Here is a 55,676-nt window from a genome sequence, read left to right as displayed (position 1 = left end):
GAGGAACTGACGGACGCCTGCGGCGGCCACGTAGCGCACGGCGCGCTGGAGGAAGGCCCGGTTGGCGCGGGCCAGCGGGACCGCCTCCGGGATCAGCTCCGCGAGCTGCTCGATGGCCTGGCGGTCGACCGCGAAGTTGTCCGTCCCGCCGAGCATGTAGTCGTACATGCGTGCGAGATTGGGCCTCTGTTGGTCGAACTGCCGCACAGTATCGAATTTATGTCGTCTTCAGCCGGATAACGAGGTTTGAGGCTGAATTGACGCCAACTACTCGACCGTAACGCTCTTGGCGAGATTGCGCGGCTTGTCCACGTCACGGCCGAGCGCGACCGCGGCGTGGTAAGCGAGCAGCTGAAGGGGGATCGTGAGCAGGATCGGGTCGAGCTCGATCTCGTTCTTGGGGATCACGATGACGTCGTCGGCCAGCTTGCCCTCCGGCTCGCGGTGGCCGACCATGAGGACCTGGCCGCCGCGGGTGCGGATCTCGCCGAGCGTCGTGAGGTTCTTGTCGAGCAGCTCGTCGTCGGGGACGACCGCGACCGTCGGCATGTCGGGGCCGATCAGCGCGAGCGGCCCGTGCTTGAGCTCGCTGGCCGGATACGCCTCGGCGTGCACGTACGAGATCTCCTTGAGCTTCTGCGCGCCCTCCCTGGCCACCGGGTAGCCGCGCACGCGGCCGACGAACATCATGCTCGGGTGGTGGGCGTACTTCTGCGCCAGCTCGGCGATCTTGTCGCTCTGGGTGAGGATGTCCTCGATCTGGCCGGGCAGCCGGCGCAGGCCCTCCACGATGCGCCGCCCGTCGGCCGGCGACAGGTCGCGCACCCGGCCCAGGTGCAGCGCGAGCAGCGCGAACGCCACCGCGGTGGAGGTGAACGCCTTGGTCGAGGCCACCGAGACCTCGGGGCCCGCGTGCAGGTAGATGCCGCCGTCGACCTCGCGGGCGATGGCGCTGCCCACGGCGTTGACGATGCCGATGACCCGGCCGCCCTTGCGCTTGAGCTCCTGGACGGCGGCGAGCGTGTCGTACGTCTCGCCCGACTGGCTGATCGCGACGTAGAGCGTGTCGGGGTCGACGACCGGGTTGCGGTAGCGGAACTCGCTGGCCGGCTCGGCGTCGGACGGGATGCGCGCCAGCTCCTCGATGAGCTGCGCGCCGATCTGCCCCGAGTAGTACGCGGACCCACAACCGATGATCTTCACGCGGCGGAAGCCGCGCGTCTCGCGGGCGTCCATGTTGAGCCCGCCGAGGTGCGCGACGTGGAAACGCTCGTCGAGGCGGCCGCTCATGGTGCGGGTGACCGTCTCGGGCTGCTCGGAGATCTCCTTGAGCAGGTAGTGCTCGTAGCCGCCGGTGTCGTAGTGGCCGGCGTCCCAGTCGACGGTCAGCGGCTCCTTGGCGGTCTCGCGGGCGTCGCTGGCGAAGGTGTGGAAGCCGTCGGCCTTGAGCACGGCCAGCTCGCCGTCCTCCAGGTGCACGACCTGGCGGGTGTAGCGGACCAGCGCGGCCACGTCGGAGGCGGCGAACATCTCCTTCTCGCCGATGCCGAGCACGATCGGGCTGCCGTTGCGCGCCACGACCACCTCGCCGGGCCGCTCGGAGTCGATGACCGCGATGCCGTACGTGCCGACGATGCTCTTGAGCGTCTTCCTGACCGCCTCCTCCAGCGAGTCGTTCTCGTCGACCGCGTGGGCGATCATGTGGGCGAGCACCTCGGTGTCGGTCTCGGAGGCGAACTCGACGCCGTCGGCGATCAGCTTGGCGCGCAGCTCGCCGGCATTCTCGATGATGCCGTTGTGCACGACCGCGATGCGCTGGTCGGCCGACAGGTGGGGGTGGGCGTTCTCGTCGCTCGGCACGCCGTGCGTGGCCCACCGGGTGTGGCCGATGCCGAGGCCGCCCTTGAACCTGGCCGGCACGACCTTGGCCAGGTCGGCCACCCGGCCCTTGCACTTGCGGACCTTCAGCCCCTTGTTGGACACCACGATCCCGGCCGAGTCGTAGCCCCGGTATTCAAGCCGCTGCATGCCCTCCAGCAGGATGGGCGCCGCGTCCTTGGGGCCTACGTAGGCCACGATTCCGCACATCGAGGTCTCCTCCGTCATCCATAGACGATCCTGCGGAGCTGTCGGAGTGACAGCTCCGGTCCGGCCACCCGCCGTACGCGTAATTCGGCGCTGATCCTGGGGAAGATCTCGTCGTTCGTGTGGCCGCGCTTCTTCAGCTCGCCGTGACGGCGGCGGACGAACTCCTCGACGGTCTCGGAGAAGTACGCCAGCACGTCGGCGATCACGCGGGCCGCCTCGCCGGGACCGAGCGGGCTCGTCCTGGTGAGGTGCGTGATGAGATCTTCGTAGGGATGCCGGGCCGGGGACACAGAGGAGGACACTACGCATCTGGAACGAGACACGCCAACTTTCTGCCCGATATCGGGCAGAGTTTAACTCTAGAGGGCCCGTGATGCCGCCGATTGGGCCGACGCGGGGGCTCATCGGCGGCCGGCGGGCGTGTTGCACCCGATGACTGGGATGCCGAATTGGATGGCGATTTAGCGGATCCCATGCGTATCATCCGCCCCGTCTGACACATTCCTCTGCCGAGAATGGCTACGGTGAGTAGTCGTATCGTGACGTTCTACGGGGAGATGTCATGCGCCTCTGGCTCGCCGCCGTCCTCACCGCCAGTGTGCTCACCGCGCCTGGGAACGCCCTCGCCTCCTCCGGCCGGCAGGGCGACTTCGCCGCCGCCGCGCGGGAGTTCGGGGTGCCGGTGAGCGTGCTGCTCGGGGTCGCCTACCTCGGGTCCCGCTGGGACGCGCACGCGGGGCTGCCCAGCACGGCCGGTGGGTACGGGCCGATGCACCTGGTGGACGCGCTGCCGGTGTCCGCCTCCGCGATCGGCGACGCGCTGGGGGACGCCCGGGGGGACGACGCCCGCCCGATGCCGCGCCGGCCCGCCGTCCCTCCGGTCTCGGCGCTGCGCATGTCCCCGCCGCGGACGACGCTGCCCGAGGCCGGGCGGCTGGTCGGGGTCGAACCCGCCCGGCTGCGGGAGGACCCCGTCGCGAACATCCGCGCCGGTGCCGCCCTGCTCGCCTCCTTCCAGGAGCGGCCGAGCAGCGACCCCGCCGCCTGGCACGGGGCGATCGCCCGCTTCTCGGGGGCGGACGATCCGGTCGCGGCGCGGGAGTTCGCCGACGAGGTGTTCGCGGTGATCCGGGAGGGGATGGTGCGGCGCACCGACGACGGCCACCTGGTGCGGCTCGACCCCGTACCGGATCTGCGGCCGCCGCGGATGGTGGGCGAACAGGCGGGCGCAGGACCGGAGGCCAAGTCCTCCCTGGGCGCCGCCAGGGCCGTGGACGGCGGAGCGGACCCTGGTGCCGGGGCGTCGCCGGCGGTCGAGGCTACTTCCGGAGTCGCAGGCTCGCCCGAGGTCGTAGCATCACCCGGGGCAGTAGCATCCCCGGGAGCCGCGGCATCCCCCGCGACCGCAGCCTCCCTCGAGGTCGCAGCATCACCGGAGATCGCAGCGTCGCCCGGAGCCGAGGCAACGCCTGGGATAGGGACGGTGCCCGCGGTCGGTGCGAACTCCGCCATCGGGAAGGACTCTCCCGCCGGGACGGAAACCGGGGTCCGGACGGGCTCCCCCGCCGGGACGGAAACCGGGGCAGGGATCGATTCCGCCGCCGGAGGGCCGGTCGGTGCCCAGGAGGAGGAGCTCGACGTCGACGGGCAGCCCGGCACCGCAGACGGGGCGCAACCGGGCGCGGGCGAGAAGAGCCTGGGCGGAGAGAGCGCGGGTGAAGCGCTGCCACCGTCCATGAGCGGGCCGCTTTCCCAGAACGGGCTGGCGGAGCAGGCCGGCCCGCCGGTGCCGACGGCGACGCAGGCGGAGTGCCCCACCTCACTGGCCTGCGAATGGATGCCCGCCGCCTACCAGCAATTCGGCAAGAAGAAGAACAGGGACTACGGCAACCACGACCGCCTGTTCCGCTCACGGAACATCGACTACATCGTCATCCACGACACCGAGGGCACCTACCAGGGCATCCCCGCCCTGGTCCGCAACCCCAGGTACGTGAGCTGGCACTACACGATCCGCTCTCGCGACGGACATGTCGCCCAGCACGTGGCGACGAATGACATCGCCTGGCACGCGGGCAACTGGGACGTCAACACCCGTTCGATCGGCATCGAGCACGAGGGATACCTGGCCAAGGGCGGGGCCTGGTACACGGAGGCGATGTACCGGGCGTCGGCCAAGCTCGTCAGATACCTGGCCGACAAGCATCAGATCCCGCTCGACCGCGACCACATCCTCGGCCACGACAACGTGCCGGGCACCACCCCCAAGACCGTCGCCGGCATGCACGAGGACCCCGGGCCGTACTGGGACTGGGCCCACTACTTCGACCTGCTGAAGAAGCCGCTGAGGGGCGTGAAGGAGGGCGACTCCGTCATGATCCGCCCCTCGTACGACGCCAACCGGCCTCGCTTCACCGGCTGCGAGAGCACCAAATCCGGCAAGGAGTGCCCGCCGCACGGCGCCTCCACCGTGTGGCTGCACACGGAGCCGAGCGAGAGCGCCCCGCTGGTCACCGACGTGGGCAAGCACGGGGGCAAGCCGAGCTCGTACAGCGTGTACGACCACGCCGCACGCGCCTCGACGGGCCAGCGCTTCGCGGTCGCGGAGCGACGGGGCGACTGGACGGCCATCTGGTACCTGGGCCAGAAGGCGTGGTTCCACAATCCGGCCTCGAATCCCACCGCCGTCCCGGCCAAGGCCCCGCTGGTCACGCCGCTGAAGCCCGACACGAAGGTGTACGGCCGGGCTTATCCCGAAAAGTCCGCCTATACGCAGGCCTCGTACCAGCCGCTGACGCCACTCCAGTACACGATCGCCCCCGGGCAGACGTACACGGTGGGCGACACCATCACCGGCTCCTACTACGCCGCGGGCGCCTTCAGCCCGTCCAGGCACGTCACCACCACAGGCAAGACCCGCTACCACCAGATCCAGCTCGGCCACCGCGTGATGTTCGTCATGGCGAAGGACGTCCGCATGATCGGCTGAATTTCGGCCCGTGGACCGCCGAGTGCGCACGGGCACTCCGCGGAGACGATATGGTTTTCCCGTGGCCGGGCGCACGTCGCCCGGGGTTCACGCGGAAGTGGCTCAGTGGTAGAGCATCACCTTGCCAAGGTGAGGGTCGCGGGTTCGAATCCCGTCTTCCGCTCGGAGCGAGACTCCTGGTGGAGTGGCCGAGAGGCGAGGCAGCGGCCTGCAAAGCCGTCTACACGGGTTCAAATCCCGTCTCCACCTCGGCGACCGGCGGACCCTCCGGGATCCGCTAAAGTAAGGGCAGCGCCATGCGGAAGTGGCTCAGTGGTAGAGCATCACCTTGCCAAGGTGAGGGTCGCGGGTTCGAATCCCGTCTTCCGCTCTGAGTTCCAACTCAATACGGACGATTAGCTCAGCGGGAGAGCGCTTCCCTGACACGGAAGAGGTCACTGGTTCAATCCCAGTATCGTCCACCAGGCTCTCCAGCAGGCCAGGTCAAACAGCAAGCAAAGCCCCAGCCCATGGCGCATGCCAGGGAGCTGGGGCTTCTTGTTGCCCAGGGTCGATCACGATCGTCGTCGGCACCCGAGGCCCAGAAGGAACGCCGCCCAGCACGTCCCAGAATGCGAACTTCGCCCGTGTTCTGGCGAAGGTCATCTGTACGCTGTGCGCGTGACCACTGAACCCGCCGCACCTCGCCGACGCACCCCCGGCGTGGGCAGCCGATCTAGGAGGATCGCCTGGGGCGCTTTCGCGCTGTTCCTTGCCGCATTCGCCGTTTTCGAGAGCCAGAAGTACGGCCTGCCGACCACGGTCGCCGCGCTGGTGTTCTTCGTGTTGCCCGATCTGACACGGCTCGCCGGGGTTCGCCCGCCCGGCACGCTCCACCAGGCCGTGAACCGCGTGTGGATCCCGCTCGCGGTGCTGGTCGGCTACACCTTCGGGCCGATCGTGTGGCCCCCGCTCTTCACGGCCGGGCTGGCCTGGCTCACCCGCATCGCCCTCGATCGGACGCTCGGGCGCGGGCTCGCCTCCACCTGACCGGAAGGACGTGTCCGGTCACCACTCCTCCGAGAGCTCGTGCACCCCGAACATGGCCATGTCGTGCTTGAAGCGGACCTGTGACAGCGGAACGGCGAACCGCAGGCCGGGCAGCCGGCGAAGCAAGCCCGCACGTCCCCTACACCTACCACCGCAAAGTCATCAAGCACGTCCGCATCGCCGCAGAGGAGATCGATCCGCCATGACCGCAGCCGAGCTCGCCAGGAAGATCCGCAACCGGGAACAGGCCGTCGGCTACTGGGTGGTGCTCGACGCCCCCGTCGCCACCGAGCGCCTGGCCAGGCTCGGGTACGACTACATCGCCGTGGACGGCCAGCACGGGCTGATCGGCCACGCGGGCCTGCTGGCGAACCTCATGGCCGTCGACGCGGGCGGCCGATCGGTGGGCCTGGTGCGCGTCGAGTCCGGTGACCCGGCGGTGATCGGCCGGGCGCTGGACTACGGCGCGGGGGGCGTGATCGTGCCGCTCGTGGACACGGCCGAGGACGCGGCCCGCGCCGTGTCCGCCGCCCGCTACCCCGGCACGGGCCGCCGCTCCTACGGCCCCATGCGGTCCATGCTCAGGATCGGCCCCACCCCGGCGGAGGCGGACGAGAGCGTGCTGGTCCTGGCCATGATCGAGACCTCGGAGGGGCTGGCGAACCTCGAGGCCATCTGCGCCACGCCCGGCCTGGACGGCGTGTACGTCGGCCCGTCCGACCTGTGCCTGGCCGTGGGCGGCCGGTTCCCCAACGATCCCCAGGTCGCCGACGTGTTCGAGAAGGCGCTGGAACGCATCCGCACGACCGCCGAGCGGGCCGGGATCGCGGCCGGCATCCACAACCCGACCGGGGAGCAGGCCGCCCGCCGCCTCGCCGAGGGCTTCACCTTCGCCACGGTCGCCTCCGACCTCGTCCACCTGGAGCAGGCCGCGGCCGCCCACCTGAAGGCCGTGCGGGGCGGCGCATGAGGGTCCTCGTCACGACGCCCACCTTCGCCAGGCATTCCGGCGAGCCCGGCGCGTGCTCCACGAGGGCGGCTGCGCGGTCGAGACCGGCCGACTGGACGACATCGCCGAGGCCGACGCGGTGATCGTCGGGATGGACCCCGGTCACCCCGAGGAGGTCATCGCGGGCGGCAAGCGGCTACGGGTCATCGCCGAGCACGGAGCGGTATGGCGCCTGCGCCGCACCGGTGTGGACCCCTGCTGCCGCGGCAGTCCCCTGCTGACCGTCGCCCTGGTGCTGGGCCGCGCCGCCGTCACGTTCCTCGGCGGGTACGCGCTGCCGGACGTCCTCGACCCCAACCCGTTCTGACCCTCGGCCGGCCGTCGGCGGCGGTCACGGCCAGGTGTTGGCCTCGGCCTCGAACACCGCCCTGTCGCTCTCCACGGGCAGCACGCACAGCAGGTGCCCGCCGGGCGCGCGCAGGACGCGGCACTCCATCCACTGCGACACCTGGGTCGCTCCGAGCGCCACCAGGCGGGCGGTCTCGGCCTCGACGTCGTCGGTCTCGATGTCGAGATGGAAGCGGGGCGCGTCGTCGACCGCCTGGACGGCCGTGACCAGTCCGGAGATGGCCTGGTGGAGCGAGGTGAACTGCTCCTCGCCCGGGAGCGGGCGGGCGCTGGCGCCGAGCGCGGCCGCCCAGAAGGCCGCCGCGCGCTCGGCCTCGGGGGTGGGGGTGTCGATGAGGAGGGCGTAGACACGGCTGCGATGCACGGGATCACCCTAGCGGGGCGCACTGCGGACCTGCGTGCGAAATGTCGCCCAGCGCGAACTTTAGGTGTCGCTGCGTGCATACAACGTTGCAGTCCGGGTAGCGCCGTGGCATTGGCTCCTCGGAGGAGGAAACCGTGGATATCAACATAGGCCAAGGCCTTCAAGACGCCTGGCGGATGATCGCGACGTTCGTTCCGCGGCTGGCTGCCTTCCTGGTGATTCTCATCATCGGATGGATCGTGGCCAAGGTCCTGGAGAAGATCGTCGACAAGATCCTGGAACGGGTCGGGTTCGACCGGGCGGTGGAGCGCAGCGGCGTCCGCCGCTGGCTGGAGCGGAGCAAATACGACGCGAGCAGCCTGCTGGCGAGAATCGTCTTCTACGCCATCATCCTGATCACCCTGCAGATAGCCTTCAGCGTCTTCGGGCCGAACCCGATCTCGGCGCTGCTGAACGGCGTGGTGGCGTGGCTGCCCAGGGCCCTCGTCGCCATCGTGATCGTCGTGGTGGCCGGGGCCATCGCCAGGGCCGTCAGGGACGTCCTCGACGGCGCGCTCGGCGGGCTGTCCTACGGCCGCTGGCTGGCGCTCGCCGCATCCGTGTTCATCTGGGCGCTCGGCATCATCGCCGCGCTCAACCAGATCGGCGTGGCCACCACCGTCACGACCCCGGTCCTGATCACCGTCCTGGCCACCATCGGGGCGATCGTGGCCATCGGCGTCGGCGGCGGGATGGTCCGGCCGATGCAGCAGCGCTGGGAGCGCTGGCTGGGCCGGATCGAGGAGGAGGCCCCGCAGGCCAGGGCGCAGGCCGAGGCGTACCAGCGCGGGCGTCAGGACGCCGCGGCGATGAGCCAGCCGACGGAGCCCATCCGCACGACGCCGGGGGCTCCGCCGCCCTCGGAGGCACCGCCCCGCTCGGAGACGCCGCCGCGCCCGGACATGCCGCCGCGCTCCGACATGCCTCCCGGCTGAGCACCCGGAACGGCCCCGCCCAGCCCCGCCTCCGGGGCCAGCCATCCATGCCCCGCGGACGAGCCATCCTCGCCGCGGGGCATGCCCGCCGAACGCACATCGCGTGAGCGAACGCACGTCGCGTGAGAAGGGTCCACACGCCCGCCACAACGCGCCCGTTCCGCCGGCGGGCCCGCGCCCCGTCGAGCGGCGGACGCGGCGGGCAAGACAGCCGAGCGGCCGGTGGGAGGGGCTCGAGCGGACGTCGTCAGGCGCCGGGCGTCAGCCGTCAGGCGTCAGGCGGGGAGTTCGTCGCTCAGGAAGCCGCGTTCGCGGGCGAGCCAGCACACCGCCGTGAGCCGCAGCGCCGCGGCGTCGGGCTCGCCGGTGAAGGACCAGCCGCGGTGCCGGAGCTCGTCGAGGAAGCCGAGCAGGTAGTCGCCCAGGGTCTCGCGATCCAGCGGGATCGCGTCACGCAGCACCGCCGCGTGCTGATCCACCGCGGCGACCAGCCCCGGATCGCTGCCCATCCTGGCGAGCTGGGAGTGCCCGAGCACGTTCATCAACCACCGAAGGGGCGAAGCCGCCCATCCTTCCTCAAAGACCACCAAACAACCCTAAAGCATTTTCCAAGGTCAGGGGCCAAAAGGCAGCCCGACGTAGTTCTCGGCCAGCGTCGTGGCGGCCGCCTCCGACGAGGTGACGTAGTCCAGATAGGACAGCTGAAGCCGCCGCCCGTAGGCGTCGTCGTCCTCGAAGGTGTGCAGCAGCGTCGTCATCCACCACGAGAAGTGTTGCGCCCGCCACACCCGCTTCAGGCACGCCTCGGAGTACCCGTCGAGCAGCTCGGTGGAGCCGGTCGAGAAGTACGCGGCCAGCGCCTCGGTCAGCAGGCGGACGTCGGCCACGGCCAGGTTGAGCCCCTTGGCGCCGGTGGGAGGCACGATGTGGGCGGCGTCCCCGGCCAGGTAGAGCCGCCCGTACTGCATGGGCTCGACCACGAACGACCGCATCGGCGTGACGCCCTTCTCGGTGATCTCGCCGGTCGTCAGCGTGAAGCCGGGCACGCTCTCCAGCCGCGCCCGCAGCTCGTCCCAGATCCGCTCGTCGGGCCAGTCCTCGATCTTCGTGTCGGCCGGAACCTGCAGATAGAAGCGGCTGACGGTGGGCGAGCGCATGCTGTGCAGCGCGAAGCCGCGATCGGTCCTGGTGTAGATCAGCTCCTCGGACGACGGCGCGACGTCGGCCAGGATGCCGAGCCAGGCGAAGGGATACTCCCGCTCGAAGACGGTCAGAACGCCCTCCGGGATCGACGGCCTCGACACGCCGTGGAAGCCGTCGCACCCGGCGATGACGTCGCAGTCGAGCCGCTGTCCGCCGAACGTCACATAGGGCCCAGTGTCCGACCCTGGCTCCAGCGAGTGCACGGCCACGTCCTCGACCTCGAACCGCACGTCGCCGCCCGCCGCGAGCCGGGCCGCGATCAGGTCCTTGACCACCTCCTGCTGGCCGTACACGGTGATCGCCCTGCCCGGCACGAGCTTCTCGAACGGGATGCGGTGGCCCGCGCCGCCGTACCTGAGCTCGATGCCGTGGTGCGGCAGCCCCTCGCGCAGCATGCGCTCGCCGACGCCCGCCTCGACGAGCGTGTCGACCGTGCCCTGTTCCAGCACGCCGGCCCGCACGCGCCGCTCGACGTAGTCGCGGCTGCGCTTCTCCAGCACCACGGAGGAGATGCCGCGCAGGTGCAGCAAATGAGACAGCAGCAGGCCCGCGGGGCCCGCGCCGATGATCCCGACCTGAGTTCGCATGAGGGAAGCATGCTGCGTCGAGGCGACCCGCGCCGAGCGTGCACTTCCACTGAGTGGAAGAATTGCCGTCATGGCAGGAGGGTCCCGCGAGCCGGGCCGCACCGTGACGTCGAAGGTCCTGGCCATCCTCGGCGCGTTCGACGCCGCCCACCCCCAGCTCACGCTGACGGATGTGGCCAGGCGGAGCGGCGTGCCGCTGAGCACGGCGCACCGGCTGGTGGCCGAGCTGGAGGAGTGGCAGGCGCTCAGCCGCGACCCCGACGGGCGGCTGCGCGTGGGGCTGCGGCTGTGGGAGCTGGGCCAGCTCGCCCCCGGCAGGCTGATGAGCCAGGCCCATCCGTGGCTGCAGGAGCTGTTCGTCACCACGGGTGAGAACGTGCACCTGGCCGTCCGCGACGGGCTCGAGGTGCTGTACGTGGACAAGGTGTACGGCCGCCGCGCCGTCCCCATCGTCTCCAGGACCGGCGGCCGCCTGCCGATGCACCCGACGGGCGTGGGCAAGGCGCTGCTGGCGTACGAGCCGGACTGGTTCGTCAAGTCCTACCTGGCCCGCAAGCTCGAACGCCCCACCCCGCACACGATCATCGAGCCTGGCCGGCTGGCCAGGGAGCTGGCCACGGTCCGGGCCCAGGGCTACGCGTTCACGTACGAGGAGATGACCCTGGGCTCGTGCTCGGCGGCGGCGCCGATCCTGGTGGACGGGCGGGCCGTGGCGGCCGTGGGCATCGTGGTGTCCTCACGGCGCGCCCGCGAGCTGCCGCGTCTGGTCGACCCGCTGCTGAACACCGCGTCGGGGATCGCGAACGCTAGTCCCCCATCTTCTGGATCCGGTCCTTGAACAGCGTGGTCGCGATGGCCGCCCGGTGCGGCTGCCCCTTGAGGAACGCCTGGGCGAAGTTCTTGGCCTGCTCGTAGGAGACCTTGCCGGGCATGGGCGGCTCGTCCGGGTTGACGTCCACGTCCACCAGCGCCGGGCCGTCGTGCGCGAGGGCCTGCCCGATCGCCTGGGCCACGTCCTCGGATTTGCTGACCTTGGCCCCGAACCCGCCGCACGACCGTGCCCAGGCCGAGAAGTCGGCCTCCGGCTGGGCGTAGCGCACGCCGTGCTCGGGGTAGCCGAGCACCATCTGCTCCCACAGGATCTGGCCGAGCGAGTTGTTGTTGCTGATGATCACCTTGACCGGCAGCCGCTGCTGGACCGCCGTCAGGAACTCGGCCATGAGCATCGAGAAGCCGCCGTCGCCGACGTACGCGATGACCTGCCGGCCGGGGAACGCGTGCTGCATCGCGATCGCGTACGGCAGGCCGTTCGCCATCGTCGCGAGCGTCCCCGACAGGTAGAACTCGCGCCCGCCGCGGATCGTCCAGTGCCTGGCCGCCCACGTGGCGACGGTGCCGGTGTCGCAGGTCAGGATGGCGTCGTCGGCGGCGAGCTCGTCGAGGATGGAGACGGGATACTGCGGGGCGATCGGGTCGCGGTCGGGGTTCTCGAGCGCGTCCATGTCGGCCCGCCAGTCGGCCATCTTCCGCTGGTACTTCGCCAGGTGGGCGCTCCTGTCCCGGCCCCTGAGCAGCGGCAGCAGCGCCGCCAGCCCCTCCTTGGCGTCGCACACGACCGGGACGTCGGTCGGGATCCGCGCCCCCGCCCTGGTCGGGTCGGCCTCGAACTGCACCACCCGCGCCTTGCCCGGCTCGGGCAGGAACTTCGAGTACGGGAAGTTCGTGCCGACCATGAACAGCACGTCGGCGTCGTCCATGAGCTCCTCGCTCGGCCGGGTGCCGAGCAGCCCGATCCCTCCGGTCGTGTACGGCGAGTCGTCCGGGATGACCGCCTTGCCGGGCAGCGTCTTGACCACCGGCGCCCCGAGCGCCTCCGCCACGGCCAGGACCTCCTGGCGGGCGTGCAGGGCGCCGCGCCCGACCAGCATGGCGGGGCGTTCGGCGTTGTTGAGCACCTCGGCCGCCCACTCGAGGTCCTCCTGCCGCGGGATGCCGGACGGCTGCAGGTAGAGGGGCGTGGTCTGCGGCGTCCTGACCGGGGCCACGCTCTTGTACGGCTCCGCGCCGGCCTCGGCCACCTGGATGTCGTTGGGCAGGGTGAGATGGGCGACGCCGCGCCGCGCGTACGCCGTCCTGACCGCCAGGTCGACCAGCGACGGCAGCTGCACCGGGTTGGTGATCATCATGTTGTACTCGGCCACGTCGGCGTACAGCCGGTCCAGGTGGACCTCCTGCTGGTAGCCGGTGCCGAGCACGGACGTCTCCTGCATCCCCGTGATCGCTAGCACGGGGATGTGGTCGAGCTTGGCGTCGTAGAGCCCGTTGAGCAGGTGGACGCCGCCCGGCCCGGAGGTGGCCAGGCAGACGCCGAGGCGTCCGGTGGCCTTGGCGTAACCGGTGGCCATGAAGGCCGCGGCCTCCTCGTGGTGCACGAGGACGAAGCGCACCCGGTCGCGATGGCGCCGCAGCCCCTCCATGATGCCGTTGATGCCGTCGCCCGGCAGGCCGAAGACGGTGTCGACGCCCCACTCCGCGAGCCGTTCTATCAGCGATTCTGATGCGATTCGAGCCATGCCAGCGGCACTACCCCGCTCTGACTCGCCCATGTCAATGGTGCGGATTCGGGGGTAGTGGCCTGGCATGCGCATTCTGGTCACGGGAGCCACGGGCACGCTCGGCAGGGCATTGGTGCCCGCACTGGTCAAGGCGGGTCATCAGGTGCGGGCGTTGAGCCGTACCAAGAGGGAGAGCCGCGGGAACGTCGAATGGGCGTGGGGCGACCTGTTCTCCGGCAAGGGCGTCGACGAGGCCGTGCAGGGCGTGGACGCGGTCGCGCACCTGGCCACGAGCGGCCGCAAGGGGCGCGGCGCCGTGGACATCCCGGGCACCCGGCTGCTGATCGTCGCCGCCCGCGAGGCCGGGGTCGGGCACCTGCTGCTCACCTCGGTGGTCGGCGCGGACCGCGCGCCGGTCGGCTACCTCCGGTACAAGCTGGAGGCCGAGCGGCTGGTCGGCGAGAGCGGCCTGGGCTGGACGGTCCTCCGCGCCACCCCGTTCCACCAGTGGCTCAACCGGCGGCTGCGCGACTTCGCCGCGCTCCCCGTGCTGCCGGTGGACCCGACCGTGCTCTGGCAGCCCGTCCACGCGGGCGAGGTGGCCGCGCGAGCGGCCGAGCTGCTCAGGGCCGGGCCTCTGGGCGCGGAGGTCGAGTTCGGCGGCCCGCAGGTGCTGAACACCGCGGAGCTGGTACGGACGTGGTGCCACGCCCAGCACCTGCGCCGGGTGTGCCTCTCGGTGCACTACCCCGGCCGGTTGTACGCGGCCCAGCGCGCCGGCGACCTGACCACGGACGCGACGCCGAAGGGCGAGATCACCTGGCAGGACTACCTGGTGCCGCCCCCGCCGGTGCCGTCGGACGACTTCGCGTCCGAGCACACCGCCTCCCCCACCAGCCCCGCCACCCAGCCCGAGCAGGACCCTGACCTGCACGTCTACGGGGGCGACGAGGGCTACAACCGCCCGACCCGCGGCTGACCCGCCTGCGCGCCCGTCACGCCCGGACCGCGTGACCGACGCCGAGGGAGCGGCTGGACCGCCGGGACAGCGCCGCGGCGGATCGCCCTGGACCACGCGACGCCACCGCGGCAGATCACCCCGGACCGGCGCCGCGCCAGGGGTCGTAGTCCACCTCCAGCGGCTCCTGCGGCGGCCGCTCCCCCTCCGGAACGTGCTGCAGGTTGACCCTGATCCGATACCAGACGCTGCTGCGCCCGCGCATCCCGTCGACCAGCACGTCAGCGGGCTCCAGCTTGGCCGCCACCTCGGGATGCCGCGCCTTCCACCGCTCGAACCCGGCCATGGCCTCGTCCTTGTGCTCGGCCCTGGCGATCTCGATGACGGGCATCGTCTGCTGCCGGCGCCCCGTCCCCTTGGGCGGTTTGGGCGCGGGCCCGAGCTCCTCCGCCAGCTCCAGCAGCCCGTCCAGGGACCCGGCGTGCAGATCCATGTCCTCCCACGGATCGCCGATCTCGGCCAGCCGCCGCGGCACGGACTCGATCGTGAACAGCTCGGGCCTGCAGCCGGGCACCTCGTCCCAGGTCAGCGGCGTGGACACACGGGCGTCCTGCACGGCGCGCACCGAGTAGGCGGAGGCCACGGTGCGGTCATAGGCGTTCTGGTTGAAGTCGACGAACACCCCGTGCCGCTCCTCCTTCCACCACCGGCTGGTGGCCAGGTCGGGGGCGCGCCGCTCGACCTCGCGCGCCACGGTCTCGGCCGCCTTGCGCACTTTGGCGTACGGCCAGCGCCGCTCGATCCGCGCGTACACGTGGAACCCGCGCGACCCCGACGTCTTGGGCCAGGCCACCAGCCCGTAGTCGGCGAGCACCTCCCGCGCCACCAGCGCGGTCTTCAGCACGTCGCTCCACTCGACCCCCGGCACCGGATCGAGGTCGATGCGCAGCTCGTCGGGCCGGGAGAGGTCGTCGGAGCGCACCGGATGCGGGTTGAGATCGACGCACCCGAGATTGACCACCCACACCAACTGCGCCAGGTCGGTGCACACGACCTCCTCCGCGCTCAGCCCTGACCGGTATTTGAGCTCGGCCACCTCGATCCAGTCGGGCCGCTTGGCCGGGGCGCGCTTCTGGAAGAACGCCTCCTTCTCGATGCCGTGCACGAACCGCTTGAGCACCATCGGCCGCCCGTAGACGCCCCGCAGCGCGGCCTCGCCCACGGCCTGGTAGAACCGGATCAGGTCGAGCTTGGTGTGCCCGGCCTGGGGGAAGACCACCTTGTCGGGGCTGGTGACGCGGACCTCACGCCCGGCGACCTCGATGTCAGGCATAGGGTCACGATACGCGGGCGCCCCGACAATCAGCCGACACGACCGCTGGGCGGGCCTGGCTTGGAGGAAGCCCGAGGCGATCAGCCGCCGGTGTGGGAGAAATCGCCGTGACGGCCGGCGCCCGCCGCGAAGCGCGCCGCCCCTTCGATCGCGTCCGGCAGCGAGACCAGGCCGTGACGCAGCTCGTTCCGCATGGCCTCCGCCTCCCCCCGCCCGTCCTGCTCCAGAACGGACATCCGGTCGCCGCGCAGGCAAGTCTGCGGGAAGCGTGCGATCTCCCGCGCGAGGGCCTCGGCGTGCCGCCGCGCCGTGCCGGCGGGGACGAGCCGGTTGGCCAGCCCCATCTCGTACGCCTCCCGCCCGCCGACCGGCCGCCCGGTGAGGATCATGTCCATGGCCCTGGACGCCCCGATGAGCCTGGGCAGCCGCACGGTTCCGCCGTCGATCAGCGGCACGCCCCACCGGCGGCAGAACACCCCGAACACCGCGTCCTCCTCCGCCACCCGCAGGTCGCACCAGAGGGCGAGCTCCAGCCCGCCGGCGACGGCGTGTCCGGCGACGGCGGCGATCACGGGCTTGGACAGGCGCATCCTGGTCGGCCCCATGGGCCCGTCGCCCTCCTCGCCGACGTGGTTGTCGAGCGCCTTGAGATCGGCCCCGGCGCAGAACGTACCCCCCTCACCCCACAGCACCGCCACGTCGGCGTCGGAGTCCTCGAAGTCCCGGAACGCCTCGGCCAGCGCGTCGGCGGTCTTGCGATCGACGGCGTTGCGCGCCTCCGGCCGGCTGATCACCACGGTGGCGACCGGCCCCTGGCGCTCCACGCGTACGGCCATGCGACCCTCCTCGGGGGACGTGCGAATTCTCCAAGGGGAAACGTGCCGAGCGTACGTCTATGCCGATGCCCCGGCCAGCGACCGGCCCAAGGTCATGCGCATGCAAGATCGCTACGGGTGCGAGTGACGCCGCGCGACGGGACACGATCCGCGCCGGGTTGAGTAGGGGCTACTCATGCGCCCGGGAAGTCGCGCCTTCAAAGTCGTCGGGGAAGGCAGTTTCGACAGGGGGGAATCTCATGAAGGCTAGCAGGCTCGCCGTCGCCGTCATGGCGTCGACATTAATGGGCGCCGGACTGCTGTCGGCATCCGCGACATCGGCCGGGGCCGTCACGACGGCACAGGCCTCCACGGCAGACCCGTGCGTCATCCGGGACGGCACGTCAAGCAAGGGCTACCGGGTCGGCAGCAACCCCACGAGGTACACGTACGACGACACCCCGTACCTGGGTGCCCGGTACAACTCGTGCACGAACAAGGTCACGCTCTATTACGGCGGCTATTCTGCCGCCCCCGGCTACTACTACAACCTCCGCACCGGCGCCGGAGCGCAGTGGGAAGTGCAACCGGGCAGCGCCCGCAAGTACACGATGAGGGCTCCCGGGGGGACATATATGACCGCCATGGTCCAGCTCTGCAGGAGGGGAGAGCTCCTCCACCGGTCCACCTGCACCCGCTGGTCACCGCAGGTTCGCGTGGCACTCGACTAGCGACCATCGCAAGCGGCACCCGAGCCCCGGACGGATCTCCGTCAGGGGCTCCGCGGAACTGGACGGGCGGTCAATGACAGAGTTCCAGATCGTTATCCCAGCTAGCCGAGGCCGAAGACGACCTGGACCGGCTTCGTGTGGCCGAGCAGGTCGTCAAGGAAATCCTTGCCGAACAGCCCAGCCGGGTGCCTGCTGAGGAGTCGGCGCCGGTGTATTTCGCCGACGAGTCCGGACAGGCTTGGGACTGCCCAGAGGGCCGCACCTGGGCACTTGGAGATCAGATCCCGATCATGCAGTTGTTGGGCAAGGGCTCTCCGTAAGGGCGATCGGAAGACGGGCCCGAGTCTCACTCGAGGGGCAGGGGGCGGCGTGGCACGGGCGCGGTGTGGATGAGGGACGTGGTCGTGTGACCGTACGGGGTGAACAGGTCGAGGATCGGTTCGAGCTCGTCGACCGCCCGCAGGTGCATCGTGAAGTAGAAGCAGTCGTCGCCGGTCATTCTGTAGCACTCGACGATCTGGGGAACCTCCTGGGCGATCTTGGAGATGCGGTGCAGCTCCCGGATCGCCGGACGGATCCGCACCATCACGGTGACCGGAAAGCCCAGGGCCCGCGGGTCGACCTCGGCGCGATAGCCGATGATCACCCCCGCCTCCTCCAGCCGCTGCACCCGATCAGCCACCGCGGGAGCCGACAGACCGACCCGGCGGCCCAGCTCGGCGAAGCTCACTCTGGCGTCGACCTGCAGCTCGGCCAGAATACGAAGGTCGAGGGCGTCCATTTCCTTGGATTCGTATGCCCGCTCGGGTCTGATCCTTCGATTCGCCATTCTCCTAAATTACGCTTTGGCCAACGATGGGGGTCATGCCGCCCACCGGTCCTCGCGCCGTCCTGTCCGCGGCGCCTCCATGGACCTACTTCATCGGGAGCGCCGTTTTCCACTACCTCGGCCCGGCCTTCGCCGTACTCTTGTTCACCAGGCTCGCCCCGCTCGGGGTCGCGGCACTGAGGATCTGGAGCGCCGCACTCGTTTTCGCGCTCTGGCGTCGCCCCTGGCGGACGCTCACCCGGCTCGATGCCGAGGGTCGTCGTACGATCATCGCCTGGGGCGCGGTGCTCGCGGCCATGAACGTCTGTTTCTATCTGGCGATCGCCCGCGTGCCCCTGGGGACCGTCGCCGCGATCGAGTTTCTGCCGGTCATCGTGCTGGCCGCGCTCGGTGCCCGTACGGCGCGTAACCTCGCGGCACTCGTGGCGGCCGTCGGTGGTGTCTACGTGCTGACCGGCATCCGGCCGACGGGGGAGCCGCTGGGGTTGGTGTTCGCCTTCGCCAACGCGGTGCTGTTCGCCGCCTACATCGTGCTGGCCCACCGTACGGCTCGGCGTCTGCGCGGCGTTGGCGGCATCGACGGGCTCGCCGCCGCCATGCTCGTCGCCTGCGTGTGTGTCGCGCCGGTGGGTGTTTGGCAGGCCGCTCCCGCGATGATCGACCCGATCGCGCTCGCCGCGGGGATCGGGGTGGGGATCTGCTCGTCGATGATCCCGTACGTGTGCGATCAACTCGCCATGGCACGCATGGCTCGGTCTACGTACGCGTTGCTGGTGGCGCTGCTTCCGGCCGCGGCAACGGTGATCGGCATCGTGGTGCTCCGGCAACTCCCCTCACTCGCCGAGCTCGCCGGAGTCGGGCTCGTGGTGCTCTCGGTCGCGCTCCATCGGGAACTTCGGCCTCCTCTAGCCGCGGCGAAGACCACGCTCTCACAGGAAGGTACGACGAAATGCGATACATGAAGCTGGGCTCGTCGGGGCTGAAGGTCTCCCGGATCTGCCTGGGCATGATGACGTACGGCGATCCAGGTTCCTGGGAGTGGCTGCTGCGCGAGGACGCGGCCGAGCCGATCGTCCGGCGCGCGGTCGAGGCCGGTGTGACGTTCTTCGACACCGCCGACATGTACTCCGACGGCGCGAGCGAGGAGATCACCGGCCGGCTGCTCGCCAAGCTCTTCGCACGCCGCGACGACTACGTCCTCGCCACGAAGGTCTACTTCCCGACAGGGCCGGGCCCGAACGACCGAGGGCTGTCCCGCAAGCACGTGCTGACCGCCATCGACGCCTCGCTGACCAGGCTCGGAACCGACTACGTCGATCTGTACCAGATCCACCGCTGGGACCATGAGACGCCGATCGAGGAGACCATGGAGGCCCTGCACGACGTGGTGCGGGCCGGTAAGGCACGCTACATCGGGGCCTCCAGCATGTACGCCTGGCAGTTCGCCAAAGCCCAGCACACTGCTCAGACGGCCGGCTGGACCAGGTTCGTGTCGATGCAGAACCACTACAACCTCGTGTACCGGGAGGAGGAGCGAGAGATGATCCCGCTCTGCGTGGACCAGGGGGTGGGCGTCATCCCGTGGAGCCCACTGGCACGCGGACTGCTCACCGGGAGCCGCCACCGCGACAGCCGGCCGCGCACGGTTCGATCAGGCAGCGACCGGCTGGCCGACAGCATGTACGAGGACGCAGATTTCGACGTCGTCGACGTGGTGCGTGCGGTCGCCGGCGAACGAGGCCTGCCACCAGCGCAGCTCGCGCTCGCGTGGCTGCTCGGAAGGCCTGGCGTGAGCGCGCCGATCGTCGGGGCGAGCAAGGTGGATCATCTGAACGATGCGATCGCGGCGGTGGATGTGTCCCTGAGCGGAGAGGAGGCGGCCCGACTGGAGGCCCCATACCGGCCACACCAGATCATCGGGCACTCCTGAGGCATCTGCATTGAGGAGCCTATCGTCCGTGTCCAGACGTTTCACCAGGTAACCATCGCGTCGCCTGCCGGGAGACTCCTTGTCTTTGTCGTCTTCATCGCTGCTGGACCAGATCACCACCCGCCTGGTCGCACTGACCGGACACGCCGACCGGCCGTGCGCCTGAGGGCCGCGAGTTGGGCGGGGGTGAGGGAGTTGCCGGTCTTGAGCCAGCACTGCAGGATCCAGGAGAGACTCCCGTGGCAGTAGGTCTCGTGACGTGCCGCGCGGGTCAGGAACAGCCCGGCGGCCTCGGGAGTCCACGAGACGGAGATGCCGTCGGTGATGACCCTGGCCAGGCCCTCGACGGACGCGACTTCGTCGTCGGCGCGGGACAGCAGGCGGGTGACCAGCTCCACCCGGGACCCGGCCGGCATCTGCTTGAGGGTGTCGTAGAGGGACTCACCGGGGCCGTATCCCCAGAAGCTGAAGTCCAGGCTGACGTCCTGCTTGAGGCGGACCAGTTCCTCGGCCAGCTCGTCGATCCGGCCCGCCTCGATCAGCGGCGTCAGCGCCGCCACCCGCTCCTGCCCGGTCGCTTGGATCATGGCGGCACAGTCTAGTGATCTTTAGTGGAGGACGACGGCTCCCTCCAGGAGGTCGTCGAAGAGCTCCAGTTCCTCTCCCGCGCGGTCGATCCCGCGCAGCGGGCCGTGGTCGGCGAGGTGCGCCTCGGCGTACAGGCGGGCGACGACCGCCTTCCGTCCGTCGTCCAGCCCCCACGTGGCCTGCTCCTCCAGCAGCGCGGCGGCGTACACGTCGGCCATGAACTGCGCCAGCGGATACAGCCGCGCCTCGGCCACCGCGGGCTCCAGCGCGGCCCACGCGGCGATCGCCTTGGCCAGGTCGTCGACGCGGGCGTGCACGAGATCGGAGGTGGCCGCGGCGCGCAGCCGATCGAGGAACGGCTCGTGGGCCCGCTCGCGCGCCATGGCCCGGCGCACGTCGAGGCAGAGGATGTTGTCGCCGCCCTCCCAGATCGGGTTGACCTGGGCGTCGCGCAGGAGCCTGGCCACCGGCCACTGCTCGATGTAGCCGTTGCCGCCGTGCACCTCGATCGCGTCGCTGGCGGCCGTCACGCCGAGCCGGGCGGCGCGCAGCTTGACCAGGGCGGGCGCGAGGCGCAGCCGCGGGCCGACGAGCCCGTCGAAGACGAGCGCCTGTGCGGCCTCGACCTCGACGATCAGCTCGGCGAGCTTGCGGCGCATCAGCGGCTGGTCGATGAGCGGCCGGCCGAACGCCTCCCGGGCGCGGGCGTAGCAGACCGACTCGACCAGGGCGCGCCTGGCCACGCCGACGCCCATCATGCCCACGCTGAGCCTGGAGGCGTTGGTGAGCCTCATCATGACGCCGAGCCCGGACGACCGAGAGCCCGCGCCCTCCCCGGTGCCCTCGGACTGCCCGGACGGCAGGTCCATGAGCAGGAACGCCTCCGCCTCGGTGAACTCGACCTCCGCCGACGCGACCGACCTGGTGCCGAGCTTGTCCTTGAGCCTGCGGATCCGCACCCCGTTGCGGCTGCCGTCCCGCCGCTCCCACAGCACCAGGAACGGCGCCACCGCCCCGTCGGGAAGCCGCGCCAGCACCACGAACGCGGACCCGTTGGCGTTGGAGGCGAACCACTTGAACCCCGACAGCAGCCACGCGTCCCCTGCGGGCACGGCCGAGGCCTCCAACGCGGCCAGGTCCGAGCCGCCCGTCCGCTCGGTGAGCATCTGAGCGGCCTCGCCGGAGAAGTAGCCGTTGGCGAAGATATCCCGGACCCGTGCGCGCACGTCCTCGGGCGCGTGCTGCTCGGCGAGCTGCACCACCATGTCGCCGCCCGTGCCGAGCGCGCACCCCATCCCGATGTCGGCCTGGTCCAGCAGGTACGTCCACGCGGCGCCCAGCGCGGCCGGATCCGCTCCATGGGCGCGGGCCTGCTGGGCGAACGACGGCGAGGTGAAGTTGTCCTCCATGAGCGCCTGCCGGGCGGCCAGGAACGACGGCGGCATGACGACCTCGCTGACGTCCCTGCCCCATTTGTCGTACTTCTCCAGCCGCGGCGGGTTGCGGTCGGTCTCCTCGGCGCACTCGGCCACCAGCCCGCCCATGAGCGCGCCCAGCCGGTCGAGGTGTGGTTCGGCCCAGGCGTAGCCCTCGCCGAGATGGCGCCGCATGAGCAGGCGCAGCGTGGGATCGCAGGTCCACCAGTTGCGGCCGGTCGCGCCCTGGTAGCGCTCGGTGGCGTAGCGGTGGCTGCGGTCGAAGGGTTCGATGAGATAGCGCCCCATGTCTGCGAGTGTTACATATACTCGACACGCGATGGAAGAGCGTAATAATTCGTTGAGCGCGCGCTCGGCCGTGCTGAGCGCGCTGCTGGGCCACCATCCCCCGCGCCTGCCGGCCCGCCACCTGGTGCGCATCGGCGCGCTGTTCGGCATCGCCGAGGGCACGGTGCGGGTGGCGCTGTCGCGCATGGTGGCGGCCGGCGACCTGCTCCAGGAAGGCCGCTACTACACGCTGTCGGAGCGCCTGGTCGAGCGCCAGGCCAGGCAGGACGAGAGCCGCGACCCGCACACCAGGCCGTGGGACGGCACGTGGGAGGTGGCCGTGGTGACCGCCGAGCGGCGCGCGCCGGCCGACCGGGCCGCGTTCCGGCACACCATGACCGCGCTGCGCCTGGCCGAGCTCCGTGAGGGCACCTGGCTGCGGCCCGCCAACCTGGTGCGCGAGTGGCCGGAGATCGTCACCGCGCAGTGCACGCTGATCGACGGCCGCCCGCACCGCGACCCCACTCCGCTGCTGTGGGACCTCGACGGCTGGGCCGCCGAGGCACGCCGGCTGAAGCGGGCGCTGGAGCGCGCCGACGGGCTGGCCGAGGGCTTCCTGGTGTCGGCCGCGGTGCTGCGCCACCTGCTGGCCGACCCGCTGCTGCCGGAGGAGCTGCTGCCGGCCGACTGGCCCGGCGCGGAGCTGCGGGCCCGCTACGACGACTTCGACACCCGCTACCGCGAGGTGCTCCTGCGGCACCTCAAAGACTGACCACGGCTCTCAAAGACTGACCACGGCTCTCAAAGAGCCACACCGAAGATCACCCGCTTGTTCCTGAACTCGGTGACGCTCCACAGCTTGCCGCCCTGCACCGTCAGGTCCTCGGGGCCGATCGGGAACGGCCTGGTCTGCGGCTCGCCGTCGGCGTAGACGATCAGCTTGCCGTTGGTGGTGGCGTCGGCGGCCTGGCTCAGGTACCACTTCCCGCCGTGCGAGATGGCTCCCTGGATCTTGGGGTGCCCCATCACGAAGGCCTCGTCGGGCTCTCCGCCGGAGAAGGGGAGGCCCCAGTGCGCCACCCAGCCACCGGGGTCGTCCTTCATGTACTCGCCGGAGATCAGCCGGCCCGTGCCGCCGCTGCGGTCGATCGACACGAACGAGAAGTGCGGCCCCCGCTGCGCGAGCTGCCAGGAATCGGTCTGCGGGATGACGTACCGGTAGCCGAACGCGTGGAACTTGCCGCCGTGCCGGCCGATCCGCGTGGGGTCGCCGAGGTCGTTCTGCGCCGTGCGCAGGTCGAGCAGGTTGTTCAGGTCGAAGACGCGCAGTCCTCTGTACGTGTCGGCCACGTAGAGCAGGTCGCCGTCGATCGCGATGCCGCCCGCGTGGATGTCGATCGGCGCGTACGTGCCGTCCGGCTTGGCCGCCACCAGCAGCGCGTGCTGGTATTTCAGCGTCTGCGGGCTCAGGAACGACACCCTGATCCCGCGCTCGCCCGCCTCTGGCTTGAAATACCAGCTCGCCACGAACACCGGCACCCCGATGGAGCCGGACTCCTCGCCGCACGACAGGCCCTGGGGATACCAGTCGGCGGTGTCCTGGTCCTTGGCGTCGAACGCGTACCACTCGGCCGGCCTGGCCCGCATCGAGCCGAGCGCCGCCGCCGCGCCCCGGCGGACGGCGGTCCTGTTGGCCTGCGCCAGCAGCGCTTCGACGGCGGTGCCGCCGATCTCCCCCGCGAGCTTGGCCGCCCCGTCGGCGAGGTCGCCCGTCGCCCGGTTCAGGGCGTAGGGCGCTTTGTCCGTGGAAACCATCCCCGTTGCCGCCATATCTTCCTCTCTTTTCCCGTCGCTTTACCAAGTGTGACGGAACGGGAACGGCGACGGTTGGCGTCAGCGCCACAAATGCACCGGAAGTCCGGACAACGCCAGCTCGCGATACCGCTGTACGAGCCGCTCCCGGTCGCCGCCGAACCGCGCCAGCGCCTCCCGCTGCCACACCGCCCCCGTGCGGCGCAGCCGGGTCCGCTGCTCCATGACGCCCAGCGCGCGGTCGGCGTCGCTCGGCGTCACCCCGGCTCCGAGCAGCCCCTCCCGCGCCTCGGGCAGCAGGCGCAGCACCAGGTCGGCGGCCGCGAACTCGCCGTCCACTCCCGGCCAGGAGAGTTTGGCGTCCAGCCCGTCCATGGCGGCCCGGTAGAAGTTCTGGTACGCCTCCGCGAACCGGTAGCCGGTCAGATCCCGCTCGGCCTGCGACAACGTCAGCCCCAGCAGGAACGCCGTGTTGGCGGCCATGTCCGCGCACGTCGGCCCGGCCGGCAGCGCCCGCATCTCGATCCGCAGGTGCCCGCCGCCGGCCGGGTCGTAGACGGGCCGGTTCCACTGCCAGATCGTGCCCTGGTGCAGCCGCAGCTCGGGCACGTCGTGCGGCTCGGCGTCCTCGTGCAGGTCCGGCACGATGGGCTCGTAGTCGCGCACGTACCGCTCGAACAACTCGTGCGCCCCTTCGCGCACCCAGTCCGAGCCGAACGTCACCCGCCCGTCCCTGCGCCCGCGCCGCTCCACGTCGCGGTCGTCGGCGGCCTCCTCCATCAGCGCGATGCGCGTCTCCTCCCACAGCTGCCGGCCCAGGAAGAACGGCGAGTTGCCGCACGCGGCCAGCACCGGCCCGATGGCGAGCTGCGCGGCGTTGAACAGCCGGGCGAACCGCTCCGGCGGCGTGCGGATGTGCACCTGCCAGGAGGTGTTGGCGGCCTCGAGGATCACGTCCTCCACGGCCAGCTCCAGGTCGTCGATCTTGACCAGGAAGGGCTCCAGCCGCAGCCGCCTCATGCCCCTGCTCAGCGCCCGGTAGCGGTTCTGGTCGCTCATGGCGCCCACGGTGAAGTCCTCGGTCCCCAGAGTGGGCAGGATGCCGATGGGCACGGCGCCGCCGCCCTCGACCGCGCCGTCCACCTTCATGATCGCCTCCTGGACCTCGGCGCTGAGCAGCTCGAAGGGCCTGCCCTCCAGCGGCGTCGGGGTCAGGTTCACCTCGATGTTGTAGCGGCCCAGCTCCAGCACCACGCGGGAGTCCCCGAGGGCCTCCAGCACCTGGCTGTTGCGCGGGAGCGGCCGGCCCCGCCCGTCGATGAGGAACAGCTCCAGCTCGGCCCCGATCGTGGCCGGGCCCTGGCCGAAGCCGGGGGTGTCGAGCAGCTCGCGCAGCACGCCGAGCTGCTCCCGGAGGCGTTCCCCGAAGCGGACGTACTCCGCTTCGGTAAATCGCTCCTTATCCAGATCTCGTCCCATCACCCCCTTCTGTCCGCTTCGCCGGGATTGACACCTCACCAGGGCAGCACGCCGTCATCCTGCAGGTAAGCCCCGGTAGGACCGTCCTCGTCCAGCGTCGCCAGCTTCACCGCGATCGCCGCGCCCTGTTCGGCCGTACGGAAGCCGGTGTGACCGTTGAGGTCGGTGGCGCAGTAGCCGGGGTTGGCGGCGTTCACCTTGATCGGGGTGTCCTTGAGCTCCCTGGCGTACAGGACGGTGATCATGTTGAGCGCGGACTTGGAGGAGTTGTAGGCGAGGAAGGTGGCCTCCGCGAAGGGACTGTCCGCGCCCGCCGCCATGCTCAGCGAGCCGAGCTCGCTCGACATGTTCACGATCCGGCCGGCCGGCGAGGTGCGCAGCAGTGGCAGCATGGCGTTGGTCACGGTGACGACGCCGAACACGTTCGTCTCGTAGAGGTCCCTGAGCGCCCGCGCCGGGGTGGCGCTGGGCACGGCCTGGGCCGGGTCGCCGGCGATGGCGGCGTTGTTGACCAGGATGTCGAGCCTGCCGTACTCCTGCTCGATCCACTTGGCGGCGGCGGCCACGCCGTCCTCGTCGGTCACGTCGAGCCGCACGTACGGCTGCCCGAGCCGCTCGGCGGCGGCCCGCCCGCGCTGCTCGTCGCGCGCTCCCACGATCGCGGTGACGCCTTGCCCGGCGAGCAACCGCGCGATCTCGTAGCCGATTCCCTTGTTCGCACCGGTGATGAGGGCGATCTTCGTCATGCCTCCACGCTGGCGCAGGCCCGAGGGGGTGCGGGAGAGACCTGGAAAGGCTGGGATCGGCGGTACCACCCACGATCGGCCCGCCATGCCGCAGGATGAAGGCATGAACCGCGACCAACTGGCCGAATTCCTCCGCAGCCGGCGCGCCCGCGTCACCCCGGCCGAGGTGGGGCTGCCCGGTGGCGAGCGCCGCCGCACCCCGGGCCTGCGCAGGCAGGAGGTCGCTCAACTGGCGGGCATGTCGGTCGACTACTACATCCGGCTGGAGCAGGGCCGCGGCCCGCACCCGTCGCGGCAGGTGCTCAACGCGCTGTCCAGGGCCCTCATGCTCAGCCAGGACGAGCGCGGCTACCTGTTCCACCTGGCCGGGCAGACGCTGGAGGCGCCGGCGATCAGGGACGACGTGCCCGGCGGGATGCTGCACCTGCTGGCGTTCCTGGAGGAGGTCCCCGCCTACGTCCTCAACGCCCGCTACGACATCCTCGCCTGGAACCCCATGGCCGGTGCGATCATGGGCGGCCTGGACGACCAGCCGCCCGAGCGGCTGAACGTCATCCGCTGGGTCTTCATGTCCCCCGACATCGCCGAATACCTCGACGACGAGGAGAAGGGCCGCTTCGCCCGCGCCTCCGTCGCCGACCTGCGCGCCGCCGCCGGCCGCTACCCCGGCGACCGCAGGCTGCAGGCGCTGGTCGCCGAGATGCTGGCGCTCAGTCCCGAGTTCGCCGACCTGTGGGACCGGCACGAGGTCGAGGTCCGCAGGGAGCAGCGCAAGCGGATCGTCCACCCGCTCGTCGGCACGATCGACGCGATCTGCCAGGTCATGCCCGTGCCCGACCGCGACGACCTCCGTCTCGTGCTCTACACGACCGAACCCGGATCTCCCTCGCATCAGGCCCTGCGGGAGCTGCGGCACCTGACCCTGCGCTGATCAACGCCTTATCGGTCGACACGCCTGCTCGGCAGGAAGTGCGCGACCTGCGGCAACCGGCGCTGAAGCTACGCTTGTGAGATGCGAGCGGTTGCGTTTGAAAGCTTCGGGGGCGACCTCGACGTGCGGGAGCTGCCCGCCCCCGCCCCGGCCCCACACGGAGCGGTGATCAGGGTCGAGGCGACCGGTCTGTGCCGGTCCGACTGGCACGGCTGGCAGGGTCACGACCCCGACATCAAGGCCCTGCCCCACGTGCCGGGGCACGAGTTCGCGGGCGTGGTCGAGGCCGTCGGCTCCGACGTGCGCGGCTGGCGGCCCGGAGCGCGCGTGACCGTCCCGTTCGTCTGCGCCTGCGGCACGTGCCCGTCCTGCGCCACCGGAGACCAGCAGGTGTGCGAGCGGCAGACGCAGCCGGGCTTCACCCACTGGGGTTCCTTCGCCGAGTACGTCGCCGTCGACCACGCCGACGTGAACCTGATCGCGGTCCCCGAGGACATGGCGTACGCCACGGCGGCCGGGCTGGGCTGCCGCTTCGCCACCGCGTTCCGCGCCGTGGCCCAGGTGGGCCGCGTGCGGCCGGGCGAGTGGGTGGCCGTGCACGGCTGCGGCGGCGTGGGGCTGTCCGCCGTGATGATCGCGACCGCGGCCGGGGCCCGCGTGGTGGCCGTCGACATCAGCGGCGACGCGCTCCACATGGCCGAGCTGGCGGGCGCCACGCATTTCGTCAACGCCTCGGCCGGCGACGCCGCGGCCCAGGTCAGGGAGCTGACCAGGGGCGGCGCCCACGTGTCCGTCGACGCGCTCGGCAGCCCGCAGACCTGCGCCGCCTCCGTCGAGAGCCTGCGCCGCAGGGGCAGGCACGTCCAGGTGGGGCTGCTGCCCGGCGGGCCGACGCCGGTGCCGATGGACCGGGTGATCTCCTACGAGCTGCGCCTGCTGGGCAGCCACGGCATGGCCGCGCACGCCTACCCGCAGATGCTCGAGCTGATCAGGGCGGGGGTGCTGCATCCCGACCAGCTCGTCACCCGCACGATCGGGCTCGCCGACGCCGGCAAGGCGCTGGCCTCGATCGGCTCCGTGCCGGGCATCACGATGATCACTCCTCGGTCGCCGCTCTGAGCGGGCCGGAGAATCGGCCGCTCCCTTGGGAGTCCTATGGTGGGCCGTATGGATTACACGCGACTTGGTGACACGGGCTTGAAGGTCTCGCGGGTATGCCTGGGCATGATGAGCTACGGCGATCCCGCCAAGCAGGAGTGGGCGCTGCCGGAGGACCAGGCCGAGCCGATCATCCGGCGGGCGGCCGAGGCGGGTGTGACGTTCTTCGACACCGCCGACGTCTACAGCCAGGGCGAGAGCGAGGTCGTGACGGGCAAGGTGCTGCGGGGGATCTTCCCGCGGCGCGAGGACTACGTGCTGGCGACCAAGGTGTACTTCCCGATGGGCAAGGGGCCCAATGACCAGGGGCTGTCGCGCAAGCACATCCTGTCCTCGATCGACGCCTCGCTCGACCGGCTGGGCACCGATTACGTCGACCTCTACCAGATCCACCGGTGGGACGACGAGACGCCCGTCGAGGAGACCATGGAGGCGCTGCACGACGTGGTGAAGGCGGGCAAGGTCCGCTACATCGGCGCGTCGTCCATGTGGGCGTGGCAGTTCGCGAAGGCTCAGCAGGTGGCCGAGCGCAACGGCTGGACGCGATTCGTCTCGATGCAGAACCACTACAACCTCCTCTACCGGGAGGAAGAGCGCGAGATGCTGCCGCTCTGTCTCGACCAGGGTGTGGGCGTGATCCCGTGGAGCCCGCTGGCCCGCGGCGTGCTGGCCCGGGCGGGCGCGGCGGCCACGACCGCGAGGGCGGGCTCCGACCCGCGCATCGACGCCCTCTACGACCCGGAGAACGACAAGCTGATCCTCGACAGGGTGGCGCAGGTGGCGGCCGAGCGCGGGCGGCCCGCCGCTCAGGTCGCCCTGGCCTGGCTGCTGCACCAGCCGGCCGTCACCGCGCCGATCGTGGGGGCGACGAAGGACCGGCACGTCGACGACGCCGTGGCCGCCGTGGACGTGCCGCTGTCGGAGGAGGAGCTGGCGTTCCTGGCGGAGCCGTACCGGCCGCGCGAGGTGCAGTTCTGACCATCCCGGATTGTCGGCCCCAGCCCCTAAGGTAGGCGCATGCGGGCAAATGAGGAGGCGGCGTCGGCGCTGCAGGAATACGCGGAGTTGTTCGCGCTCTGCGGCGGCGACGCCTTCCGGGTGCGGAGCTACCAGAAGGCGGCCAAGGCCATCGCGGGCTTCCCCGAGGACATCTCGGTCGTCGACGTGCGCAGCGTCCCCGGCGTCGGCGAGGCGATCGCCAAGAAGATGGAGGAGTTCCTGCAGCGGGGGAGCTTCCGCCAGCTCGACGACCTGCGGGGGCGCGTCCCCGATGGCGTGCGCAGGCTGACGAAGGTGCCCACCCTGGGCCCGAAGACGGCGATCATGCTGTTCGAGGACTACGGCATCGACTCCACCGGCGCGCTGCGCGAGGCGATCACCTCCGGCCGCCTCGACGGCGTCAAGGGCCTCGGCGCGAAGACGCTGGCCAATCTGCTCAAGGGCATCGAGCAGCTGGAGCAGTCCGGCCGGCGGGTGCACATCGGCGTCGCCATGTCGCTGGCCGAGCAGGTGATGGCTTCGCTGGCGGCCGAGCGCATCGCGTACGCGGGGTCGCTGCGGCGGATGAAGGACACGATCGGCGACATCGACGTCCTCGCGGTCGCGCCCGAGTCGATCATGGAGGAGCTCCGCGCCCAGCCCTACGTCGCCGAGGTGATCGCGGCCGGCGACAAGAAGACCTCGATCCGCACCACCTCCGGCATCCAGGTGGACCTCCGCGTGGTCCCGGCCGGGTCGTGGGGCGCGGCCATGCAATATTTCACCGGCTCCAAGGAGCACAACGTCGCCATCAGGGAGATGGCGGTGAAGAAGGGCTGGAAGCTCTCCGAGTACGGGCTGTTCGAGGGCGAGCGGGTGATCGCCGCCGAGTCGGAGGAGGACATCTACGCGGCGCTGGGCATGCAGTACGTCCCGCCGCCGATGCGGGAGGACGGCGGCGAGGTGAAGGCGGCGCTCCGGGGTGAGCTACCCGAGCTCGTAGAGCTGTCCGACCTCAAGGGCGACCTCCACACGCACACCGACCTGACCGACGGCATCGCCTCGCTGGACGACATGGTGGCGGCCGGCCACGCCCGCGGCTACGCCTATTACGCCGTCACCGACCACGCGCCGGACCTGGTGATGCAGCGGATGACGCTGGAGAAGGCGCTGGAGCAGCGCGGGCAGCTGTCCCGGCTCCAAGAGAAATATCCCGACATGCGGCTCCTGCACGGCACCGAGCTCAACATCGCCCCCGACGGATCCGTCGACTGGCCCGGGGAGATCCTGCGGGAGTTCGACGTGTGCGTGGCGTCGGTGCACTCGCATTTCGGGATGTCACGGGACGAGATGACCCGGCGCTTCATCGCCGCCTGCGAAAATCCTTACGTCGACATCATCGGCCACCCGACGACCCGCAAGATCGGCAAGCGGGCGGCGGTGGACGCCGACTGGGAGGCCGTCTTCCGCGCGGCCGCCCGCACGGGCACCGCCATGGAGATCGACTCCTTTCCCGACCGGTCTGATCTTCCGTCAGACCTGGTGCGGCTGGCCAAGCACCACGGGGTGAAGTTCTCGATCGACAGCGACTCGCATGCGATCCCGCACCTGGCGCACCAGCGGTTCGGCATCGGGATCGCGCAGCGGGCGTGGCTGACCCCGGACGACGTGATCAACACCTGGCCCCTGGACCGCCTGCTGTCCTTCCTGGGCCGCTGACACCGCCTGGCCCGTCCGGCGTGCCGCCTGACCTGGGACCCGCAATGACGCCCTGGTGGGGGACGGCCTCCGGACGGTCACGGGACCACCCGCTCCACGGCTGTAGCCACTGCGGCGGGCTCGGCGGCATGGGCCGCTGATCACACCCAGGCTGCTGAGGCGGCCGCAGGCGGCGAGGCATCCCCTGACGGAAACGGCGACGAAACACCCGTGGGCCTAGAACGGACTCCGCACATGATCGTCGCCAGGGACCGTCCGCGGGCCGCCCCCGAACGGACGATCCCGCGTGTCCCCGCACGGAAGGGATCACTGTTGTGAAGCATTCGACGTCCGCACGCGCCGCCGCTCTGGCCTGCGCGGTGCTGATGACGACAACGGGCCTCACCGCCCCCGCCGCAGCCACACCCCGGCTGGGCGATGTTCAGGCGGCGTTGGAGGCCCTCGCCGCGAACGCCGGCGTGGTGGGGGCGATCGGGGAGGTGTACGTGGACGGGAAGCGGGCCGGCCAGGGCTCCGCCGGGTCGCGGCTGCTCGACGGCGAGGGCGGGCGGATCCCCGCAGACTCGCGGTTCCGGATCGGCTCCCAGACCAAGCGGATGACCGCCACGATCGTCCTGCAACTGGTCGAAGAGGGCAGGTTGGGCCTGGAGGACAAGCTCGCGGACGTCCTGCCGGAGGTGGTCGCGCAGGACGCCGTGGAGCGGGCCGGCGAGATCACGGTACGGCAGTTGATCCGGCACACGTCCGGCATCCCCAACTGGTTCGACCCAGCGCTGGTCGACATCTACGACACGACCACGTACATCCCGCCGATGGACCTGGTGAAGAAGTCACGCAGCCGGCCGCGTACCGGGGAGCCGGGCGAGAAGTTCACCTACTCCAACACCAACTACACGCTCCTCGGAATGATCATCGAGAGGGTGACCGGCCATGCACTGGCCGCCGAGTTCTCCCGGCGGCTCTTCGCTCCGCTGAAGATGAGCCGGACGTACCTGCCGGCCAGGCCGCCCCAGGGCATCAAGGGGCCGCACGGGCACGGCTACCACACCGACGCGCAGGGCGTGCGGCACGACATGCACCGGCTCAACGCCAGCTACGGGAACGGGGCCGGCGGAGTGGTCTCGACGGCGCGCGACGTCAGCGCGTTCTCCCGGGCGTTCCAGCAGGGCAGGCTGCTGCCCGCGGACCTGCAGCGGGTGATCACCGACCCGCCGGACAACGCTCCCGCCCCACCGCCTCCCTCCGAGCGCCTCTGCGGGGGTGAGCCCGCGCTGCAGGCGCAGGCGGGCGGCGCACCGGGGTTCAACGCGGTCACGTTCACCACCTCCGACGGCCGCCTGCAGTTCGCCCTGTCGGTCACGACCAGCACCGACTCCCCCCTTGCCATCAGTCGCGCGATCAACGGGGCGGCGGAGGCGGTGATCTGCCCCGGAAGATAGCTCCGCGATCATCGGGCGGTTGCGGAGGAGGAGAGGGCGGGTAGAGAGAACGTTCCCGAGCTCTCCCGGACGGAGAGACAACGGAGGAGATTAAATGGTTTACAGATAGGGAATGAGTGTTGTGGAGGTGAGTTCGGTGATGCAAGCCACGGCGACGATCGTGAAGCCGCTGCCCGGCCACCTGTTCAAGGTGCACGACGGGAGTGCCGAGATGCGATGGGAGGCCATGTCAGGGCAGGGCTACCACACCCCGGTCGACCGCTTCTTCGTGCGCAACCACACCTCCACACCTCTCATCGACGTCACCACCTGGCGCCTGCGCCTGCACGGCGCGGGGATCCGGCGCCCGCGCGAGCTCGGCTACGACGAGTTGCGCGCCATGCCGTCGCGCACGTACGACGTGGCGATCGAGTGCGCGGGGAACGGGCGGCGCTTCTACGGGACGCAGCAGCACGCCCCCGCCCCCGGCACGCAGTGGGGCCTGGGGGCGATCGGGGTGGCGCGGTGGCGAGGGGTGCCGCTGAAACACCTGCTCGAGGAGGCCGGAGTGCTGCCCGAGGCGGTGGACGTGCTGCCGTCCGGCCTCGACGCGCCCTTCGAGCACTACGGCCACGTACGCAGGCCGCTGCCGATCGGCAAGGCCATGGCCGACGTGCTCGTGGCCTACGAGATGAACGGCGAGCCGTTGCCGCCGGACCATGGATTTCCGGTGCGACTGGTGGTGCCGGGGTGGGTGGGAATAGCCTCCATCAAATGGCTCGGTGACATAGAAGTTTCAACCACGAAGCTCTTCACCCCGTGGAACACGGTCTTTTACGCGGACGTCACGACGAATCCGGTGAAGAGCGCTTTCGAGCTCGCCTGGAATGCCCGCCTGCCTCTCGACGGCCCGCTCGTCCTGCACGGCCGGTCCTGGTCGGGGCGGGGCAGGATCGTCAGGGTCGAGGTCAGCTTCGACGGCGGCCTCCACTGGCGGGAGGCAGCACATCACGGGCATCACCTGGTCGGCGCCTGGTTGCCGTGGCACGTCTCGTGGGCCCCGCGCCGCCCCGGAAAATACCTTCTCATGGCCAGGGCGACCGACGAGACCGGCGCCACACAGCCCCTGTTCACGCCCCGGCATCCTTCCGGCTATCACTTCGACGCGGTCGTGCAACACCCGATTCAGGTTGTCATCGGATAGGTAAATGTCACTTATCCCGGCTGAGCTGGAGATTCCCTTTACGCCTGTTCGGCGAAGCTGAATTCATCTGAAAGACTCTCGCGGAAACCTTCTCGAAATCCCCCCATGTGATGCTGCCTACACGCCGGGAAAAGGAGAGCAGATGCGCCAGCTGACCGCACTCGACGCCCAGTTCCTCAACGTCGAGACGGCGACCACCGCCGCGCACGTGGCCGGACTGGCGATCCTCGACTCGGCGGACGGGGCGGTCAACAGGGAGGCGCTCACGGAGCTGCTGCTCGACCGGCTGCACCTGTCCCCCGCGCTCAGCCTGCGACTGGCCGAGGTGCCCCTGGGGCTGGACCGTCCCTACTGGGTGCCGGACCCGGACTTCGACCTCGGCAATCATCTGTTCGAGCTGACGCTGCCCGCGCCGGGTCACGACTGGCAACTGGCGGAGGCGGTGGCGCGGCTCCACGCCCGCCGGCTCGACCGGGCGCACCCGCTGTGGGAGATGCACCTGATCAACGGGCTGCCGGGCGGGAGGGTCGCCATCTACACGAAGGTGCACCATGCCGCGATCGACGGCGTCTCCGGCGCGGAGACGCTGGCCGCCCTGCTCGACCTCACCCCGGACGGCCACCTCACTCGCCGCCGGCTCCGCACGACCGACCAGGCGGCCCGCGAGCAGCCTGCGCAGTCCTCGAACGGCGACCTCGCCGGCCGGGGCCGGCGGAGCGGATGCGTCCCCGGCGGAGGACCCGCCGATCGGAGCGAGGCGACGGGCCAGGACGCCGACGCGTCCGACGGTGAGCGGCTCACGCCCGGCGCAGACCACAAGACTCCCGGAGTGATCGGCATGCTGGCGGGAGCCGCCGTGCGGACGGCCACGCACCCGGTCCAGGCCGTCCAGTCGGTGGTCAGGGTGGCCGGGGACCTGGACGCCATTCCGCTGGCGGCGTCCCTGCCCGGCGCGAAACTCATCGCCAGGGCGGCGCGGATGGTGGCCCGCGACCGGCCCGACCGCCCCGAGCTGCCGAAACTGTCCGTCCCCCGTACCCCGTTCAACGGCCCCATCAGCGCCCGCCGCCACCTCTCCTTCGGCTCCGTCCCGCTCAAGGACGTCAAGAACGTCGCCAAGGCCAACGGCATGAGCGTCAACGACGTGGTCATGACCCTGTGCACGTCGGCCCTGCGCTCGTGGCTGAGCGAGCGCGACGCGCTGCCGGAGGAGCCGCTGATCGTCGCCGTCCCCGTGGCGGTCCGCACGGCGGGGGCGAAGGACGTGGTGGGCAACCAGATCTCCGCCATGGTCGCCCCCATGCCCACGAACGTCTCCGACCCCCGCGAGCGCCTGGAGGCGGTCGGCGCGACCATGGGCCGGGCCAAGCGGCGGTTCGCGCTGGCCCCGGCGACGTGGCTGAGCGAGCTGTGCTCCGTGCTGCCCGCCCCGGTGTCCGGCCTGGCCACGCCGGCGATCTTCCGGCTGGCGGGCCTGGCGTTCCCGCCGATCAACCTGATCGTCAGCAACGTCCCGGGCCCGCAGTTCCCGTTGTACCTGTGCGGCGGGCGGGTGCTGTCGTACTACCCGCTGTCGGTCCTGACCGACATGAGCGGCGGCCTCAACATCACCTGCTTCTCGTACGACGGCATGCTCGACTTCGGCATCGTCGCCTGCCCCGAGCGCGTGGACGACGTGTGGGGCCTGCTCGCCCACCTGCGTACGGCGCTGGAGGAGCTGCTAGACGAGTGCGTGGGCGATGAGTTCCGCGACGGCGTCGGGGTCGATCTGGTGGCCGGTTAGCTGCCAGAGGTTTTCCTGGTAGATGAGGACGGCGGCGAACATGGCGGCCGCCGCCTCAAGCCTGGCCGCGTCGCCGCGCGCCCCGGGCAACGCCAGCTCCAGCGCGAACCGGGCCCGCCGGGCCAGCTCGCCGTTGAGGCGGCTGAGCCGCTCTTTGACCGAGCCGTGCGTGTCGGCCTCGCGGAACAGGATGCGCCGCATCGCCGGTGAGGCCCGCAGCGGCAGCCCGCGGGCGAGCCTGGCCAGTGTGCCGGCCGGATCGCCGGGGACCGCGTCGACCTCGCGCCCCTCCTCGATGTGCGTGCGCTCGTTCACAAGAGCGACGAGCACGTCGATCTTGCGCGGGAAATAGTCAAAGACCAGCCCTTTGGGCACTTTCGCGAGCCTGGCGATGACCGCAGTCGGAGTGGCCTCGTAGCCGGAGCCCGCGAACAGCTCCTCTGCCGCGTCCAGGATGCGCGTGCGCGCGTCACCCGTCACCACAGCACGAACCATAGCGCCACCTGCGGCTTCATGGCTACGACACCGGCCGAACGACACAATGATGTAGCATCTGAGACGAAAATGTCTCGATTGATACGGTGATGTCTTATGGCGATGAGCCGGGACCAGATCATGACCGCGGCGATCCACCACCTCAACAAGGATCCGTCCGCCTCCATGGCGCAGCTCGCCGAGGCGGTCGGCATCAGCAGGGCCACGTTGCACCGGCACTTCAGCAGCCGCGAGGAGCTGATGGTGGCCCTCGGCCACCGCGCCCACGATCAGTGGGAGCAGGCCCAGCTGGCCGCCGGGCTCGACGCGGCCACCGCCTCCGGTGACCGGGACGAGCTCGAGAAGGCGCTGAACGCCCTGCTCGCCGCCTTCATCGAGATCGCCGACGAGTACGGATTCGGCCTGACCGACTACACCCTCGCGGTCCACCCCGAGCTGCTGCGCCGCGCCGAGGAGCTGGAGGCGCGCGAGAACGCCTTCTACGCCGCCGCCCAGCGCGCGGGCCTGCTGAGCGACCGGCTGCCCGCCCCCTGGGTGGGCTACGTGATGTACGGGCTGCTGGTGGCCGTGCGCGACGGCCTGCGCCGCGGCGACCTCGCCCGCAGGGACGCCCCGAGGCTGCTCATGGACACCTTCCTGTATGGCGCCGCATCCCGGCGGGGGGACTCATGACGATCACCACACCACCCGTCTCGGCCAGGCGCCGCTGGGCCGGCCTGGTCGTGCTGTCGGCCGGCGTGCTGCTCGTGGTCATGGACATGACCGTGCTCAACGTCGCGCTGCCGGCACTCTCGGCGGACCTGCGGCCGAGCTCGATCGAGCAGCTGTGGATCGTGGACGCGTACGGGCTCGTGCTGGCCGGACTGCTGGTCACGGTGAGCGCGCTGGGCGACCGGTGGGGACGCAAGCGGATGCTGCTGACCGGGCTGGCGGTGTTCGGGCTGGCCTCGCTGACGGTGCTGCTCGCCGGCAGCCCGGCGGAGGTGATCGCGGTACGGGCGCTGCTCGGCGTCGGCGGTGCGATGATCATGCCCTCCACGCTCTCCATGATCCGCAACCTGTTCGCCGACCCCGGTGAGCGCGCCAGGGCGCTGGGCGTGTGGTCGGCGATGGCCGCGGTGGGCGCCGCGCTGGGGCCCATCCTGGCCGGGTTCCTGCTGGAGCATTTCACCTGGCACTCGGCGTTCCTGCTGAACGTCCCCGTCATGGCGGCCGCGATCGGCGCCGGGCTGTTCCTGCTGCCGGAGTCCAGGAATCCGCGCCCCGGCCGCTGGGACGCGCTCGCCACGGTCCTGTCGATGGCGGGCATGGTGGCGCTGGTGTACGCGGTCAAGAGCTTCGGCAAGCACGGCCTCACCTCGCCGGGCGCACTGGTGGCGACGGCGGTCGCGGCCGTGGCGCTGGGCTGGTTCGCCGCGCGGTGCCTGCGCAGGCCCGATCCGCTGCTGGAGCTCAGGCTGTTCCGCAGCGGGCCGTTCTCCGCCGGGGTGACGACGGCGCTGGCCACGTCGATCGCGATGGGGGCGGTTCTGCTGCTGCTCGCGCAGTGGATGCAGCTCGTGCAGGGCTACTCGCCGCTGGAGGCGGGCGTGCGGCTGCTGCCCGCCGCGCTGGCCGCGCTCGTGGCCTCGCCGCTCGCCCCGGCGCTCGCGGCCAGGATCGGCGCCCGCGCGGTGCTCGCGGGCGGGCTGGCGGTGATGGCGGCGGGTTTCCTGCTGCTGGTCGTGGCGCCCGCGCCGCTGGGCTACTGGCCGGTCGCGGGCCTGCTGGTGCTGATCGGCGTCGGGAACGGCGCGCTGGCGGTGGCCTCCGCGGTGATCATGTCGGGTACGCCCGCCGCGAAGTCGGGCAGCGCGGCCGCCATCGAGGAGACCAGCTACGACATCGGCGGGGCGCTCGGCGTGGCGGTGCTCGGCAGCGTCGCGGCGGCCGCGTACCGAGGCGCGCTCGATTACGACGGACCGGCGGCCGGGATCGCGCGGGAGTCGCTGGGCGGCGCACTGGACGTGGCCGGCGAGCTGGGCGCGGCGGGCGCGGAGCTGGCCGGGCGGGCGACGGCGGCGTTCACCGGCTCGCTGACGCTGGCCTGCGGGGCGGGCGCGGCGCTGATGCTGGCGGCCGCCCTGCTGGTCTGGCTGCTGACACCACGCGACCTCGACCTGTCCGCCGCACACCGCTGACGCCGGGGCCGCCGCCCGCCGCCCAGGACCGATCCGGGGCCGCCGCCAGCCGCACACCACTGACGCCGGGGCCGTCGCCCGCCGCCCAGGACCGATCCGGGGCCGCCGCCGCCCGCCGACTCAACGCCCCCGGGCCGCGCCCGCCCCGGCGCTCTCCTCTCACCTCGCGCCCGCCCGCTCGCCCTTGGGCGGGGATGCGGTCAGCGCGCGCCGATCGCGGCCATGAGCATCGGGTAGGCCCGGTGCAGCTCCCTCTCCCAGTACGCGTGGTTGTGGCCGCCGCGGTAGAAGTGGGTGCGCACCGGGATGCCGAGCTCGTCCAGCCGGGCGGTGAACGACCTGGCCGCCCGGTTCGCCAGGTCCTCCACCAGGTCCCCCTCCCCCGCGGCCACGTACAGCTCGACGCCCCTGAGCCGCGCCGCGCGGTCGTAGGGGTTGTGCGCCCGCCAGACGGAGCGCTGTGCCCGCGGGTCGCCCCAGATGCGCTTCCAGTCGGTGCCGAAGCAGCCGATCACCGTGCCGGCCATCACGGCTTGCGGCACGCCGGGGGTGAGGATGTGCAGGGCGCCGCTGAACGAGGCCGCCGCCGCGAAGCGGCCCTCGGCCGCGTACAGCATGGCGCCCTGGCCGCCCATCGAGTAGCCGGCGATCGCGCGGCGCGGGCCCGCGCGGTAGCGGGATTCGAGCAGCGGCAGCAGCTCACGCAGGTGGTAGGTCGCCCAGCGCGGCGGGCCGCCGTCGCCGCCGTTCCACCAGTCGGAGTAGCTGCCGCATCTGCCGCCGTCGGGCATCACGACCAGCACGCCGGTGTCGCGGGTGAGCGCCTCGACGTCGGTCCTGGCGGTCCAGGAGGTGTGGTCGTCGAGCCCGCCGTGCAGCAGCCACAGCACCGGCCAGTCGCGGCGGGACTCCCAGCGGTGCGGGAGCAGGAGGCGTACCTTCGTGACGGCGTCGCCGAGCGCCGGGGACCTGATGGTGAGCTCCATCCTGCGCCCGTCGAGCCGCCGCTCCGCCACCACCCGCGCCTGCGGGGTTCCGGTCGGGGAGGGTGAGGGTTCCGGCCCGGCCCGGCGCTCGCCGGAGGGCAGCAGGACCGCCACGCCCACCAGGAACAATCCGCCGGCGACGACCGCGCCGACCAGGCAACCGCGTAACCGGGGAGCCATCGAAGGCCTCCTTTTTGGATGCGCGGATAATAGCGGGATGAGATCAATAGGAACCACGGCCCTGTCCGTTTTCCCGATATCGCTCGGCACCAACGTCTTCGGCTGGACGGCGGACAAGGAGACGTCGTTCGCGGTCCTGGACGCGTACGTCGAGGGCGGCGGCAACTTCATCGACACCGCCGACGTGTATCCGCACTGGGCGACCGGCGAGTCCACCTCCGAGATGATCATCGGCGAGTGGATGGCCGACCGGCGCAACCGCGACTCGCTCGTCCTCGCCACCAAGGTCGGCATGCTGGAAGGGCTGGAGGGGCTGGCCCCGGCCACCATCCGCACGGCGGTCGAGGACTCGCTGCGGCGGCTCCGCACCGACTACATCGACCTCTACTGGGCGCATGTGGACGACCACGACACGCCGGTGGTGGAGACGCTGGCCGCGTTCGACGCGCTGGTGCGCGAGGGCAAGGTCCGGTACATCGGCGCCTCGAACCACGGCGCGGGCCGGCTGGCGGACGCGCTCAAGATCTCCGACGACGAGGGGCTGGTCCGGTACGTCGCCCTGCAGCAGCAGTACAACCTGGTCGAGCGGGGCTACGAGGGCGAGCTGCGGGACGTGGTGGCGAGGGAAGGGCTGGCCAGCACGCCGTACTTCGGGCTGGCGCGCGGCTTCCTGACCGGCAAGTACGCGCCCGGCGTGACCGTTGACAGCCCGCGGGCCGGGAAGGCCGCCGAATACCTGGCGACCGAGCACGGTCGCCGGACCCAGGAGGCGCTGGGCAAGGTGGCGGCCGAGCGCTCGGTCCAGCCGGCCTCCGTGGCGCTGGCCTGGCTCTCGGCCCAGCCGACGATCACGGCGCCGATCGCGAGCGCGCGTGACGTCGAGCAGTTGCAGGCGCTGATGACGGCGGCGGAGCTGAGGCTGAGCGCGGAGGAGCTGTCCCTCTTGGACGAGGCCTCCCGCCCCTGACCACCCGCAGGGCCGGCCCGCCATCCCCGGGGTGCTCCCGGCGGAGGCCGCCGCTCGGGAGGGGCAGGCGGACGGTCCGCGCGGGAGCCGGGGTGTTCAGCGGGCGCGGTTCGCCAGAGCCGCGCACAGGGCGCGGAGTTCCGTCGCCCCGGGGAGACACTCGTCCAGGGCGGCGAGGGCCGACGACAGGCGGCGGTCGGCCAGCGCCTGCGCGGCGGCGCGGCCGCCGGCCTCCTCCACGAGGTGGGCGGCGTGGCGGAGCGACGGCTCGTCCGTCACCCCGGTGGAGAGGACGGAGGCGAGCTCGCGGGCGGCGGGGAGGTCGGCGGACAACGCGGCCAGGACGGGGAGGGTCTTCTTGTCGCGGCGCAGATCGTTGTATACGGGCTTGCCGGTGACGTTCGGGTCGCCCCAGATGCCGAGGATGTCGTCGGCGATCTGGAAGGCCACCCCCAGGTCGCGCCCCATCTCCCACATCCGGTCCGCGAGCCCCGGCGCTCCGGAAGCCGCGCCCCGGGTCACGCCCGCCGCCGCGGCCGCCCCCAGCAGGCCGCCGGTCTTGCCCGCGGCCATCTCCGTGTACTCGGCGATCGTCACCGCGTTGGGCCCCTGCCAGGGCCGGTTCTCGAAGGCCATGTCGGCGCTCTGCCCGCGGACGAGCTCGACCAGGGCCGCCGACAGGTATTTCATCGCCTCCGGCAGCCCGGCGAGCTCCCGCACCGCCAAGGCCAGGAGCGCGTCGCCGGTCAGCAGCGCGGGGCCCACGCCGTACGCCTTCCAGAGCGCCTCCCGGTGCCTGCGCCGCTCGTCGTGATCGATGATGTCGTCGTGCGCCAGCGAGAAGGCGTGCACCAGCTCCACCGCCACCGCCACGGGCAGCGCCGACTCCGCCGGCGCGCCCACGGCCTCGGCGCTGAGCAGGGCGATGGCGGGCCGCACGCCCTTGCCACCGTCCCCGTGGTACGGTCTGCCGTCCGCGTCCGACCAGCCCAGCGCGAACGCCGCCATCCGGGCGCCCCAAGGGTCCAGCGTGGAGACCGCCTCACGGAGGGCGGGTTCGAACAGGCGCCGGCAACGCTCAACCGTGGCGCCGACCAGCGGAAGGCTGTGACTCAACTGGCGCTCCAACCTCGTTCGATGTTGAACTTCCCATGTCCGACATGGGACACTCCCTACATAGATTGACATTTGTCACAAATGTCCGCGACGTGCAGTAACGGGCCAGAGCACCCCAAGGGGGCATACGTGGCGATTCAGGACTCCAGCCTCACCCCTGCCCCAGCCGCCCGCCGCTCCCCAATTTGATCATCAACTATTCTCCATGCGAGAATCCACAAAACGCTTAAAAGTCACATAGCCGGACTTATAGCTATATATCGCATATGGATCAGGGGATCGCTGCCATGCCGCCTGCCACGGACGCCTCCGTGACCCGCCCGAAAGTCCTCCCGATTCACCAGGCCATCCCCCGGCTTCTGAAAGACCCGGTCAACGCACTGGCCACGATCGGCGTCGAGGCCGGGGGCCGGGTGGTGCGGCTCGAGTTGGGCCCCTTCCGCCCGTACCTGATCTCGCATCCGGACCATGTGGAGCAGGTGCTCAAAACCGACTGGAAGACGTTCCGGCGCGAGGGCATGTTCTGGCGGCCCGTGCGACGCCTGACCGGCAGGAGCATCCTGGGCGACGGCGAGGAGTGGGCGTCGGCCAGGAAGATCCTCCAGCCGCTCTTCACCGCCCGGTACATCGCTTCCCTGGCCGAGGACATGGCGGTCTTCATCGCCGGGTGCGTCCGGGAGCTGGACGTTCACGCGCGGACGGGCCGGCTGATCGACGGCGGCCGGCACATGATGACGATCGTCAATCAGGCGGTCATCCAGGTCCTGTTCGGCGGCCGGATCACCGGGGAGACCGCCGCCCGGCTGGCGCCCGAGTTCGCGACGTGTGCCACGTCGATCGGGTTCCGCCTGCTGTTCCCGTTCGCGCCGTACTCGATCAAGGTCCCCGGGGACCGCGCCTTCCTGAGAGCCGCGAAGCGGATCGACGAGATCATCAGCCCCGTCATCGAGCAGGCCCTGCGCGAGAAGACACGCGGCAAGGAAGTGGTGTCCGCGTTGGTCGCCGCCAGAAGCGATCAGGGGGACGCGGCGGATCTGCGACAGGTGCGCGACGACCTGGTGAGCATCTACGGCGCGGCCACCGAGACCACGGCGATGACGCTGACCTGGCTGTGGCCGGTGCTGCACGACCATCCCGAGGTGGACTCCCGGCTCCGGGAGGAGATCGCGCAGGTGGTGGGCGGCGAGCCGGTGCGGCCGTCCCACGTCGCCCGGCTCCCCTACCTGGGCATGGTCCTGCAGGAGCTGCTCCGCCTCCATCCGGCGAGCTGGATGTTCCCCCGCCAGGCGGCGGTGGACACGGAGATCGGCGGCGTCCGGGTCGCGGCCGGCTCGCAGGTGCTGGTCAGCCCGTACACCACCCACCGGCTGCCGGAGTTCTGGGACCGGCCGCTGACGTTCGACCCGGAGCGCTGGCGGGACGAGAAGGGCGCGCAGCGGCACCGGTACGCGTTCTTCCCCTTCGGCGCGGGCCCGCACGTCTGCCTCGGCCGGCACCTGTTCCAGGTCGAGGCCCCCCTGGTGATCGCCGCCCTGCTGAGCAGGTACCGCCTCACGCTGGCCAACCCTCAGAGGTTCACCACGGCGGCGGGCGCGTCGGCGCGGCCGAAGGAGAGGATCCTGCTGAGAGTGGAGCCGGCGGCGTGAACACCGCGGAAGAGCTGATCACGAGCCTCATGCTGCGGCCGTGGGGCCAGGTGTCGCCCTCGGTGTACGAGACCGGCCGGGTGGTCTCGCTCGCCCCCTGGCTGACCGGCCACCTCAAGCGGATCGACTTCCTGACCGGCGCCCAGCGGCGGGACGGCGCGTGGGGCGGGCCCGACGGGTACGGCCTGGTGCCGACGCTGAGCGCCACCGAGGCGATCCTGGCCGCGCTGACCCGCGGCGACCCGGGCACCGACCGGCACACCCTCATGCGCACGGCTCACGAGGGCCTGCGGGTGCTGGGCGGCTGGCTGAGCAAACGGATGGACTTACCCGACATGCCGGCGATCGAGCACATCGTGCCCTGCCTGGTGTCCCTCATCAACCGGCGCCTCGCGGACTTACCCGGCCACCCGCCGCTGCCGCTGCCCGAGGGCATGAGCGAGGACACCCTCCAGCTGATCAGGTCGTGGATAGCCTCGGGCGCGGAGATCCCGGAGAAGCTGCTCCACGCCCTGGAGGTCGCCGGTCTGGAGGCGGCGGGGGCACCCGGCATCCGGCCCACGCCCATCGGCACCGTCGGCGCCTCCCCCGCGGCGACCGCCGCCTGGCTGGGCGAGCCACGCGACCCCTACGAACCGGCCCGGGGCCACCTGGAGGCGGTGGTCCGGCTGCACGGCGGCCCGGTGCCGGTCGGGCTGCCGATCACGGTGTTCGAGCGGGCCTGGGTGCTGAGCTGGCTGGTGCGCGCCGGCGTGCCCGTCGAGACGCCGCCGGAGATGACGGCCGACCTGCGGGCGGCGATCGGCCCCCGCGGCGCGGCCGCGGGACCGGGGCTGCCCTCGGACGCCGACACGACCTCCGTGGCGCTGTACGCACTGGCGCTGTCGGGAGCACCGCACGAGCCGGACAGCCTGTGGCGGTTCCGCACCGGCACGCGCTTCTCCACGTGGCCGGGGGAACAAGGCGTCTCGGTCAGCGTCAACGCGCACGTGCTGGACGCCTTCGGCCAGTACGCGGCCTCCCGGCCCGAGGCGGCCCCCCGCTACGAGCGGACCATCGCCGAGGTGGCCGCCTGGATCCGGGACCGGCAGGAACCGGACGGACGCTGGACGGACCGCTGGCACGCCTCGCCGTACTACGCCACGGTCAGCTGCGCGCTGGCGCTGGACGCCTTCGGCGGGGAGGCGTCGGAGAAGGCGGTGCAGGCCGCCGTCGCGTGGGTGCTGGACACGCAGAGGCCGGACGGCTCCTGGGGCCGTTGGGAGGGCACCGCCGAGGAGACCGCCTACGCCATCCAGGTCCTGCTGCTGACCCGAGGGCACGCCGACCCGTCGCGCCCGCGTGCCGCGGAACGGGGGCTGAAGCACCTCATGCGCGCGGACCATCCGCCGCTGTGGCACGACAAGGACCTGTACGCGCCGCTCGCGGTGACCCGCGCCGCCGTGCTCGCCGCCTCCTACCTGGCCCGGCGCGCGTCCTCGGCCAGGTCACGGACGGTGTAGTCATGGGTGTCCCTGGCCATGTACCAGCCGCCGCCGAAGGCCACGCACCTGCGCTGCCCGTCCGCGACCGGCTCCAGTTCGGCGGGCAGGGCCTCGAAGGCGGCCGCCAAGGCGGTGTTGAGCTCGGCGATGTGGGCCGAGACGCTCTCGACCGCCTCACCGGTCGTCATGCCCGCGCGCTCCAGGACGAGGACGGCGTTCGGCTTGCCCTCGGTCCTCTCCCGTTCGAAGGTCCGGATGTCGTTGGCCAGCCGCAGGCAGGCGGCGCCGAGATCGGTGGCCGGGAGGAGGGTCCGCCAGTGCGCGGCGCCGGCGGACGCCGGGCCGCGGATCGCCAGGGCGGCCGCCCACCACACGTGGTAGAGGAACGACGGAACGGCGTTGTCCAGATACCGCTCGTACGCCGGCCACGGCTCGCCACCCCCGGCCCATTCGCGCTCGCGAGCCATGGCGTCCCCGGTGAGCGCGAGCTGTTCCGCCAGGATCGGCGCGTACGCCGCGGCCCCCTCGTACCCGCGGAAGCGGGCGCACCAGGCATTCCAGGCACGCACCGTCTCCTCCTCCCCGGAGGCGTCCCCCTCCCGGGACAGCAGAGCGGACAGCCGGCCGAAAAGCGCGGCGACGTCGTGCGGGGAGGCGGGGGCCGCGACGTTGTCGGCGATGTCGTCGACGCCGAACAGGATCGCGGCCAGCACCCCGAGCTCGGCGATCTGGGACCGCGGAGCGCGGGGGAAGCTCGCCGCGGCCGACAGACAGCTGAAGGCCAGCCGGCTGGCCGCGTGGTCGCCGTCGGCCAGCGAGGGCGCGTGGGGACGCAGGAGCCGCACCGCCTCCGGCACGGCGTCGAGCGCGGCGTCCAGGACGGTGCTCCTGTCCGGCTCGGGCACTCCGGCGAGCTGATGGGAGCCCGCGAGCAGGCGATCGGCGAGGTCGTTGCGGATGCCGAAGTATGCGCCCGAGTTAGGAGTACTCATGCATGGAAGAATAGTTATTAACCAGACTATTGACCAATAGAGTCAAACACGGGATATTCATGCAGCAAAGTGTTCTGTGTTGCTTGAGAGCCGCTTTGCCGGTGCGCTAGAGTCCCTTGATCGTCACGGTCCGTCGCCCCATGCGTACTGGCGATCGGCGCCGCAATCACATCACAGGGTGGGTACGATGAGCTTCCGCAGCGCAACGCGACTGCGCACCAAAATTACCGCTCTGCTACTCTCCCTGGCGGCCTTGTGGGCCTTCGCCGCGTGGGTCACCCTGCGCGAAGGCGTCAACCTGCTCTGGGTCTCCCAGCTCGACACCAGCTTGGCGCAGCCCAGCGAACCCCTCCTCGTCGAGCTGCAGAAGGAGCGCCGCGTCTCGGCGGTCAGGCTGAGCGACGACAGCATCCGCGCCCGCGACGACCTCAATGGCCAGCGGACGCGGACCGACCAGGCGCTCGCCGCCTTCAAGGACTCCGCGAGCGCCACCATCGTCGACTGGGCGCTCGACGACGCGGGTGCCGCGCAGCTCGCCGACGTGTTCCGGCGGCTCGACGGGATCAAGGGCACCCGGCAGGCCGTCGACGCCGGCCGGCTGAACCGGATCCAGGCCACCGACGCCTACAGCGACGTGATCGACGCGATCTACGCCCTCTACGGCTCGATGGCCAGCCTCGACGACAAGGCCCTGGCCAAGGACACCCGCACTCTGGTGGCCCTGAGCCGGGCCAGGGAGGTCATCGCCAGGGAGGACGCGCTGCTCGCGGGCGCGCTCGCCGAAGGCCGGCTGACGCCGTCCGAGCACGCGCAGTTCACGCAGACCGTGGGCGCCTGGCGCTTGATCGCCGAGCAGGCCGCGGCCGATCTGCCCGGCAGCGAGAAGGCCGCATACCAGAGGACGGCCGAGGGCGCGGCGCTCACCACGCTCAAGGCCCTGGAGAAGCAGGTGACCGAGCAGGGGCCCGAGGTGGGGATCCTGCCGTTCTCGGCCGCCGTGTGGAAGAAGGCGGTCGACCGTGCACTGAACGACTTCAACGCGATGGTGCTCGGCGCGGGCGACCGCCTCGTGGAGCGGGCCACCCCCGTCGCCGTAGGGGTGATCGTCCGGCTCGTCCTGGCCGGCGGGCTCGGCCTCATCGCCGTCGTGGCCTCGATCATCCTGTCCATCACCACCACCCGGTCGCTGCTCGCCCAGCTCCGCAAGCTGCGTGACGCCGCACACCAACTGTCGGACGAGCGGCTCCCCGGCGTGGTCGAGCGCATCGGCCACGGCGAGGTGGTGGACGTGGCCAAGGAGGCGCCGCCGCTGGAGTTCGGCGACGACGAGATCGGCTCGGTGGGCCAGGCGTTCAACACCGTGCAGCGCACCGCGATCCAGGTGGCCGCCGAGCAGGCGGAGCTGCGCCGCAGCATCCGCGACATCCTGCTCAGCCTGGCCCGCAGGACGCAGGGCCTGGTGCACCGGCAGCTCACCGTGCTCGACGTGATGGAGCGCCGCGAGACCGACCCCGAGGAGCTGAAGGAGCTGTTCCGGCTGGACCACCTGGCCATCCGGATGCGGCGCAACGCGGAGAACCTCATCGTGCTCTCCGGCTCCTCCCCCGCCCGCACGTGGCGCCGGTCGGTGCCCATGGTCGACGTCGTGCGCGGCGCGCTGGCCGAGGTCGAGGACTACACCAGGGTCACACTCCTGCCGATGGGCGACGTGGTGCTCGTCGGCCGGGCCGTCGGCGACGTCATCCACCTGCTGGCCGAGCTCATCGAGAACGCCGTGTCGTTCTCCCCGCCGTACACGAACGTGCAGGTCGGCGGGCAGCTCGTGGCCAACGGGTACGTGATCGAGATCGAGGACCGGGGCCTCGGCATGAAGCCGGAGGACCTGGAGGCGGCGAACGAGCGCATCGCGAACCCGCCGGAGTTCCGCATCACCGGCACCGCCAGGCTGGGGCTCTACGTGGTCAGCCAGCTGGCCAAGCGGCACGACATCCAGGTGGTGCTCAAGGCGTCCCCGTACGGCGGGACGACGGTCGTGGTGCTGCTGCCGCAGGACCTCGTCCAGCTCGACCCCGCGCCGCGGCCGCAGAGCGGCGAGGCCGGGGAGCGGCTGCCGCGCAGGCCGACGGCCGTGGCCACGGCGGCGCGCCCCATCACCGGGGAGAACGTGCGCACCCTCAAGCCCGCGCGCCCGGCCCCGGTGCCCACCCCTCCGCCCGTGCCCGCCCCGGCGCCCATGCCCGCCCCGGTCCCCGCGCCCGCCCCGGTCTCGTCGCCGGCCAAGGCACCCGCCCCCGAACCAGAGCCAGACCCTGAACCACCGGCGGAACCGGAGCAGCAACCCGTGGCCGAGTTCACACCGTCAGGGCTGCCGCTGCGCGTGCCCCAGGCCAACCTTGCGCCGCCGCTGCGGGACGACATGCCCACGCAGCCCGACTTCGAGGAGGACGATGACGAGCGCTCGCCGGAGGAGATCCGCGCGATGATGGGATCTCTGCAGTCAGGCACCCGCCTCGGCCGCACGGAGGCGGCCAGGATGCTTGAGGAGCAGTCGGGAGGCGAGGCACCATGACCCCCACCTCGGGCACCGACCTCAACTGGCTGCTCGACGACCTCGTCGGCCGCATCAAGGAGGCCGAACACGCCATCGTGCTGTCCTCCGACGGCCTGCTGATGGCCTCCTCCGCCGGACTGCAGCGCACCGACGGCGAGCACCTGTCCGCCGTGGCCTCGGGGCTGCAGAGCCTGGCCAAGGGCGTCTCCGACCACATCGCCGGGGGCGCGGTGCGGCAGACCGTCGTGGAGTGGCGCAACCAGTTCCTCATCGTGACCACGGCGGGCGAGCGCGCCTGCCTGGCCGTGCTGTGCGCGCAGGGCGCGGACATCGGGCTGATCGCGTACGAGATGGCGATGATGGTGGCCCGGGTGGGCCAATACCTCACCTCGGGCGCCCGCAACGCCGAGGCCGTGGCCAGGAGCGAGCGGTGACCGGCACGGACGGCCCGACGGACGAGCAATGGGTCGACCCGGAGATCGTCCGGCCCTACGTCGTCACGCGGGGCCGGACGCAGCCGGCACACGGGAAATTCGACCTGATCTCCATGGCACTGGCGATCGGCCCGCCGCCGGGCCCGGACGCCGGCTTGGACCCCGAGCACCTGCGGATCCTCCAGCTGTGCCGCGAGCCCAAGTCCGTCGCCGAGATAGCCGCCCATCTGGACCTGCCGGCCGGCACGATCCGCGTGCTGCTCGGCGACCTGTTCGACCGCGAACTCGTCTCTGCCCAGGAACCGCAATCCGAGGTGGACATGCACGACATGAAGATGTACAGGGCGGTGCTCGATGGTCTTCGCTCGCTCTGAGCGTCCGCGCCTGCCGACGGCGATCAAGATCCTGATCGCCGGGGGCTTCGGCGCGGGCAAGACGACGATGGTCGGCGCGGTCTCCGAGACGCGGCCGCTGCGGACGGAGGAGATCCTCACCGACCGCGGCGTCGGCATCGACGACCTCACCTCGGTGGAGGCCAAGCGGACCACGACCGTGGCGATGGACTTCGGCCGGATCACGCTGGGCAACGACTACGTCCTCTACCTGTTCGGCACGCCAGGGCAGGAGCGGTTCTGGTTCGTGTGGGACGAGCTGGCGGAGGGCTCGCTCGGCGCGGTCATCCTGGCGGACACGCGGCGGCTGGCGGACTGCTTCCCGTCGGTGGACTATTTCGAGCGGCGCGGCACGCCGTTCGTGGTGGCGGTCAACTGCTTCGAGGGGGCGCCGACGTTCGAACTGGACGAGGTACGCCTGGCGCTCCAGCTCGACCCGTCAATCCCGATCATCATGTGCGACGCGCGGAAGCGGGACTCGAGCAGGGAGGTCCTGATCACCTTGGTGAAGCACTCGGCGAGGCTGCGCGCGGAGCCCGTCGGGAGCTGAGGTCGCGGCGGGTGCCGCCTGCTGCGTCATTCGGCGCCCTCGTCGCCCGAGGAGCGGCGGCGGAGGTAGGCGTCGAGTTCGGCCGCGCCGGCCAGCATCGCGCGCCCGCGGGCCGACAGCCGGCCGCGCCACTCGCGCAGCGCGGACTCCAGCGGCGCCAGCCCGCCGGCGGCCCGTACCTGGGCGATCAGCGGGGAGATCTGCTCCAGCAGGTATCCGCCCCGCCTGAGCTGGTGCGCCAGCCGGGCGTCCCGCACGTCCGCCGCGGTGTAGACGCGGTAACCGGTCCGCGGGTCCCGTCGCGGCTGCACCAGCCCGGCACGCTCCCACTTGCGCAGCGTCGCGGGCCGGATCCCGAGCCTTCTGGCCAGCGGCCCGATGAACGTGACGCCGGGCTCGGGCTCGTCGTCCACGGCCGCGGGCGCGAGGTCGCGGAGGGCGTTCTCCACGGCGAGGAGGGTGCGGCGGTCGTCGAGCAGCCGGGTGTGGCTCTCGTCGATGAGCTCCAGCGCGTCCTCGGCCGCGTCCCGGTTGACCGCCTGCATGATCGACGTCGCGGTCTGGTGGCCGTGGCCGGGCACCAGAGCGAGGAACGCGCGGAGCGCCTGCGCGTGGAGCGGGGTGTAGGTGCGGTAGCCGTGGGGCGTGCGCGCGGCGGGCGGGAGGATGCCGGCCTGCTCGTAGTTCCTGATCGCCTGGGTGGACAGGCCGTGCTCGCGGGCGAGGTCCACCGGCCTGAGTCGCGCGTTCACCATGATTTGAAGGTCTGACCTCAAAAAAGGGCTGATATCGGCCTCAAGCTTACACAGAAAGTTCAACGATACAGTTGAGGTAAGCCTTCGGTGTCCGCGAAGAGAACAGGATCCGTCATGACCCCCGATCCATTCGCCCGCGCCCTCGACGGCGCCGCCGTCACGAGCTTCCTCCGGTCGCTCCCGGCCCGGCCACGGCTGCTCGGGCTGGGCGAGGCCAAGCACTGCGAGGAGGCGCTGCTCGAACTGCGCAACGAGATCTTCCGGCATCTGGTCGAGCACGAGGGCTTCCGGTCGTTCGCCCTCGAGAGCGACTGTCTCATGGGGCTGGCCGTGGACGACTACGTCACGGCGGGCACGGGGACGCTCGACGACGTCATGGCGCGCGGCTTCAGCCACGGGTTCGGCGCCTCGCCTGCCACTCGGGAGCTCGTCCGCTGGATGCGCGCGTACAACGAGGACCGGCCCGCAGAGGACCGGCTGCGGTTCTTCGGCTTCGACGGGCCGCTGGAGATGACCGTGGCCGCCAGCCCGCGGCAGGCGCTCACCGCGTTGCACGGCTACCTCGCCGCGTCGGTGGACGCCGGGCTCCTTCCCTGCACCGCGGAGACGCTCGACCGGCTGATCGGCGCCGACGAACAGTGGACGAATCCGGCGGCGGCCATGGAGCCCGCCCAGTCCGCAGGCCGGTCCGCCGAGGCCAGGGAGCTGCGTCTCATCGCGGACGACCTGGTCGCGCTGCTCGACACGCAGACGCCCCACCTGATCGCGGCGACCTCGCGGGAGGCCTGGTGGCGGGCGTGCCTGCACGGGCGCACCGCGACCGGCCTGCTCCGCTACCACTTCTGGATGGCCGACACGTCCCCGCCCCGGGTGTCGCGGCTCATGGGGCTGCGTGACGTGATGATGGCCGGCAACCTCGAGGCGATCGCCGAGCACGGGCCCACGCTGGTCTACGCCCAGAACCGGCACCTCCAGCGGCACAAGAGCACGTGGGAGCTGCCCGGCCTGCCGGTGGAGTGGTGGAGCGCGGGGTCGATCGTCAGCGCCCGGCTGGGCGACCGGTACGCCTGGCTGGCCTCGGCCCTCGGCACCGTCCGGCACCAGGGACTCGGCGTCCCGCACCCGGACACCGTGGAGGGGCTGCTGTACACGCTTCCCGGGAGCGGTTACGTCGTCGACGCCCCCGGGCTGGCCGCGGCCCTCGACGGCGAGGGCAGGAAACCGGCCCTGCGCACGGACATGTCCGCCGACTACCTGTATTTCCCGCTGGAACCAGACCACCTGGCCGAATGCGATGGGCTCATCTTCGTCAAGGACGTCCCCCCCGAACCGGCCGGGCTGAGGGCCGCGCCTCGATCCCTTGCCCGGAGGGCGAAGAACTGTCCCACGCGTCAGGTGAGCGCGGCGGCGGTGGCGAGCCAGCCCTCGCGGGCGCTCGGGTAGCGCGGGGCCCAGCCGGTGGCCTCGCGGAAGCGGGCGTTGCTGACCCGGAGCGAGCGGGTGAGGGACGTGAGGCGGTGGCCGAAGAGGTGGGCGGCGCGGCCGGGGACGCGGAGCCACAGGCGGGAGCCGGCGGCGCGGGCGAGGGCGTCGGCGTACGCGCGCTTGGTCAGCGGCTCGTCGTCGACCACGTTGTACGTGCCCGCGGGCGCCCCCAGAGCCGCGACGACCGCCGTGGCGGCGTCGGCCAGGTGGATGGAGGAGACGTAGCCGTCCGGGCGGCCGAGGACCATGCCGACGTGGTGGCGGGCCTGGGCGTACATCTGCTCGCTGTGCTCGGCCCCGGGCCCGTAGAACCAGCCGAAGCGCAGCACCACGCCCGCGCCGCCGCCCTCCTTCCCGAACCGGTGCGCGCTCGACTCGGCGGCGAAGTTGCCGCGGGTCAGCGGGAAGTGATCCACGGGCGCGTCCTCGCCGATCCAGCGGTCGCCCTGGTCGCGGTAGAGCATGCTGACCGACTCCTGCACGACCCGGCCGACGCCGGCGGCGAGCGCGGCGTCCACGACCGCGGCCGAGCCCTCGGTCCGCACCCGGTGGTTCTCGCGCTGCGCCCTGGCGCTCATGAACCTGCTCATCGGCGGGATGGCGCTCGCCAGGTTGACCACCGCGTCGTGCCCGGCGAACGCCGAGGTCAGGGCTTCGCGGTCGAAGAGCGACACGGTGACGGGGGTGGCGCCGCGGTCTCGGAGCGCGGCGGCCTTGGCCGGGGTGCGGGCGAGGGCGGTCACCGCGTGTCCCGCGGTGAGCAGCGCCGGGACCGCGTGACCGCCGATCGCCCCGGTGCCGCCGGTGACGAACACTCGCATACGTTCGAGCGTAAGGGGACCCACCCCAGGGTCCTCGCCCACCCCTCGGCACGGCGAGCGCCTAGGCCAGCTGTGCGTCCCCGCTCAGTTCCCGGCCGGCTTCCGCCCGTTGCCGGGAGAGCACCTGCTCGCAGGCCAGCAGCAGCACCCCGGCGCTCCAGGCGTGCGACAGCGTCAGGTACATGCCCTTCGGCTGGAAGCAGTCCGTCTGGTAGTAGCGCTCGGTGATCATGCCGCGGTAGGCGTTGACGTCGCCGTCGGCGGCCGGGAGCAGCTGGCGGAAACATTCCAGGGTCTCGTGCGCCCGCTCCGCGTAGTACGGATCCCCGAGGGCCTCCGACAGCTCGATCAGCTCGGCCGTGCACACCAGCCCGTACGCGTGCACGTGCTGGTTCGACGGGGACGCCTGGTCGGAGCCGCGCGTGGCGAAGCCGTACACGCCGAGGGGCGTGCGGGGGCCGAAGCGGACGTTGTAGGTGTAGCGGAAGGTGAGCGTCCAGTCGGCGGCGCGGCGGGCCAGGTCGAGCCAGCGCCGCTCGCCGGTGCGGCGGTGCAGCGCCATGTACGCGATCACCGCCGCGTAGCCGTCCTCCGAGGTCGGCGCGAGGTCCACGTCCTCGGGGGCTCCATAGATGAACTCGTCCGCGACGAACGAGGCGTAGTACTCCCCCGCGCGGACGGCGGCCCGCAGGTAGTGCTCCTCGCCGCTCTCCGCCAGGGCGGCCACCCAGGTCAGGCCGGAGGCGCCGGACCAGGACAGGACCTCGCCGGTGGCGGCGTGGTGGAGCGTGCCGAGGTTGCCGTCGGGGCGCTGGCGGGCGACCATCGCGTCCAGGTTGGAGCGGGCCGCGGCCAGCCACTCGGGATCGGGCCGCAGCCGCAGCGCGCGCACCAGGAACAGCGTCGCCTCGCCCAGCGTGCGGGCGTGCAGGGCGTCCTTGACCGGGGTCCAGCTCTGCGACCAGCCGGACCCGCGGTACCAGGTGCCCCAGAAGGTGCCGGACGGCGACAGGTTGGCGCAGATGAAGCCGATGACCCGTTCGGCGGCGGCGACGTGCTCGGGCCGCCCCCTCCGCAGCCCGTGCTCCAGGAGCGCCGCCGCCCACGGGATGCCGCTCACCCAGCCGACGTGCATGGCCTGCCGGTCCACGCGCTCGCCGTTGGTGCCGCTCACCTCGCGGTCGAACCCCACCGTCTCCAGCAGCACGCCGGGGTCCGGGTCGTAGTGCCAGCGGTAGAGGCCGTCGGCGGCGATGCCGGCCGCCGACTCGACGCTCTCCCAGGGCAGGATGGGCGCATCGGGCAGGCGCAGTTCGCGGTCCTCGCGCAGCAGCGGCGCGTACGCGTGCCGGTCGGCGGGCAGGTCGCACGCCGCCAGCGTGATCACGTGCGTCTCGCCGGGCTGCCACACGTGCGTGGCCGCGGAGGCGGGCAGCGGGAGCGCGGAGCCGTAGTAGGTGATCGGGAATTCCCGGTACGGGAACAGCAGCGAGATCGTCGCGACCCCGCCGGTGTCCTCAACGGTGTGCTCGATCGCCAGGCCCGTGGTGCCGAGCGGCGATACCTCGTCCGCGATCAGCGCGGTTCCCGAAATGTCGCCCCAGACCATGACAGCCGGGGTCGCCGCCCGATCCGCGCGGAACCCCCACCGGCACGACACCATCTCCTCGGGCCGGTCGGCGCCGCCCTCGAAGCGGGGGAAGATCCGCTCGCAGGCCGCGGGCCGGTTCTCGCCGTAGAAGAGGCCGGGGATCAGCCACCACGGGTCGGCCGCGGGCACGGACCTGCTGACGCGGACGGTCCCTTCGGCCGGCTCCGCGCCGTCGTACCGGATGGTCAGGCGCAGCTCGCGGCGGCCGCTCGGCAGCGGCTCGCCCCACTGCTCGTCGACGGTGTACGGCCCGGGGCCGAGCACCTCGACGCTCACCATGCTTCCACCGTGAACGCGCCCTTGCGGGTGGTCAGCTCGACGAGGTCGGTCTCCACCGCGGAGAGCGGATCGTCCAGCGGGATCCGGAACGTGCGGATCTGGCTCGGCCCGAAGTCCGCCGTCAGCCTGACCCCCGCCAGCGGGATGTCGAGGGTGGCGACGGCGGCCCGGCCCGTGGTCTCGACGGCCCGGACGACGAGGTCGCGGGGCGCGTCCTCGTGCAGTTTCACCGCGGTCACCATGACCTGGCCGCCGCCGTCGTCCAGGAAGCCGCGCGCGCCGGGCAGCGGGCCGTCGTGGAAGCTCTCCAGCATCGCCCGCGCCGGGGAGCCCAGCAGCGCGGCCCGCCGCGCGAGCCCGGCCGCCCGCCAGTCGCCCGCGTGCGGCACCAGCAGGTACGTGAACCGCTGCGCCCCTTGGTCCTGGTAGGAGTAGCAGCCCTCCGGGTCCAGCAGCCGCGGGTCGTGCCAGGCGTAGACCGGGCTGCGCACGGCGGTGATCCCGATGCTGGGGCTGCGGCCCGGGGAGCGCGGCGAGACGTCGTAGCCGTGCTTGGCGTTGTTCACCACGGCCAGGCCGGCGCCGTCGCCCGACAGGTCCACCCACGACTGCGCCGGTTCCTCGGCTCCGTCGACCGGCCTGCTCAGGTGCCCGAACGGGATCTCGTACGTGGCCGCCGGCGACTTCAGCGCGACCGGGAACCGCAGCTTCATCAGGTGGGCCTGCTCGCGCCAGTCCAGCGTGACCCGCACCTCCACCGCGTCGTCGTCGCCCGCGCCCAGGATGAACTCCTCGACCATCGTGGAGCGGCCCCATGCGCGCTCGACCCGGATGCGGGCCCGCAGCGGGCCGGCCTCGCGCAGCACGATGCCCGTGGTGGCCATGGCCTCGCCCGGCCAGTCGTAGGAGACGACCCGGTGTCCCCACGTGTCGGTCGGGTCCTCGCAGATCACGGTGTGCTCGCCGGTCGCCCCCGCCATGAGGTCCACGCCGGTGCGCTTGTCGAGCAGGCTGGACAGCCAGCCGGTGGCGGGGTCGAGCTCCAGGCGGAGGACGTCGTTCTCGATGTGGTGCGCGCTGCAGGACAGGCCGGTCGTCGGCATGGGGGCGCCCTGGCGCAGGCGGTAGAGGCGGTAGCCCAGCGGGGGCAGCTCCGCGCGGAACACGGTGGCGCCGCGCCCCTTGTCGTCGGTGGTGGCGACCGACTGGATGCGCTGGCAGAGCACGTCGGCGCCGCCCTCGTCCACGACGTGCACGCCGGTGGGCGCGAGGCCGTACTGCATCTCGACCCGGGTCGTGACCGGCCACGGGTGCGGGTTGAAGACGACCACCGGCTGGGTGCCGTCCTCCTGCGGGATGCGGATGTCGCGGGCGATCACGTTGTGCGCCCGCGTGATGATCCGCTTGGAGATCGCGATCGCCTCGCCGAGCTGGTCGCGGGCGTCGTCGTA

Annotated in this window: 52 protein-coding genes and 4 tRNA genes (2 of these 56 only partly in view); 33 read left to right on the top strand and 23 right to left on the bottom strand. The window is 71.4% G+C overall.

Features of this window, described 5'->3' with window-relative positions; genetic code table 11:
* The 3 genes in view from ID574_RS06315 to ID574_RS06305 are tightly spaced (at most 60 nt apart) and all read right to left on the bottom strand, a layout consistent with a single transcriptional unit that may run on beyond the window.
* On the bottom strand, positions 1-207 hold the start of the coding sequence (locus ID574_RS06315; RefSeq protein WP_223166397.1) for an SAM-dependent methyltransferase. Its footprint begins 582 nt before the window's first position; 207 of the gene's 789 nt are visible here — the first part of the coding sequence; it begins with the start codon at positions 205-207; its stop codon lies beyond the left edge, outside the window.
* A 60-nt stretch (positions 208-267) separates the two neighbouring features.
* Complete coding sequence (gene glmS, locus ID574_RS06310) at positions 268-2,106, bottom strand: glutamine--fructose-6-phosphate transaminase (isomerizing) (protein ID WP_223166396.1); 1,839 nt, start codon at positions 2,104-2,106, stop codon at positions 268-270.
* On the bottom strand, positions 2,103-2,378 hold the full coding sequence (locus tag ID574_RS06305) for a hypothetical protein (RefSeq protein ID WP_188187769.1): 276 nt from the start codon (positions 2,376-2,378) through the stop codon (positions 2,103-2,105). Before ID574_RS06305 ends, glmS begins: the two co-directional genes overlap by 4 nt.
* Before the next feature lie 272 nt (positions 2,379-2,650).
* Between ID574_RS06305 and ID574_RS59480 the strand changes: the two genes are divergently transcribed.
* From ID574_RS59480 to ID574_RS06265, 8 genes are all read left to right on the top strand, one after another.
* Positions 2,651-5,077: an N-acetylmuramoyl-L-alanine amidase gene (locus ID574_RS59480; protein ID WP_223166395.1), complete on the top strand. Its 2,427-nt coding sequence runs from the start codon at positions 2,651-2,653 to the stop codon at positions 5,075-5,077.
* 91 nt (positions 5,078-5,168) lie between these two features.
* A tRNA-Gly gene (locus ID574_RS06295) sits at positions 5,169-5,240 on the top strand.
* Between the two features lie 15 nt (positions 5,241-5,255).
* Positions 5,256-5,326, top strand: a tRNA-Cys gene (locus tag ID574_RS06290).
* Between the two features lie 49 nt (positions 5,327-5,375).
* Positions 5,376-5,447 (top strand) — tRNA-Gly (locus ID574_RS06285).
* Positions 5,448-5,466: 19 nt separating this feature from the next.
* Positions 5,467-5,541 (top strand) — tRNA-Val (locus tag ID574_RS06280).
* Positions 5,542-5,737: 196 nt separating this feature from the next.
* A complete protein-coding gene (locus ID574_RS06275) occupies positions 5,738-6,106 on the top strand; it encodes a hypothetical protein (RefSeq protein WP_223166394.1) in 369 nt (122 codons plus the stop codon).
* 202 nt (positions 6,107-6,308) lie between these two features.
* The gene (locus tag ID574_RS06270) at positions 6,309-7,076 is read left to right on the top strand and encodes an HpcH/HpaI aldolase family protein (protein ID WP_188187768.1); all 768 of its coding nucleotides are present in this window, start codon (positions 6,309-6,311) and stop codon (positions 7,074-7,076) included.
* 52 nt (positions 7,077-7,128) lie between these two features.
* Positions 7,129-7,422: a hypothetical protein gene (locus ID574_RS06265; protein WP_188187767.1), complete on the top strand. Its 294-nt coding sequence runs from the start codon at positions 7,129-7,131 to the stop codon at positions 7,420-7,422.
* Positions 7,423-7,446: 24 nt separating this feature from the next.
* Here ID574_RS06265 and ID574_RS06260 read toward each other — a convergent pair whose 3' ends face one another.
* The gene (locus ID574_RS06260; protein ID WP_188187766.1) at positions 7,447-7,827 is read right to left on the bottom strand and encodes a VOC family protein; all 381 of its coding nucleotides are present in this window, start codon (positions 7,825-7,827) and stop codon (positions 7,447-7,449) included.
* A 140-nt stretch (positions 7,828-7,967) separates the two neighbouring features.
* Between ID574_RS06260 and ID574_RS06255 the strand changes: the two genes are divergently transcribed.
* Entirely contained in the window at positions 7,968-8,801 is an 834-nt protein-coding gene (locus tag ID574_RS06255) for a mechanosensitive ion channel family protein (protein WP_188188315.1), read from the top strand.
* Between the two features lie 275 nt (positions 8,802-9,076).
* On the opposite strand, the gene ID574_RS06250 is transcribed toward ID574_RS06255, so the two are convergent.
* The gene (locus tag ID574_RS06250; protein WP_188187765.1) at positions 9,077-9,343 is read right to left on the bottom strand and encodes a DUF6401 family natural product biosynthesis protein; all 267 of its coding nucleotides are present in this window, start codon (positions 9,341-9,343) and stop codon (positions 9,077-9,079) included.
* Between the two features lie 72 nt (positions 9,344-9,415).
* Positions 9,416-10,591, bottom strand: coding sequence for a 4-hydroxybenzoate 3-monooxygenase (pobA, locus tag ID574_RS06245; protein ID WP_188187764.1), 1,176 nt, complete (start codon positions 10,589-10,591; stop codon positions 9,416-9,418).
* Between the two features lie 70 nt (positions 10,592-10,661).
* On the opposite strand from pobA, the gene ID574_RS06240 reads away from it, so the two are divergent.
* Positions 10,662-11,429, top strand: a complete 768-nt coding sequence (locus ID574_RS06240; RefSeq protein WP_188187763.1) for an IclR family transcriptional regulator — start codon at positions 10,662-10,664, stop codon at positions 11,427-11,429.
* On the opposite strand, the gene ID574_RS06235 is transcribed toward ID574_RS06240, so the two are convergent.
* A complete protein-coding gene (locus ID574_RS06235) occupies positions 11,398-13,164 on the bottom strand; it encodes a thiamine pyrophosphate-dependent enzyme (RefSeq protein WP_188187762.1) in 1,767 nt (588 codons plus the stop codon). The genes ID574_RS06240 and ID574_RS06235 overlap by 32 nt on opposite strands.
* A 67-nt stretch (positions 13,165-13,231) precedes the next feature.
* On the opposite strand from ID574_RS06235, the gene ID574_RS06230 reads away from it, so the two are divergent.
* Positions 13,232-14,125, top strand: coding sequence for an SDR family oxidoreductase (locus ID574_RS06230; protein WP_188187761.1), 894 nt, complete (start codon positions 13,232-13,234; stop codon positions 14,123-14,125).
* A 115-nt stretch (positions 14,126-14,240) separates the two neighbouring features.
* Here ID574_RS06230 and ligD read toward each other — a convergent pair whose 3' ends face one another.
* Together ligD and ID574_RS06220 are read right to left on the bottom strand one after the other, a co-directional pair.
* The gene (ligD, locus tag ID574_RS06225) at positions 14,241-15,437 is read right to left on the bottom strand and encodes a non-homologous end-joining DNA ligase (RefSeq protein WP_188187760.1); all 1,197 of its coding nucleotides are present in this window, start codon (positions 15,435-15,437) and stop codon (positions 14,241-14,243) included.
* Positions 15,438-15,517: 80 nt separating this feature from the next.
* Positions 15,518-16,273 carry a crotonase/enoyl-CoA hydratase family protein gene (locus tag ID574_RS06220; RefSeq protein WP_188187759.1) on the bottom strand — a complete coding sequence of 252 codons (756 nt, stop codon included), beginning with the start codon at positions 16,271-16,273 and terminating at the stop codon, positions 15,518-15,520.
* Positions 16,274-16,512: 239 nt separating this feature from the next.
* Here ID574_RS06220 and ID574_RS06215 point away from each other — a divergent pair, with 239 nt between their 5' ends.
* Both ID574_RS06215 and ID574_RS06210 read left to right on the top strand, forming a co-directional pair.
* Entirely contained in the window at positions 16,513-16,983 is a 471-nt protein-coding gene (locus tag ID574_RS06215) for a hypothetical protein (RefSeq protein WP_188187758.1), read from the top strand.
* Positions 16,984-17,120: 137 nt separating this feature from the next.
* The gene (locus ID574_RS06210; RefSeq protein WP_188187757.1) at positions 17,121-17,303 is read left to right on the top strand and encodes a hypothetical protein; all 183 of its coding nucleotides are present in this window, start codon (positions 17,121-17,123) and stop codon (positions 17,301-17,303) included.
* A 26-nt stretch (positions 17,304-17,329) separates the two neighbouring features.
* Here the strand turns inward: ID574_RS06210 and ID574_RS06205 are convergent, their stop codons facing one another.
* A complete protein-coding gene (locus tag ID574_RS06205) occupies positions 17,330-17,764 on the bottom strand; it encodes an Lrp/AsnC family transcriptional regulator (RefSeq protein ID WP_223166392.1) in 435 nt (144 codons plus the stop codon).
* Between the two features lie 83 nt (positions 17,765-17,847).
* Here ID574_RS06205 and ID574_RS06200 point away from each other — a divergent pair, with 83 nt between their 5' ends.
* Both ID574_RS06200 and ID574_RS06195 read left to right on the top strand, forming a co-directional pair.
* The gene (locus ID574_RS06200) at positions 17,848-18,774 is read left to right on the top strand and encodes an EamA family transporter (protein WP_188187755.1); all 927 of its coding nucleotides are present in this window, start codon (positions 17,848-17,850) and stop codon (positions 18,772-18,774) included.
* Positions 18,762-19,742, top strand: a complete 981-nt coding sequence (locus ID574_RS06195; RefSeq protein WP_188187754.1) for an aldo/keto reductase — start codon at positions 18,762-18,764, stop codon at positions 19,740-19,742. Before ID574_RS06200 ends, ID574_RS06195 begins: the two co-directional genes overlap by 13 nt.
* Before the next feature lie 113 nt (positions 19,743-19,855).
* On the opposite strand, the gene ID574_RS06190 is transcribed toward ID574_RS06195, so the two are convergent.
* Positions 19,856-20,329 (bottom strand): hypothetical protein, encoded by a 474-nt coding sequence (locus tag ID574_RS06190; RefSeq protein ID WP_188187753.1) that lies wholly within the window; start codon positions 20,327-20,329, stop codon positions 19,856-19,858.
* 21 nt (positions 20,330-20,350) lie between these two features.
* Positions 20,351-22,054 (bottom strand): acyl-CoA dehydrogenase family protein, encoded by a 1,704-nt coding sequence (locus tag ID574_RS06185; protein ID WP_188187752.1) that lies wholly within the window; start codon positions 22,052-22,054, stop codon positions 20,351-20,353.
* A 31-nt stretch (positions 22,055-22,085) separates the two neighbouring features.
* Between ID574_RS06185 and ID574_RS06180 the strand changes: the two genes are divergently transcribed.
* A complete protein-coding gene (locus ID574_RS06180) occupies positions 22,086-22,805 on the top strand; it encodes a PaaX family transcriptional regulator C-terminal domain-containing protein (RefSeq protein ID WP_188187751.1) in 720 nt (239 codons plus the stop codon).
* A gap of 29 nt (positions 22,806-22,834) precedes the next feature.
* Here ID574_RS06180 and ID574_RS06175 read toward each other — a convergent pair whose 3' ends face one another.
* From ID574_RS06175 to ID574_RS06165, 3 genes are all read right to left on the bottom strand, one after another.
* Positions 22,835-23,863, bottom strand: coding sequence for a hypothetical protein (locus ID574_RS06175; protein WP_188187750.1), 1,029 nt, complete (start codon positions 23,861-23,863; stop codon positions 22,835-22,837).
* A gap of 63 nt (positions 23,864-23,926) precedes the next feature.
* On the bottom strand, positions 23,927-25,324 hold the full coding sequence (locus ID574_RS06170; RefSeq protein ID WP_188187749.1) for a glutamate-cysteine ligase family protein: 1,398 nt from the start codon (positions 25,322-25,324) through the stop codon (positions 23,927-23,929).
* A gap of 35 nt (positions 25,325-25,359) precedes the next feature.
* Positions 25,360-26,070, bottom strand: coding sequence for an SDR family oxidoreductase (locus ID574_RS06165; protein ID WP_188187748.1), 711 nt, complete (start codon positions 26,068-26,070; stop codon positions 25,360-25,362).
* 103 nt (positions 26,071-26,173) lie between these two features.
* On the opposite strand from ID574_RS06165, the gene ID574_RS06160 reads away from it, so the two are divergent.
* From ID574_RS06160 to ID574_RS06130, 7 genes are all read left to right on the top strand, one after another.
* Positions 26,174-27,001, top strand: coding sequence for a helix-turn-helix transcriptional regulator (locus ID574_RS06160; RefSeq protein WP_188187747.1), 828 nt, complete (start codon positions 26,174-26,176; stop codon positions 26,999-27,001).
* A gap of 81 nt (positions 27,002-27,082) precedes the next feature.
* Positions 27,083-28,120, top strand: a complete 1,038-nt coding sequence (locus ID574_RS06155; RefSeq protein WP_188187746.1) for a zinc-dependent alcohol dehydrogenase family protein — start codon at positions 27,083-27,085, stop codon at positions 28,118-28,120.
* 48 nt (positions 28,121-28,168) lie between these two features.
* Positions 28,169-29,137, top strand: a complete 969-nt coding sequence (locus ID574_RS06150) for an aldo/keto reductase (protein WP_188187745.1) — start codon at positions 28,169-28,171, stop codon at positions 29,135-29,137.
* A 39-nt stretch (positions 29,138-29,176) separates the two neighbouring features.
* The gene (polX, locus tag ID574_RS06145; protein WP_188187744.1) at positions 29,177-30,856 is read left to right on the top strand and encodes a DNA polymerase/3'-5' exonuclease PolX; all 1,680 of its coding nucleotides are present in this window, start codon (positions 29,177-29,179) and stop codon (positions 30,854-30,856) included.
* A 314-nt stretch (positions 30,857-31,170) separates the two neighbouring features.
* Complete coding sequence (locus tag ID574_RS06140; protein ID WP_188187743.1) at positions 31,171-32,295, top strand: serine hydrolase domain-containing protein; 1,125 nt, start codon at positions 31,171-31,173, stop codon at positions 32,293-32,295.
* Positions 32,296-32,434: 139 nt separating this feature from the next.
* Positions 32,435-33,478 (top strand): sulfite oxidase, encoded by a 1,044-nt coding sequence (locus ID574_RS06135; RefSeq protein ID WP_223166508.1) that lies wholly within the window; start codon positions 32,435-32,437, stop codon positions 33,476-33,478.
* Between the two features lie 142 nt (positions 33,479-33,620).
* Positions 33,621-35,261, top strand: a complete 1,641-nt coding sequence (locus tag ID574_RS06130) for a WS/DGAT/MGAT family O-acyltransferase (RefSeq protein WP_188187741.1) — start codon at positions 33,621-33,623, stop codon at positions 35,259-35,261.
* Here the strand turns inward: ID574_RS06130 and ID574_RS06125 are convergent.
* A complete protein-coding gene (locus ID574_RS06125; protein ID WP_188187740.1) occupies positions 35,199-35,756 on the bottom strand; it encodes a TetR/AcrR family transcriptional regulator in 558 nt (185 codons plus the stop codon). The two genes, ID574_RS06130 and ID574_RS06125, sit on opposite strands and share 63 nt — an antisense overlap.
* A gap of 102 nt (positions 35,757-35,858) precedes the next feature.
* Between ID574_RS06125 and ID574_RS06120 the strand changes: the two genes are divergently transcribed.
* Positions 35,859-36,428 (top strand): TetR/AcrR family transcriptional regulator, encoded by a 570-nt coding sequence (locus ID574_RS06120; protein WP_223166391.1) that lies wholly within the window; start codon positions 35,859-35,861, stop codon positions 36,426-36,428.
* Positions 36,425-37,936: an MFS transporter gene (locus ID574_RS06115; protein ID WP_188187738.1), complete on the top strand. Its 1,512-nt coding sequence runs from the start codon at positions 36,425-36,427 to the stop codon at positions 37,934-37,936. The genes ID574_RS06120 and ID574_RS06115 overlap by 4 nt, the downstream gene beginning before the upstream one ends.
* A gap of 200 nt (positions 37,937-38,136) precedes the next feature.
* Here the strand turns inward: ID574_RS06115 and ID574_RS06110 are convergent, their stop codons facing one another.
* Entirely contained in the window at positions 38,137-39,102 is a 966-nt protein-coding gene (locus ID574_RS06110) for an alpha/beta hydrolase (RefSeq protein WP_188187737.1), read from the bottom strand.
* 37 nt (positions 39,103-39,139) lie between these two features.
* Between ID574_RS06110 and ID574_RS06105 the strand changes: the two genes are divergently transcribed.
* Positions 39,140-40,069 (top strand): aldo/keto reductase, encoded by a 930-nt coding sequence (locus ID574_RS06105; RefSeq protein ID WP_188187736.1) that lies wholly within the window; start codon positions 39,140-39,142, stop codon positions 40,067-40,069.
* A 96-nt stretch (positions 40,070-40,165) separates the two neighbouring features.
* On the opposite strand, the gene ID574_RS06100 is transcribed toward ID574_RS06105, so the two are convergent.
* Positions 40,166-41,185 (bottom strand): polyprenyl synthetase family protein, encoded by a 1,020-nt coding sequence (locus ID574_RS06100; protein WP_223166390.1) that lies wholly within the window; start codon positions 41,183-41,185, stop codon positions 40,166-40,168.
* A gap of 311 nt (positions 41,186-41,496) precedes the next feature.
* Between ID574_RS06100 and ID574_RS06095 the strand changes: the two genes are divergently transcribed.
* The gene (locus ID574_RS06095) at positions 41,497-42,831 is read left to right on the top strand and encodes a cytochrome P450 (RefSeq protein WP_188187734.1); all 1,335 of its coding nucleotides are present in this window, start codon (positions 41,497-41,499) and stop codon (positions 42,829-42,831) included.
* Entirely contained in the window at positions 42,828-44,333 is a 1,506-nt protein-coding gene (locus ID574_RS06090; protein ID WP_223166389.1) for a prenyltransferase/squalene oxidase repeat-containing protein, read from the top strand. Before ID574_RS06095 ends, ID574_RS06090 begins: the two co-directional genes overlap by 4 nt.
* On the opposite strand, the gene ID574_RS06085 is transcribed toward ID574_RS06090, so the two are convergent.
* On the bottom strand, positions 44,288-45,307 hold the full coding sequence (locus ID574_RS06085) for a terpene synthase family protein (RefSeq protein WP_188187733.1): 1,020 nt from the start codon (positions 45,305-45,307) through the stop codon (positions 44,288-44,290). The genes ID574_RS06090 and ID574_RS06085 overlap by 46 nt on opposite strands.
* 187 nt (positions 45,308-45,494) lie before the next feature.
* Here ID574_RS06085 and ID574_RS06080 point away from each other — a divergent pair, with 187 nt between their 5' ends.
* Genes ID574_RS06080 through ID574_RS06065 form a run of 4 tightly spaced genes read left to right on the top strand, consistent with a single transcriptional unit; the run spans position 45,495 to position 49,234 of the window.
* Entirely contained in the window at positions 45,495-47,876 is a 2,382-nt protein-coding gene (locus ID574_RS06080) for a sensor histidine kinase (RefSeq protein ID WP_188187732.1), read from the top strand.
* Positions 47,873-48,292: a roadblock/LC7 domain-containing protein gene (locus ID574_RS06075; RefSeq protein WP_188187731.1), complete on the top strand. Its 420-nt coding sequence runs from the start codon at positions 47,873-47,875 to the stop codon at positions 48,290-48,292. The genes ID574_RS06080 and ID574_RS06075 overlap by 4 nt, the downstream gene beginning before the upstream one ends.
* Complete coding sequence (locus ID574_RS06070) at positions 48,289-48,666, top strand: DUF742 domain-containing protein (RefSeq protein ID WP_188187730.1); 378 nt, start codon at positions 48,289-48,291, stop codon at positions 48,664-48,666. The genes ID574_RS06075 and ID574_RS06070 overlap by 4 nt, the downstream gene beginning before the upstream one ends.
* Positions 48,647-49,234, top strand: a complete 588-nt coding sequence (locus tag ID574_RS06065) for a GTP-binding protein (protein ID WP_188187729.1) — start codon at positions 48,647-48,649, stop codon at positions 49,232-49,234. The genes ID574_RS06070 and ID574_RS06065 overlap by 20 nt, the downstream gene beginning before the upstream one ends.
* A 26-nt stretch (positions 49,235-49,260) precedes the next feature.
* On the opposite strand, the gene ID574_RS06060 is transcribed toward ID574_RS06065, so the two are convergent.
* Positions 49,261-49,989 carry a TioE family transcriptional regulator gene (locus ID574_RS06060; RefSeq protein WP_188187728.1) on the bottom strand — a complete coding sequence of 243 codons (729 nt, stop codon included), beginning with the start codon at positions 49,987-49,989 and terminating at the stop codon, positions 49,261-49,263.
* Positions 49,990-50,103: 114 nt separating this feature from the next.
* Between ID574_RS06060 and ID574_RS06055 the strand changes: the two genes are divergently transcribed.
* Positions 50,104-51,432 carry an erythromycin esterase family protein gene (locus ID574_RS06055; protein WP_188187727.1) on the top strand — a complete coding sequence of 443 codons (1,329 nt, stop codon included), beginning with the start codon at positions 50,104-50,106 and terminating at the stop codon, positions 51,430-51,432.
* Here ID574_RS06055 and ID574_RS06050 read toward each other — a convergent pair.
* The 3 genes from ID574_RS06050 to ID574_RS06040 form a co-directional block, all read right to left on the bottom strand.
* The gene (locus tag ID574_RS06050; RefSeq protein WP_188187726.1) at positions 51,381-52,295 is read right to left on the bottom strand and encodes an NAD-dependent epimerase/dehydratase family protein; all 915 of its coding nucleotides are present in this window, start codon (positions 52,293-52,295) and stop codon (positions 51,381-51,383) included. The two genes, ID574_RS06055 and ID574_RS06050, sit on opposite strands and share 52 nt — an antisense overlap.
* A gap of 61 nt (positions 52,296-52,356) precedes the next feature.
* A complete protein-coding gene (locus tag ID574_RS06045) occupies positions 52,357-54,225 on the bottom strand; it encodes a YyaL domain-containing protein (protein ID WP_188187725.1) in 1,869 nt (622 codons plus the stop codon).
* Positions 54,219-55,676, bottom strand: the 3' portion of a protein-coding gene (locus ID574_RS06040) for an alpha-mannosidase (RefSeq protein WP_188187724.1). Its footprint extends 1,095 nt past the window's final position; only the last 1,458 of its 2,553 coding nucleotides appear in the window; the start codon falls outside the window, past its right edge; it ends in the stop codon at positions 54,219-54,221. The genes ID574_RS06045 and ID574_RS06040 overlap by 7 nt, the downstream gene beginning before the upstream one ends.

Source organism: Nonomuraea sp. SYSU D8015 (assembly GCF_008065375.1).
GTDB lineage: Bacteria > Actinomycetota > Actinomycetes > Streptosporangiales > Streptosporangiaceae > Nonomuraea.
This window is presented reverse-complemented; position numbering and strand designations above follow the sequence as displayed.

What these genes read in the sequence shown, in the direction of transcription:
- glmS (WP_223166396.1), bottom strand. Translation starts at nt 2,106, where the DNA reads ATGACGGAGGAGACCTCGATGTGCGGAATCGTGGCCTACGTAGGCCCC.
- ID574_RS06185 (WP_188187752.1), bottom strand. Translation starts at nt 22,054, where the DNA reads ATGGGGCGCTATCTCATCGAACCCTTCGACCGCAGCCACCGCTACGCC.
- ID574_RS06115 (WP_188187738.1), top strand. Translation starts at nt 36,425, where the DNA reads ATGACGATCACCACACCACCCGTCTCGGCCAGGCGCCGCTGGGCCGGC.
- ID574_RS06085 (WP_188187733.1), bottom strand. Translation starts at nt 45,307, where the DNA reads ATGAGTACTCCTAACTCGGGCGCATACTTCGGCATCCGCAACGACCTC.
- ID574_RS06215 (WP_188187758.1), top strand. Translation starts at nt 16,513, where the DNA reads ATGAAGGCTAGCAGGCTCGCCGTCGCCGTCATGGCGTCGACATTAATG.
- ID574_RS06240 (WP_188187763.1), top strand. Translation starts at nt 10,662, where the DNA reads ATGGCAGGAGGGTCCCGCGAGCCGGGCCGCACCGTGACGTCGAAGGTC.
- ID574_RS06065 (WP_188187729.1), top strand. Translation starts at nt 48,647, where the DNA reads ATGGTCTTCGCTCGCTCTGAGCGTCCGCGCCTGCCGACGGCGATCAAG.
- ID574_RS06235 (WP_188187762.1), bottom strand. Translation starts at nt 13,164, where the DNA reads ATGGCTCGAATCGCATCAGAATCGCTGATAGAACGGCTCGCGGAGTGG.
- ID574_RS06165 (WP_188187748.1), bottom strand. Translation starts at nt 26,070, where the DNA reads ATGACGAAGATCGCCCTCATCACCGGTGCGAACAAGGGAATCGGCTAC.
- ID574_RS06160 (WP_188187747.1), top strand. Translation starts at nt 26,174, where the DNA reads ATGAACCGCGACCAACTGGCCGAATTCCTCCGCAGCCGGCGCGCCCGC.
- ID574_RS06110 (WP_188187737.1), bottom strand. Translation starts at nt 39,102, where the DNA reads ATGGCTCCCCGGTTACGCGGTTGCCTGGTCGGCGCGGTCGTCGCCGGC.
- ID574_RS06190 (WP_188187753.1), bottom strand. Translation starts at nt 20,329, where the DNA reads ATGATCCAAGCGACCGGGCAGGAGCGGGTGGCGGCGCTGACGCCGCTG.
- ID574_RS06050 (WP_188187726.1), bottom strand. Translation starts at nt 52,295, where the DNA reads ATGCGAGTGTTCGTCACCGGCGGCACCGGGGCGATCGGCGGTCACGCG.
- ID574_RS06120 (WP_223166391.1), top strand. Translation starts at nt 35,859, where the DNA reads ATGAGCCGGGACCAGATCATGACCGCGGCGATCCACCACCTCAACAAG.
- ID574_RS06180 (WP_188187751.1), top strand. Translation starts at nt 22,086, where the DNA reads ATGGAAGAGCGTAATAATTCGTTGAGCGCGCGCTCGGCCGTGCTGAGC.
- ID574_RS06220 (WP_188187759.1), bottom strand. Translation starts at nt 16,273, where the DNA reads ATGGCCGTACGCGTGGAGCGCCAGGGGCCGGTCGCCACCGTGGTGATC.
- ID574_RS06155 (WP_188187746.1), top strand. Translation starts at nt 27,083, where the DNA reads ATGCGAGCGGTTGCGTTTGAAAGCTTCGGGGGCGACCTCGACGTGCGG.
- ID574_RS59480 (WP_223166395.1), top strand. Translation starts at nt 2,651, where the DNA reads ATGCGCCTCTGGCTCGCCGCCGTCCTCACCGCCAGTGTGCTCACCGCG.
- ligD (WP_188187760.1), bottom strand. Translation starts at nt 15,437, where the DNA reads ATGCCTGACATCGAGGTCGCCGGGCGTGAGGTCCGCGTCACCAGCCCC.
- ID574_RS06130 (WP_188187741.1), top strand. Translation starts at nt 33,621, where the DNA reads ATGCGCCAGCTGACCGCACTCGACGCCCAGTTCCTCAACGTCGAGACG.
- ID574_RS06075 (WP_188187731.1), top strand. Translation starts at nt 47,873, where the DNA reads ATGACCCCCACCTCGGGCACCGACCTCAACTGGCTGCTCGACGACCTC.
- ID574_RS06230 (WP_188187761.1), top strand. Translation starts at nt 13,232, where the DNA reads ATGCGCATTCTGGTCACGGGAGCCACGGGCACGCTCGGCAGGGCATTG.
- ID574_RS06055 (WP_188187727.1), top strand. Translation starts at nt 50,104, where the DNA reads ATGACCCCCGATCCATTCGCCCGCGCCCTCGACGGCGCCGCCGTCACG.
- ID574_RS06270 (WP_188187768.1), top strand. Translation starts at nt 6,309, where the DNA reads ATGACCGCAGCCGAGCTCGCCAGGAAGATCCGCAACCGGGAACAGGCC.
- pobA (WP_188187764.1), bottom strand. Translation starts at nt 10,591, where the DNA reads ATGCGAACTCAGGTCGGGATCATCGGCGCGGGCCCCGCGGGCCTGCTG.
- ID574_RS06135 (WP_223166508.1), top strand. Translation starts at nt 32,435, where the DNA reads ATGCAAGCCACGGCGACGATCGTGAAGCCGCTGCCCGGCCACCTGTTC.
- ID574_RS06080 (WP_188187732.1), top strand. Translation starts at nt 45,495, where the DNA reads ATGAGCTTCCGCAGCGCAACGCGACTGCGCACCAAAATTACCGCTCTG.
- ID574_RS06105 (WP_188187736.1), top strand. Translation starts at nt 39,140, where the DNA reads ATGAGATCAATAGGAACCACGGCCCTGTCCGTTTTCCCGATATCGCTC.
- polX (WP_188187744.1), top strand. Translation starts at nt 29,177, where the DNA reads ATGCGGGCAAATGAGGAGGCGGCGTCGGCGCTGCAGGAATACGCGGAG.
- ID574_RS06205 (WP_223166392.1), bottom strand. Translation starts at nt 17,764, where the DNA reads ATGGACGCCCTCGACCTTCGTATTCTGGCCGAGCTGCAGGTCGACGCC.
- ID574_RS06175 (WP_188187750.1), bottom strand. Translation starts at nt 23,863, where the DNA reads ATGGCGGCAACGGGGATGGTTTCCACGGACAAAGCGCCCTACGCCCTG.
- ID574_RS06045 (WP_188187725.1), bottom strand. Translation starts at nt 54,225, where the DNA reads ATGGTGAGCGTCGAGGTGCTCGGCCCCGGGCCGTACACCGTCGACGAG.
- ID574_RS06060 (WP_188187728.1), bottom strand. Translation starts at nt 49,989, where the DNA reads ATGGTGAACGCGCGACTCAGGCCGGTGGACCTCGCCCGCGAGCACGGC.
- ID574_RS06200 (WP_188187755.1), top strand. Translation starts at nt 17,848, where the DNA reads ATGCCGCCCACCGGTCCTCGCGCCGTCCTGTCCGCGGCGCCTCCATGG.
- ID574_RS06150 (WP_188187745.1), top strand. Translation starts at nt 28,169, where the DNA reads ATGGATTACACGCGACTTGGTGACACGGGCTTGAAGGTCTCGCGGGTA.
- ID574_RS06195 (WP_188187754.1), top strand. Translation starts at nt 18,762, where the DNA reads ATGCGATACATGAAGCTGGGCTCGTCGGGGCTGAAGGTCTCCCGGATC.
- ID574_RS06170 (WP_188187749.1), bottom strand. Translation starts at nt 25,324, where the DNA reads ATGGGACGAGATCTGGATAAGGAGCGATTTACCGAAGCGGAGTACGTC.
- ID574_RS06125 (WP_188187740.1), bottom strand. Translation starts at nt 35,756, where the DNA reads ATGGTTCGTGCTGTGGTGACGGGTGACGCGCGCACGCGCATCCTGGAC.
- ID574_RS06250 (WP_188187765.1), bottom strand. Translation starts at nt 9,343, where the DNA reads ATGAACGTGCTCGGGCACTCCCAGCTCGCCAGGATGGGCAGCGATCCG.